Here is a 54,055-nt window from a genome sequence, read left to right on the forward strand (position 1 = left end):
GGTCGGAACCACGTACCGCGCCGGTGACGAAGGACTGGTCCACCTTCAGCACGTCCAGCGGCAGCCGGCGCAGATAGGACAGGGAGGAATAGCCGGTGCCGAAGTCGTCCACCGCCAGGCGCACGCCGAGGGCCTTGAGGGCGTTGAGGCGCTCCAGGGTCTCGGCGCCGGTGCCCATCAGGCTGCCTTCGGTGATTTCGAGCTCCAGGCGGTGCGCCGGCAGGCCGCTCGCCGCGAGCGCGGCAGCGACGCGTTCGACCAGGGCGGCGCCGCGCAGCAGGCGCGGCGACAAATTCACCGCCACGCCGATGGGCGGCAGGCCGGCGCCCGCCCAGCCCGCCGCTTCCCGGCAGGCGGTGCGGAGGACGTGTTCCGTGAGCGGTTCGATGAGTCCGGTGTCTTCTGCGATAGGGATGAACTTCGCCGGCGGGATCGCACCGAGTTCGGCACTGTCCCAGCGCGCCAGGGCTTCCACCGAGACGGGACGGCCGTCGCGATCCACCTTGGGCTGGAAGTGCACCTCGATCTCGCCCCGTTCCAGCGCGCGGCGCAGGGCCGCCTCCAGGTGCAGGCGCTCCACGGCGGCGCTGTTGAGTTGCGGGGTGTAGAAGGCGAAGGCCGAGCGTCCGGCCGACTTGGCGGCGTACATGGCCGCGTCGGCGTTCTGCAGCAGGGTGTCGAGATCCTTGCCGTCGGCCGGCGCCAGCGCCACGCCGATGCTGCAGCTCACCTGCAGTTCGTGGCCGTCCAGGCGCACCGGCTGGGCCACTTCGGCGAGGATGCGCTCCAGCACGCCATCCAGCGCCGCGCGCGGGCCGGGATGGTAGAGCACCAGCGCGAACTCGTCGCCGCCGTGGCGGGCCACGGTGTCCACGCCCCGCAGGCTGGCCCGCAGGCGCGCGGCCACGGTGACCAGCAGGCGGTCGCCGGTGGCATGGCCCAGGCTGTCGTTGATGACCTTGAAGTTGTCGAGATCGACGAAGGCCAGCGCCACGCAGCCGCCGTCGCGTTCGGCGCGCGCCATCGCGCGCTGCAGGCATTCGGCGAGCAGGTGGCGGTTGGGCAGGCCGGTGAGGAGATCGTGGCTGGCCTGGTATTCCAGCCGTTCGCGGTAGCGCTTGCGCTCGCTGATGTCCTCGACCGTGCCCTGGTAGTACAGCAGCGCGCCGTCCGGGCCGTAAACCACCTGGGCGTTCTCGCAGATCCACAGCGTCGAGCCGTCGCGGCGATGGATTTCCGATTCGAATTCGCTGACGTGGCCGCGCTCGCGCATGACGCGCTCGAATTCGCGGCGGCGGGCCGGATCCACGTAGAGGCGGCGGCCGATGTCCTGCAGGTCGGCGATCAGCTCCGCGGCCGAGGGGTAGCCGTACATCCGCGCCAGGGTCCCGTTGGCCGACAGGTAGCGGCCGTCGGCGGTGGTCTGGAACACGCCGACGATGGCGTTCTCGAACAGGCCGCGGTAGCGCGCTTCGGCCTCGGCCAGGCGGCGCAGGGTTTCCACCTGCTCGGTGACGTCCTCGATGAAGCCTTCCAGCACCTGCCGGCCCCATTCGTCCACGACGCCGCGTCCGCGCTCCACGACCCAGCGCGTGTTGCCGTCGCGGCAGTGGATGCGGTATTCGCAGCGGTAGCGCGTGCCTGCGGCCAGGGCGGCCATGATCTCGCTGCGGACGCGGTTGCGGTCGAGCGGGTCGGTCAGCTCCTCCCAGCACACGTGGGCGCTGCCGATCAGTTCTTCGGGGGCGTAGCCCGTCAGCCGCCGGCAGCCCTCGCTGACGAAGAACATCGTCCACCCGGGGTCGATGCCGCAGCGGAAGACCATGCCGTCCAGGTTGTCCACGAGCACCGCGAGCACCCGCGCCGCGTCGATGTGCGGCAGCCGGCCGAAGGGCGACTCGTTCCCGGCCAGCGGCGGCAGGGCGGCGTCGCGCGCGTTCATGCGCCTCTGCCGCACGGCAGCCGCAGCGCCGCGGCGCGGCGAACGGGCAGATTGGGTTCGGAATTCATGCGGACTCGCAGGTGCCTGTACCCGCTCGCAGCAAGCAAGTAACGCACCATCGGCGGCAGGTGCCGTTTCACGGGTTTTCGCGGTCTGCCGCGGGGAGGGAGGCATCCGCATGCACCGTTCGGGGGCCCGCCGTGCCCCGTGAAAATGCACACAAGGGGTACACAGATCAAAACAAACGCGTTTTTCGCGGTGCAATATAATCGCCCGTACGAACGCTGCCGGAGCCGCACCATGTCCGATGACGGGAAGCTTGTTGCAGACGTAATCGCGCGCCATGGCCATGAGCCGTCGCGCTTGCTGCAGGTGCTGGTCGAACTCCAGGAGGCGCTGGGCTGGCTGCCGCCGGGGGTGCTGACGCAGGTGGCCGGCGGGCTCGGCCTCTCCCGCGCCCATGTCGAGGGCGTGGCCGGCTTCTACAGCTTCCTCCATGCCCGTCCGGTGGGGCGCTACCGGGTGCTGTTCTCCGACAACGTCACCGACCGCATGCTGGGCGCGCCCGCGCTGATGGAGGCCCTGTGCGGCAAGCTGTGGGTGGAGCGGGGCAAGGTGTCGGAAGACGGCCTGGTCAGCGTGGATACCACCTCCTGTACCGGCATGTGCGACCAGGGGCCGGCGCTGCTGGTCAATGGCCGCCCGCTCACGCGCCTGAACCATGCGCGGGTCAACCAGATCGCCGAACTGATCCGCCGCCAGGAGCCGCTCGCCGCTTGGCCGGCCGAACTCTTCCACGTGGACGACAACATCCGCCGCCGCGACGCGCTGCTCGGCTCCAGCCAGCGCCCGGGCGAGGCGCTGAAGGCCGCCGTGATGCGCGGGCGCGAGGGCTGGCTGGAAGAGATGCGTGCGGCCAACCTGCGCGGGCGCGGCGGGGCGGGCTTCACCACCGCGGTCAAATGGATGGCCTGCCGCGATGCGCCCGGCGCCGGCAAGGTGGTGGTGTGCAACGCCGACGAGGGCGAGCCGGGCACCTTCAAGGACCGGGTGCTGCTGACGAGCTTCGCCGACCTGGTGTTCGAGGGCATGACGCTGGCGGCCTGGGCGACGGGCGCGCAGCGGGGCTTCCTCTACCTGCGCGGCGAATACCGCTATCTGCTGGAACCCCTGCGCGCAGTGCTGGCGCGCCGCCGCAACGCGGGTCTGCTGGGGCGGGGCATCCTGGGCGAGACGGGCTTCGACTTCGACATCGACATCCACCTGGGGGCCGGCGCCTACGTGTGCGGCGAGGAAACGGCGCTGCTGGAATCCCTCGAAGGCAGGCGCGGCACGCCGCGCATCCGCCCGCCCTTCCCGGTCACCCACGGCTACAAGGGCCGCCCCACGGTGGTGAACAACGTGGAGACGCTGGCCAAGACCACGCTCATCGCCATCAACGGCGGCGCGGCCTTCGCCGCCACCGGCACGGCGCAATCCACCGGCACCAAGCTGCTGTCCATTTCCGGCGACTGCGCCTACCCGGGCATCTACGAATACCCCTTCGGCGTCACCATCGAACGGGTGCTGGAGGACTGCGGCGCCTCCGACGTGCAGGCGGTGCAGGTGGGCGGCGCCTCGGGTGTGACCCTGGCCGGCTACGAGTTCCACCGCCGCATCGCCTTCGAGGACGTGCCCACGGCCGGGGCCTTCATGGTGTTCGATTCCAGCCGCGACATGTTCGCCGTGGCGCGCAACTTCGTGCATTTCTTCGCCCACGAGAGCTGCGGCTTCTGCACCCCGTGCCGGGTCGGCACCTCGCTGCTGCAGGGCTACATGGACAAGCTCGCCAGCGGCCACGGCGCGATGATGGACCTGGCCGACATCGAATGGATAGACCGCCTGCTGAAGAACGCCAGCCACTGCGGGCTGGGTTCCAGCGCACCCAACCCGGTGCTGGACACGCTGCTCAAGTTCCGCCCCGCCTACGAGCGCCGGCTGCAGCACCTGGACTTCGCGCCCGCCTTCGACCTGGACGCCGCGCTGGCCACGGCCCGGCGCATGACCGGGCGCGACGACCCCGGCGCCCATCTGGACACCACCCAGGAGGCCACGCCATGAGCGGCACCTTCCTTTTCGACGGCCAGCCCGTGCCCTTCGAGGACGGCCAGACCATCCTCCAGGCCGCGCGCGCGGCCGGCCACTACGTGCCCCACCTGTGCTGGCACCCGGATTTCCCGGCCCACGGCTCGTGCAAGCTGTGCATCGTCAAGGTGGCGGGGCGGCACGTGTCCTCCTGTGCCATGCCGGCCAAGGACGGCATGGAGGTGGAGAGCAACACGCCGGAGATCAACGGCGAGCGCCGGGCGCTGCTGCAGATGCTGTTCGTGGAGGGCAACCACTTCTGCCCCTCCTGTGAGAAGAGCGGCAACTGCCAGTTGCAGGCCCTGGCCTACGAGCTGGAGATGCTCACCCCGCGCTTCAACCACTTCTTCCCCGACCGCCCGGTGGATGCCTCCCACCCGGACGTGCTGCTGGACTTCAACCGCTGCATCTTCTGCGAGCTGTGCGTGCGCGCCTCCCGCGACGTGGATGGCAAGAACGTGTTCGCCCTCACCGAGCGCGGCATCCACAAGCACCTGGCGGTCAATGCGGAATCGGGGCGCTTGGCCGACACGGATTTCTCCGCCGGCGACCGGGCTGCCAGCATCTGCCCGGTGGGCGTGATCCTGACGAAGCGCGTCGGCTTCGCCTCCCCCATCGGCGCGCGCAAGTACGACGCCCAGCCCATCCGCGTGGTCGCCATGCAGGAGGACGAGTGATGGACACCGCCGCTTCTGAAGTCTCCCGTCCCAAGCTGCGCGTGGCCACCACCTCCCTGGCCGGCTGCTTCGGCTGCCACATGTCCCTGCTGGACATCGACGAGCACCTGTTCGAACTCGCGCAACTGGTGGATTTCGACCGCTCGCCCATCACCGACATCAAGCACTGCGGGCCCTGCGACGTGGGCCTGATCGAGGGCGGGGTGTGCAACGCGGAGAACGTGCACGTGCTGCGCGAATTCCGCCGCAACTGCAAGATTCTCGTCGCGGTGGGCGCCTGCGCGGTCAACGGCGGCCTGCCGGCGCAGCGCAACCACCTGGATCTCGGCGCCTGCCTGCAGCAGGTGTACCAGTTCCGCGACGGGGTGGCGCAGCCGCAGATCCCCAACGACCCGGAACTGCCGCTGCTGCTCGACAAGGTGCATCCCATCCACGAGGTGGTACGGATCGACTACTTCGTCCCCGGCTGCCCGCCCTCGGGCGAGGCGCTGTGGAAATTCCTCACCGACCTGATCGCTGGGCGCACGCCGCGCCTGTCCCACCCGCTGCTGCACTACGATTGAAAAACAGACCATGAGCTTCGAACTGGAAACCGCTGAAAACCGCGAAAACCTGCGCCGCGTGGCCATCGAGCCGGTGTCGCGGGTGGAAGGGCACGGCAAGGTCACGCTGCTGATCGACGAGCACGACCAGGTGCGCGAAGCGCGCCTGCACATCGTCGAATTCCGCGGCTTCGAAGTCTTCATCCAGGGCCGGCCGTACTGGGAAGTGCCGGTCATGGTGCAGCGCCTGTGCGGCATCTGCCCGGTGAGCCACCACCTGGCCGCGGCCAAGGCGCTGGACATCGCGGTGGGCGCCGCGCCCGTCACCGCCAGCGCCGAGAAGCTGCGCCGGCTGATGCACTACGGCCAGATCCTGCAGTCCCACGCGCTGCACTTCTTCCACCTGTCCTCGCCCGACCTGCTGTTCGGCTTCGAATCCGACGTCGCGCGGCGCAACATCGTCGGTGTCGCCGCCGCGCATCCCGAGGTCGCGCGCCAGGGCGTGCTGCTGCGCAAGTTCGGCCAGGAAGTGATCCGCGCCACCGCGGGCAAGAAGGTGCATGGCACCGGCGCGGTGCCCGGCGGCATGAACCGCCACCTGTCCGCCGAGGACCACGCGCTGCTCAGCCGCGACATCCACCAGATCGTGGACTGGAGCCGCGCCGCGGTGGAACTGGTCAAGCGCCTGCACCGGGCCGACCCGGCCCTGTACGACGTGTTCGGCACCTTCGATTCCGGCTTCATGAGTCTGGTGCGCAGCGACGGCGCCATGGACCTCTACCACGGCGACCTGCGCTTCCGCGACGCGCAAGGGCGGATACTGCGCGACCACGTGCCGGACCAGGACTACCACGAGGTGATCAGCGAAGAGGTCAAGCCCTGGAGCTACATGAAGTTCCCCTTCCTGAACGACCTGGGCCCCGAGGCCGGCTGGTACAAGGTGGGGCCGCTCGCCCGCGTGCAGAACTGCGACTTCATCCCCACGCCCCTGGCCGAAGCCGAGCGGCGGGAATTCGTCGATTATGGCCAGGGCCGGCCGATCCACGCGTCGCTGGCCTACCACTGGGCGCGCATGATCGAGATGCTGCACGCGGCCGAGGTCATCCGCGGCCTGCTGGACGATCCCGACCTGATGAGCGGCGCCCTCCTCACCGAGGGCGCCCACCGCCGCGAAGGCGTGGGCATCATCGAAGCGCCGCGCGGCACGCTGATCCACCACTACCGCATCGGCGAGGACGACCTGGTGACCATGTGCAACCTCATCGTCTCCACCACCCACAACAACCAGGCCATGAACAGCGCGGTGCGCGAGGTGGCCAAGCGATATCTCTCCGGGCGCACGCTCACGGAAGGGCTGCTCAACCACATCGAGGTGGCGATCCGCGCCTACGACCCCTGCCTGTCCTGCGCCACCCACGCGCTGGGGCAGATGCCGCTGGTGGTGGAACTGGCCGGGCCGGATGGCACCGTGCACGACCGGGTGGTGCGCGACTGATGGAGGGGCCGGCGCCCCGGGTGCTGGTGCTGGCGGTGGGCAACGAATCCCGCGGCGACGACGCCCTCGGCCCGCTGCTCGCGCGCCGGCTGGAAGAGCTGGACCTGCCCGGGGTGCGCGTGCTCGCCGATTTCCAGTTGCAGGTGGAACACGCGCTGGAGATGGACGGCGCGGCGCGCGTGCTGTTCGTGGACGCGGCGCGGGGTTTGGCGGGGCCGTTCAGCCTTGCGCCCGTCGCGCCCGCGGCCGGGCGCACGGCCTTTTCCCATGCGCTGGCGCCCGCGGCGGTGCTGGCGGTGTTCGAGCAGGTGCTGGGCCGGCCCGCGCCGCCGGCCTGGGTGCTGGGCGTGGCCGGGGAAAGCTTCGAGCTGGGAGAAGGGCTGTCGCCCCAGTCTGCCGCTGCTGCCGAACAGGCCTGGGCGCTGCTGCAGCGCCTGCTGGCCAGGGCGGCAGATTGGGACAGCGAGCTTACTGCACGCTGAGCTTGGGGAAGAACAGCGCCACGTAGGCCGCCAGGTTCAGTTCCGCCTCTTCGCGGATGCGCCCCAGGCTGGCGGGCGACATGGACAACTGCACCCACACCGAACTGTCGATGCGCGCGGCCGCCTCCTCGCTGGATTCGCCGTAGCGGTCGGCGCGCACCACCTGGGCCGCCACATGCACGATGGCCGCGTCGAAGGCGCTGTCGCCGCCCAGGCGCGGATCGAGCTGGGCGCCGAGGACCTCGGAAAAACAGGGCGGCAGTTTCCAGTGATCCACCAGCGCGGCGCCCACCTCGGCGAAATCGCAGCCGATGACGGCGCGTTCGGTGTCGGCCAGCGGTTCGCCGCTGCGGTCGGCCTGCACCTGCGCCTCGTAGGCCAGGTCGGGCACCACCTGGTACATCGCCAGATGGCCCAGGTCGGCCAGCAGGCCGATGACGAACAGGCGCTCGGCGCTGGGCAGTCCCAGCCCACGGGCGATCGCGCGCGCGGCCAGGGCGCACATCACGCTGCCGCGCCAGAATCGGTGCATGTCCATGTGTTCCGGGCGGACGCCGGAGAACACCGAGCTGAGGGACATGGCCAGCACCAGGTCGTGCACCTGCTGCAGGCCGAGAATCTGCACCGCGCGGCCGACCGTATCGATCTGGCCGCCGTAGCCGTACAGCGCGCTGTTGACGACCCGCAGCAGGCGGGCGGTCAGGGCCGGGTCCGCGCCCACCAGGCGCCCGACCTCGATCACCGAGCCGTCCGGCGAATCGAGTTCGTCGCGGATGCGGTGGTAGACCGTGGGCAGGGAGACGAGGGCGTCGAGCTGGGAAACGAGTTCCTGGGCCGAGTGCATGGTGCGGTTTCCGAAGAGCGGGCGGGGTGGATTATCTGCGATCCGCCCGGCAACGGGAATGGTGCAGCGCAAATAACGGCCAGCCGGCGCGTGCAGCCGGCGTGAAGCCGGCGTCCGGCTGAACCATAATCCAAGGGTGGCCACACGGATGCGGAGCGTGAGCGATGAAGACCTCGGTGAAGATCGTGAGCTGGAACATCCAGTGGGGGCGCGGGGCCGACGGGCGGGTGGACCTGGAGCGCACGGTACGCGCCCTCCGCGCCCTGGGCGGCACGGGCGGTGCCGACGTGATCTGCCTGCAGGAAGTCGCGAGCAATCTCGCCGGTCTGCCGGGCGGCGCGCGGGAGGACGAGCCGGCCTGGTTCGCGGAGGCCTTTCCGGGGTACGAACCGGCTTTCGGCGCTGCGCTGGACGTGCGCGACGGCGAAGGCGGACGCTCGCGTTTCGGCAACCTGGTGCTCTCCCGCCTGCCGGTGGACCAGGTCTTCCGCCACCTGCTGCCCAGCCCGCCCGATCCGGCCCAGCCGTCCATGCAGCGCGTGTGCGTGGAGACCGTGGTGGCGGTGCCCTGGGGCTGGCTGCGGGTCATGACCACCCACCTGGAGTACTACTCCCAGCGCCAGCGCCGCGCCCAGGCCGAGGCGCTGCGCGCCCTGCAGCGCGAGGCGGCGGCCAACGCCGTGGCGGTCGGCGGCGGTGTGCGGGACGAAGGCAATCCGGCCTTCGCCGCCCGTCCGCGCCCGGCTTCCGCCGTGCTGTGCGGCGACTTCAACTGCGAGCCGGACAGCCCCGAACTGGCCGCCCTGTGCGAACCGCTCGGCAACGTGGGGCCGGGCTGGCGCGACGCCTGGCAGATCCGCCATCCGCAACTGGCCCACGAGCCCACCGTGGGCCTGCACGGCGCCGAATGGCCGGACCGGCCCTACTGCTGCGACTACTTCTTCGTCACCGCCGACCTGGCCGGGCTGGTGAAGGGGGTGGAGGTGGACACCGACACCCCCGCCTCCGATCATCAGCCGGTGGTGCTCACGCTGGCACTGGGCTGACCTCGCGGCCTAGCCCGCCGCGGCCCGTGCCGGTTCGATGAGATCGCGGTAGGCGTGCCAGGTGGCGTGGCCGAGGATGGGCATCAGCACCACCAGGCCCACGTGGAAGGTCAGGAAGCCGACCACGGTCAGCGCGGCGATGGCGAAGGCCCACACGATCATCGCGCCCGGATTGCGCGCCAGGGCGCCGACGCTGGCGAGCATGGCGGTGATCGCGTCCTGGTCGCGGTCGAGCATGAGCGGGATCGACACCACGCCGAGGGCGAACACGATGGCGGCGAAGATCAGCCCGACGGTGAAATACACCGCCAGGAATTCCAGGTTTTCCAGCGCCAGTATCTGCGTCAGGAAGCCGGACAGGTTGGGCATCTCGTTGGTGTAGAAGAGGGCGAACACCACCAGCGAGGCGCGTGCCCAGACCAGGAAGATCACCCCCAGCACCACCGCGAAGATGCCGATGTTGCCGGCGTTGCGCCGCCACACGGTGAGCGTGGGCGCGAGCGCGCAGCCCTCGCCGCGTTCCCGCCGCCGGCTGATTCCGTACAGCCCCATGGCCAGGAAGGGGCCGAGCAGCAGGAAGCCGGACGTGAGCGCCGCGGTGTATTCGTAGGCGTGCTCGAACACGAAGGTGATCAGCAGGCCCATGCCGGCAAAGCAGAAGCCGTAGAACAGGCTGGGAATGGGGCAGGACTTGAGGTCGTCCGCGCCCCGTGCCAGCCACTTCAACGGCGCGCCCGCGCCCACTGCGCGCACGGCGGGAAACGCCGGCGTTGTGCCGATTCCGGCATCGTTCGTCTGCGACATGTCTCTCTCCTGGGGAAGGAATATTGTTGTCGGCGCAGCGAACGGGGGCGGGGCAAGAGCGGCAACGGCCGCAGGGAGGACTTGCCCCGGAACCTTGTCTTATCTGTCGTTGGTGAGGAACCCCCGTATCGCATCGGTGACCGCGTCCGGCGCTTCGGCCATCAGGGCGTGGCCGGCCCCGGACAGGGAAATCATACGCGCGCCGCCTGCCGCGTTGACAAGCGCGTCGTGCAAGGGTTTTCCCGCACGGGCAGGGGTCATCTGGTCCCGCCCGCCGCGGATCAGCAGGGTGGGCGCGCGTACCGCTGCGGCGGCTTCCAGTCCGTGAGTGTAGGCGTTGCAGGCCAGCAGGTCGGCGGACAGCACGCCTTCGTCCTGCTGCGCCATCAGGCGGGCATTGACGCCCGGCAGCCACAGGCCGGGCGAGGGGCTGGCGCCCAGATGGCTGGCCGGCGTGTAGGACCACTGGTTGATCATGGCGTGGGCCTGCGCCCGGTCGCCGGCCGCGGCGTCGAGCAGGGGCTGGGCGACCGGCATGGGCGCCGCGCTGCCGACCAGCACCAGCGCCGAGACGCGATCCGGGTGGCGGGCGGTCGCCTCCAGCGCAATCAGCGAGCCCATGCTGTGGCCGACCAGGGCGGCGCGCACCACGCCGGCGGCGTCGAGCACGGCGGCGATCCAGTCCCCCAGCGCCGGAATCGAAGCCCGTTGCGGGCCGGCCGAGGCGCCGTGGCCGGGCAGGTCGGGGGCGAGCACGCCGAAGCCGTGATGGGCGAGGTGGCGCGCCTGGTGGTTCCACACGCTGTGGTCGTGGCCGGCGCCGTGGATGAGCACCACGGTGGGCAGCTCCCGGTCGAAGCTGCGGCCGCCGGTGTAGACGCGGGCGGGGGTGTCGAGCACCTTCAGGTCCATGGGCGCTTACTCCTTCACCAGCCTGCCGACCGCGTACAGGCCGCGGTCGAGATCGGCGAGGAGGTCGGCGGCGCTTTCCAGCCCCACCGACAGGCGCACCGTACCCTCGCCGATGCCGGCGGCGGCGAGGTCCGCGGCGGACATGCGGAAGTGCGTGGTGCTGGCCGGGTGGATCACCAGGGACTTGGCGTCGCCCACGTTGGCCAGGTGGGAAAAGAGGCGCAGCGCCTCGATGAAGGCGCGTCCGGCGGGGCGCCCGCCCTTCAGCTCGAAGGACAGGATGGAGCCGCAGCCTTGGGGCAGCAGGCGGGCCGCCAAGGCGTGGTCGGGGTGGTTTTCCAGTCCGGGGTAGGAGACCTTCTTCACCAGCGGATGGGCGGCCAGGTGCCCGGCCACCGCGCGGGCGTTGTCCACGTGGGCGCGCATGCGCAGGGGCAGGGTTTCCAGGCCCTGCAGCAACTGGAAGGCGTTCATGGGCGACAGGCAGGCGCCGAAATCGCGCAGCCCCTCGCGCCGCGCGCGCAGCAGGAAGGCGGTGACCGGCGATTCCTCGGCGAAGTCCATGCCGTGGAAGCCGTCGTAGGGTTCGGTGAGGGTGGGAAAGAGGGCGGAGGCTTCCCAGTCGAAGCGCCCGCCGTCCACCAGCACGCCGCCCACGGCCACGCCGTGGCCGCCGAGGAACTTGGTGGCCGAGTGCATGACCAGGTCGGCGCCCAGTTCCAGCGGGCGCTGCAGGCAGGGGGTGACCAGGGTGGCGTCCACCAGCAGCGGCACGCGGTGCTCGTGGGCGATGGCGGAAACGGTGGGGATGTCCAGCACGTCCAGCCCCGGGTTGCCCAGGGATTCGCCGAAGAAGAGCCGCGTTTCGGGGCGCACCGCGGCGCGCCAGGCGTCCGCGTCGCGCGGGTCCACGAAGGTGGTGTGGATGCCGAAGCGCGGCAGGGTGTAGCCCAGCAGGTTGTGGGAGCCGCCGTAGAGCGAATGCGACGCGACGATGTGCCCGCCCGCGCCCATCAGCGTGGCGATGGCCAGGTGCAGCGTGGCCTGGCCGCTGGCCGTGGCGATGGCGCCCACGCCTTCTTCCAGCGCGGCGATGCGCTCTTCCAGCACCGCGTTGGTGGGGTTGGAGATGCGCGAATAGACGTGGCCGGGGCGTTCCAGGTTGAACAGGTCCGCCGCCCGGTCGGCATCGGGAAAGACGTAGCTGGTGGTGAAGTGGATGGGCGTGGCGCGCGAGCCGTGGGTGGGGTCGGGCGACTGGCCCGCGTGCAGCGCGAGCGTCTCCGGCCCGTAAGGGGTGGATGTCGTCATCGGGGGCGTGATTCCAGGGTGGTCGTGATGGGTGCGTACGGGCGCAGGGCCGGCTCGCCGCGCCGGCCTCAGGCCAGTTCGTCCGGTTCGAGCATGCGCTCGATGAGGGCGATGCGGTCCTTCAGGGCGAGCTTGCGCTTCTTCAGGCGCCGCATCAGCAGTTCGTCCTCGGCCGGCGCGGCGGCCAGGTGGGCGATGGCCTCGTCCAGGTCGCGATGCTCGCCGCGCAGCGCTTCGAGCCGTGTGCGCAGGCTGGTGACGTCATCGAAGGTTTCGTCGTTCATCGGGGTGGGGCCGGGCGGAGGCGCTTACGCCGTTGGTCGAGGGCGAATGCAGGCAATGGTATGCGCCGGATGGGCGGAAGACAACTTCGGCGCGGCTGGCGGGGCCGCTCAACGCGTACCCGCTGGCGCTTTCAGCAGGTCTGGCAGGGTCAGCGTGCCGGTGTCGGAAAAGCGCATGCCGCCCAAGGGACCGCCGAGCCGGCCGCGCAGTTCGTAGGGCAGGGCTTCCCTGGGCTTGTCCTCCATGAGCCCGATGGCCTGGCGCAGCATGGCCACCGCCGAGACCGATACGGGGATCTCGAGCACCGTCTCGCCGTAGCGGGGCACGCTGCCCTTGCGGTCGCTGACGCCGGTGGCGAAGGGGGCGTCGTTCACATTCAGTTCCAGCGCGATGCCGTCGAAATCGATGGGGGCGTCGTTGGGATTCTGGATGCGCAACTGCACCGCGAGGCGGACTTCCATGCCCTGGCCGGGCAGGGGTTCGAGGCCGACCACGTTGATGCGTACCGGCTCGCGCTGCCCGAGGCTGGCGCAGCCCGGGAGCAGCAGGACGGCCGTCGCCCCGGCGAGCATGCGGAGGGCAGACCGGCGCGGGGCGGAAGCGGGAAGGGCGGTGGGGTAGGTGTCCATGGGATGTCGCGCTCCTGGCTGGGCCGCTGGATGAATGGGCGCCTATAGTCTGAATCATGGCTGGTTCCGCCGCCATCGCTTACCATCGCCGTCCTGTTTTGTACGGCATCGTCTGGAGCAGCAAGTGAACAAGGCATTCGTCAAGGAAGGCGACGGGCAGGACGACGACGAGGAACTCGCCCCCGCCCTGCGGCTGCCGCCGGGCAGCAAGAACTACATGACGCGGCGCGGCTACGACGCGCTGCGCGTCGAACTGGATCAGCTCGTGCGCGTGGAGCGCCCGAAGCTGGTGGAAACGGTGGCCTGGGCGGCCGGCAACGGCGACCGTTCGGAAAACGGCGACTACATCTACGGCAAGAAGCGCCTGCGCGAGATCGACCGGCGCATCCGCTTTCTCATCAAGCGCATCGAGAACGCGGAGGTAGTCGATCCGGAGCGGCAGGAGAACGTGGACCAGGTGTTCTTCGGCGCCACCGTGACCCTCTGCGACGTGGACGGCGGCGAGGAGCAGACCTGGCAGATCGTGGGCGTGGATGAGGCCAATGCCTCCGAAGGGCGCATCAGTTGGATTTCGCCCCTGGCGCGCGCGCTGCTCAAGGCGCGCGAGGGCGACGTGGTGCGCTTCATGAGCCCGGCGGGCATGCGCGAGATCGAGGTGGTGGGGATCGCCTACCGCTGAGGCGCCGGGCCGCGCAGGCTAGACGCCGTGCCGTGCCACCAGCGTATCCGCCCACTCGGACGCTTCGTCCGCGTCCCGTGTGCGGCACAGGAAGTCGTAGCCCCGCTGGGCGCATTCGTCCACCAGCCGGGCGTCCGCGGCGGCGGCGCGGTGCAGGTGTTCCAGGCCGCCATGGTCGTCCTCGACGAGCAGCAGGCGGCCGAGCAGCAGTTCCGCCTGGGGGAAGGGGCCGTCCGGGCGGGCGAGCAGGCGGGTAAGCACCGTGCGCGCTTCCTCGCCGCGCCCTTCCCGGGCCAGCGCGCGGCCCAGTTCGTGCAGATCGAAGGCGTTCAGCGCATCGTGCGGCGCGCCCTGCAGGCGCGCGATCATCGCCCGGTTTTCCAGGCACTGGCGGTGGTGCGCCTGCCACTCGGCCTGTTCGGTCTGCCACCACTGGGTGTCGAATTCCCGCGCCAGTTGCTGGGCGAGGGGGCCCAGCAGGGTTTCCGCCGCGCTCTTGCCCACCGGCGGCGGCACGCGCGCGGGCTGGTCGATCGCCGACAGCCGGTCCTGCAGGCTGGGGTGGGTGTCGTGCAGCCCGGAGCGGACCCGGCGCGCCTCCGCCAGGCGTTCTGCGGTGGCCCAGTCCGGGTAGCCCGCGGCGAAGGCGGCCGGCATCGCCGTGTAGGGCATGAAGGCGGGTGCGGTGCGCTCGCCCGCCTGGGCGTAGAGCCGGGACCAGAAGGTCTCCGCGATCCAGTCGCCCAGCAGCGCCCCGCGGCACAGGCCGGTCGCGGCCGCCTCGGCGCCGGCCAGGCGCGCGGAGATCGCGTCGGCGTCGTACTCGTCCTGGCGGGAGAGCACGAAGGTGTAGGCGTTGAAGTAGGGCGCGAAGCGCACCAGCGCGGCGAGCAGCAGGCCGCTCAGCAGATCGCCGTCGCTCTCGCGCTGCAGCTTGTCCATCAGCGTTCCGAAGGTGATGCGCTGGCGGTAGATCCAGGCGCCGGTCTTGCCGTGGGCGCCGGCCAGGTGGCCGTACTCGTGCGCTAGCGTGGCGGCCATCTCCTTGGTGGTCATGGCATGCAGGTAGGGCAGGCCGAGGATGAGGTGGTTGCGGTGGCCGCCGAACAGTCCGAAACGCGGCACCTGGGCGATGGCGGCGTTGAAGCTGGGATCGACCACCACGCGGTGGATGGGCGGGCCGTCGAGCTTGCGGCGGATACGTTCGATGAGTTCGAACAGGCGCGGCGCCTCGGCGGCGCCGATCTCCCTTCCCTCGGGCTCCGGCAGGCGGGCGAGGAAGGCGCGCAGCACGCCGAACAGCAGGCCCGCCACCGCCACCCCGAGCAGGGCGAGCTTGAAGGTGATCCAGGTGCTGTGGCTTTCGCGGGCGAAATGGAAGCCGGCAACGACGAGCGCGGCCAGCACGCCGAGCATGGCGAACAGGATCAGATAGGCGAAGCCGCTGAGCAGCATGACCTTGGCCTGGAAGGCGCGCGGCGCGGACTGGGCTTCGATCTCCAGGCGGCGGACGAGCCGTTCATAGTCCTGGTCTTGCATGGCGGGCGCTCCGGGCGGGCAATAGTGCGCGAGCCTAGCAGAAGATCGTGCCGCTGGCATGTTGCCGGCCCGCGGGCGCGGCCCGGTCTGCGACGCGGGGCTTGAAATCCGGCAAGCCGCTCCCATCTGCGGCGCGTTCACCTGAAAAAACGGAGCTTCATCCATGTCCGAAACCGCGACCGCCCAGACCCTGAACTTCCAGGCCGAGGTGAAGCAACTGCTTCACCTGATGATCCACTCCCTCTACTCGAACCGGGAAATCTTCCTGCGCGAGCTGGTCTCCAACGCGTCCGACGCCTGCGACAAGCTGCGCTTCGAGGCACTGGACCGCGCCGAACTGTTCGAAGGCGACGGCGAGCTGAAGATCCGCATCGACTTCGACAAGGATGCGCGCACGCTCACCCTCACCGACAACGGCATCGGCATGAGCCGGGACGAGGTGGTGGCCAACCTGGGCACCATCGCCAAGTCGGGCACCAAGGAATTCTTCGGCCAGCTCACCGGGGACCAGCAGAAGGACGCCCACCTGATCGGCCAGTTCGGTGTCGGCTTCTACTCCGCCTTCATCGTCGCCGACAAGGTCACCGTGCGCACCCGCCGCGCCGGCCTGCCGGCGGCCGAAGGCGTGCGCTGGGAATGCGCCATGAGCGGCGACACCGCCGGCGAATACCGCATCGAGCCCATCACCCGCGAGCAGCGGGGCACGGAAATCACCCTGCACCTGCGTGAGGGGCAGGACGACCTGCTGTCCTCGTGGAAGCTCAAGAGCCTGGTGCACAAGTATTCCGACCACATCGTCCAGCCCATCCAGATGAAAAAAGAGGAATGGGACGAGGAGAAGAAGGAGCAGGTGGTCCGCGACGAGTACGAGACCATCAACCAGGCCAGCGCCCTGTGGGCCAGGCCCCGCAACGAAATCTCCGACGAGGACTACAAGGCCTTCTACAAGCACGTGGGCCACGACTATGACGAGCCGCTGGCGTGGACCCATGCCCGCGTCGAGGGCCGCCAGGAATACACCCAGTTGCTCTACGTGCCCCAGCACGCCCCCTTCGACCTGTGGGACCGCAACGTCCGCCACGGCGTCAAGCTGTACGTGAAGCGCGTGTTCATCATGGACGACGCCGAAAAGCTGATGCCCGCCTATCTGCGCTTCGTACGCGGCGTGGTGGATTCGGCCGATCTGCCCCTCAACGTGTCGCGGGAAATCCTGCAGGAATCCAGGGACATCGACACCATCCGCCAGGGCTGCACGAAGAAGGTGCTGGCCCTGCTGGAAGGCCTCGCCACCAGCGAGGACGAAGCCGAACGCGCCAAGTACGCCACCTTCTGGAAGGAATTCGGCAAGGTGCTGAAGGAGGGCGTGGGCGAGGACTTCGCCAACAAGGACAAGATCGCCGGCCTGCTGCGCTTCGCCTCCACCCAGGCGGACACGCCGGACGAGGTGGTGTCCCTGGCCGACTACATCGGCCGCATGAAGGATGGCCAGGACAAGATCTATTACGTCACCGCCGAGACCTTCAACGCCGCGAAGAACAGCCCCCACCTGGAAGTCTTCCGCAAGAAGGGCATCGAGGTGCTGCTGCTCTCCGACCGGGTGGACGAGTGGGTCACCGGCAACCTGACCGAGTTCGACGGCAAGCCGCTCGTCTCGGTGGCCAAGGGTGGCCTGGACCTGGGCGCGCTGGAGGACGAGGCGGAGAAGAAGGAAGCCGAGCAGGCCGCCGACGACTACAAGGAACTGCTGGAGAAGATGAAGGCCAGCCTGGGCGAGCGCGTCAAGGACGTGAAGGTGACGCTGCGCCTCACGGATTCGCCCGCCTGCCTGGTGGCCGACGAGCACGACCTGGGCATGAACCTGGCCCGCATCCTCAAGGCCGCCGGGCAGAACGCGCCGGTCTCCAGGCCCATCCTGGAGATCAACCCCAGCCACCCGGCGGTGCTGCGCCTGAAGTACGAAGAGAAGAACTTCGACGACTGGGCCGCGGTGCTGTTCGACCAGGCCCTGCTCGCCGAAGGCGGCACGCTGGACGATCCGGCCTCCTTCGTCAAGCGCATCAACCAGTTGATGCTGGCGATGAGCGGCAACTGAGCACGGCCCGGTCTCGGCCGGCAATCACCGGCGCGGCGCACCGGGGAGGCTCTGGCCCGAACAGGGGTGTTCGGGGCTGCCCCGGCCGTCGCGTGTCATCTGGTCGGGCCGCTTACCAATACGCGACGGGCAGGCCGGCCGACAGCCGAGGCATTCGGCGACGATGGTCAGGCGTCCCGTCTGTTCCGACAGCCCTGCCGCCCGGCGCACACGCTCCGGCAAACCCGTGTCGGCGAACGGGATGCTGTGGCCGCACCGTCCGCATACCAGGCGGTGCGTGGCCGCATCGGCCGCGGATGGCTCCATCCGCGGTGAATACACCGCCCGTGCGCCGGTATGTCCCGGTATCCACCCGCGTTGCAGGAGACCGGCGGAACTCAATTCATTGAGGACCCGATAGACCGTGGCGATGCCGATGGGCGTCCGTTCGGCCTGCAGGCGCCGGAAAATCTGCTCCGCCGCCGCGGGCATCCTGGCTGCCACGGTCGCCGCAAGGATGCGGATGCGCGCGGGCGTCGCCCTCAATCCGGCCGCTGTCAGCCGATCCCCCAGGTCCGCCGGGCCCGGCTCCGCCTCATGGGTTGCCACGGCGCCGCTCATTCGGCGTCACTTCCATGCCAGCCGCCGCCCAGGGCCTTGTAGAGGCCCACGCTGGACTGCAGACGGGCGAGCTTCAGTTGCACCGCCGTATCCTGTGCCGCGTACAGCGTGCGCTGGGTATCGAGCAGCACGATGGGGGTTTCGGCCCCGGCGCGGTAACGGCTTGCGGCCAGGGCGAGCGCCCGTTCGGCCTGGGCCAGTTCCTCCGCCTGCGCGGCGATCTGCTCGTCGAGCCTGGTCGTCGCGTTCAGTGCGCTTTCTGCTTCGCCAAAGGCCGTCACGATACTTTGCCGGTAATCGGCCAGCAGTTCCTCGCGGCGCGCCTGGGCGAGATCGCGTCCCGCTGCCAGCCGGCCGGCGTTGAAGATTGGTGCGGCCAGGGCCGCGGCGAGTGAATACACCGGGTTCTCGAAAATGCGGCGCAGGCTATTGCCGTCCGTGCCCAGATCGGCGCTCAGGTTCAAACTGGGGAACAGTGCGGCGCGAGCGGCCACCAGGCTGGCGTCGGCCGCAAGCAACTGCGCTTCGGCCCGGGCGACGTCCGGGCGGCGGGTCAGCAGTGCGGAAGGCTGGCCGGGTCTGATGACGGGCAGATGCAAGGCCGCAGGGTGATCACTGGCGGCGCTGGGAGCCGTGGCCTGCCCCAGCAGCACCGCCAATGCGGTGCGCGCATCGTCGGCCTGCTGGCGAATGCTGGCCAGCGCCCGCCGCTGTGCCGCCACCAGCCCCAACTGGCGGGCCACTTCCAGCGGCGTTGCCGCACCGGCACGGGCGCGGGCTTCGACCAGGGCAAGCAGCCGTTCGGCGGTATCGAGGTTGCGTTCACCGATGGCAATGCGCTCCTGCGAGGTGATCATCTGCAGCCAACTCCCTGCGACGGCTGCCGTGACGGACAGCCGCAGCGCATCCCGATCGAAACGACTGGCTTGCAGGCTGGCGAGCGCTGCATTCCGGTTGGCACGCAGCCGACCCCACAGATCGACCTCGTAACTCGCCGACAGGCCGGCGCCGAAACTGTTGCCTGCCGTGCCCTTGCCCTCCAACTGTCCGGTGCGGCCCGCATCCAGTCCTGCGGTGACGTTCGGCCACAATTCGGCACCGGTCATCCTGGCCGCCGCTTCCGCCTGACGGATGCGTGCCTCGGCAGCGGCCAGGTCCAGGCTTTGCGTCTGCGCCCGTTCGACCAGGGCGCTCAGTTCGTCGCTACCGAAATCTCGCCACCAATCCCGGTCGACCGCGGCACTCTCCGCAGTCGAGGCATTGCGCCACTGCACCCGCAGTTCCGGCGTGGGCGCTTCCTGAACCGTCGTGGCGCACCCGGCGAGCCCTGCGGTCAACGCGGAAATCAGCACAAGAATCCGCATGCCTATTCCCCCGCCAAGGCCACCACGGGGTCCAGCCGAGCCGCCTGCCGCGCCGGCATGAAGCCGAACACCAACCCGGTCGCCACCGCGCAGCCGAAGGCCAGCAGCATGGCCCGGATCGAGAAGATCACCGGCACGTCCCAGGCGATCAGCACCACGCCGACGATCAAGCCGATCACGACACCGACCACGCCGCCTACCACCGACACCATCACCGCCTCGGTGATGAACTGGCGCTGGATGTCGCGCTGCCGCGCCCCGGTGGCCATGCGAATGCCGATCTCGCGGGTGCGCTCCTTCACCGCCATCAGCATGATGTTCATGATGCCGATGCCGCCCACCACCAGCGAGATGCCCGCGATCAACGCCAGCAGCAGGCTCTGCTGGCGGGCGGCTTCGTTTTGCTGTTTGGCCCGCGCCGGGTTGTTGGCGACGGCGAAGTCCTTGACCCGATGAGACTGAATCAGCACCTCGGTCAAATCGGCCACCGTCTGGCTGATCCGCTCGGGGTCATGCACTTTCACCTGGATCAGCCCCGGGTACGGCGTGCCCAGCACCCGGCGGCTGGCCGTCGCGAACGGGATGGCCACCAGGTTGTCGCCGTCCGGCTCGCCAGTCTCGGCCAGTTCGCCGATCACGCGGAACGGCACGCTGTTGAGCAGCACGTACTGGCCGACCGGGTTCTGCCCCGCAAAGAAGCGCTCGCTGACCGTCTTGCCCAGCACCACCACCGTGGCGATGCGTGCCTCGTCCTCGGCCGAGAAGAACATGCCGCGTGCCAGCTTCCAGTTGAACAACCGCGCGCCCTCGTGGCCCATGGACCACAGGGCCGTGGAAGCATCCGTGGCGTTGGCCCGCAGCATGGCATTGCCGGTCAGGAAAGGCATGGCGATGTCCACGTTGGGCACCTCGCGCACCAGCCGCACATCGGCCTCGGTCAGCACACTGCGCAAGCCCCGCGTGCCGTAAGTGTCCGGGCGGATCGACATGCGGTGCGTGTTGCCGAAGGCGGCCATCTTCTGAAGCATGTCTTCGCTGGCACCTCGGCCGACGGCCATCAAAACGATGACCGACGCCACGCCGATGACGATGCCCAAGAGCGTCAGCAGCGTGCGGAAGCGGCTCACCCATAGGGTCTTCCAGGCGCTGCCCAGTGCCTCGCGCACGTCGGCCAGCCAAGACGCACCATGCGCCACGCCCTGCGCCATGTGGGCCATGAAGTGCCGGGTGTCGAGCGACGGCGCTGCCGCAGCTTCGGGTCGGCTCGCGCCGCGGTCTTCCACGATCCGCCCATCGCTGATGCGCACCACGCGCCGCGCCTGCGCCGCCACTGCCGGGTCGTGCGTGATCAGGATTATGGTGTGGCCCGCATCGGCCAGCTCGCGCAGCAGCGCCATCACCTCGACGCCGCTCTGGCTGTCCAGCGCGCCCGTGGGTTCGTCCGCCAGGATCACGTGGCCGCCATTCATCAGCGCACGGGCGATGGACACGCGCTGCTGCTGCCCGCCCGAAAGCTGCCCTGGCCGGTGTCCGCCGCGCTCGCCCAGGCCCAGCCGCTCCAGCAGCGCCTGTGCGCGTTCCTGCCTTGATTCCACTGGCGTGCCGGCATAGACGGCCGGCACCTGCACATTGTGGCTCGCATCCAGCGTGCGAATCAGGTGATAGCCCTGGAACACGAAGCCGAAGGCCTCGCGGCGTAGCCAGGCGAGTTCGTCGGCAGCGAAAGATGAGATGTCCTGCCCGGAAAAGCGATAGATGCCAGCGCTGGCCCGATCCAGGCAACCCAGGATATGCATCAGCGTCGATTTGCCCGAGCCCGAAGCGCCCACGATGGCAACGAACTCCCCGGCGCGGATCGTCAGGTCGATGCCGTGCAGGATTTCCACGCTGGGCTCGCCCTCTTGGCCGCCGTAGGACTTGCGCAGGCCGGTGAGTTCGATCAGCGGTGGTGCCTGGTGTTGATCCTCCATCACCAGCGCAGCCTCTGCGACGCCTGTTCGCGCTGGGTGCCGATGACGAGAGGTTCGCCTTCCTTCAGCCCCTCCAGCACCTCGCCCAGCAGCCGGTCGCGCACGCCGATGCGCAGCGTGCGCTGCCGCACCTCGCCGTCGATCTGCACTCGGGCAGTGAAGCGGCCCGCCTCGCCCTTCACCGGTTCCAGCGCCGCCAGCGGCGCCACCAGCACGTCCTTGGCCACCGCCGCAACGAAGAAGACCTGCGCGCTCATCTGCGGCATCAGCGCACCGTCGGCGTTATCCACGTCGAACAGCGCGGTGTAGAGCACCACCTTGCCGGCCGGCGCCGCGTTCTGGCCAGTGGCTTGCGCGGCACCCGGCGTCGTGGGCGGCGCGGGCAGCACCTGGCGCAGCGTGCCGTTCCAGCGGCGAGGGCTGCCGTCCTGGTCCTGCAAGCCCAGCGTGGTGAAGTACACCGGCATACCGGGGCGGATGCGGCCCACGTCCGCTTCCGACACCTCCGTCCACACCGTCATGCGTGACAGGTCGGCGATGCGCAGCACGTTCGGCGTCTGGTAGGTGGCGTTGAGCGTTTGCCCCTCGCGCGCATCCAGCGTCACCACCGTGCCGGCGATGGGTGCGTAGATGCGCGTGTAGCCCAGCAAAGCCTCGTTACCCGTCAGCGTGGACTGCGCCCCTTCGATCTGCGCCTTCAGGCTGTCGATGCGAGCCTGGGCAATGCGTAGATTGGCCTGGGCGGTCTGCACGTCCTCCTGCTTGGTCGAGCCCTCGGCCGCCATCTGCTGCTGGCGTTCGGCCTGCTGGCGGGCCAGGTCGCGCTGCGCTTCCTGCTCGGCTAATTGGGCACGCAGGCTGGCCAGCGTGGCGCGGTTGGTCTGCACCGTGGCCTGCTGGATGGCGGGGTCGATCTCCAGCAGCAAATCGCCCTTGGTCACCTTGTCGCCGGGCTTGACCGCAATGTGCTTGATCTGGCCCGACACCTGCGCGCCCACGTCCACGTAGCGCTGCGGCTGCAACACACCCAGCGCGGTGACGGCGTTCTCGATGCAGCCCCGGCGCACTGGCTCCGTCTGGATCGTTTCAACCGTGCGGAAGAAACCCCACCAGAGCAGTGTGGCCAGTACGACGAGGATTGGTACAACGACGCTCCAGCGTTTCAAGGATCGGGAAGTCCGTTTGACCCCCACCATCACGGAGCAACCTCGAAACTCAGCGTGGCCGTGTAGCGCACGTCCTCGTACTTCCTGCCCTCGATGGTCACACTGGCGTTATTCACCCTGGCGCTGACCTCCAGCAAGTAGAGGCCGGGCATGGGGGTATCCAGCGTCACCGTTCCACCCTTGGCCGGTGTCAGCGCCTTGCGCCAGCCGCTGGCGGTTTCCACGTTCACCAAACTGGCCGCCGCTGGCCGGCCCTTGAAGTAGAGTTGGAAGGTGTTGCCGCCGGAGGTGGTCGGCACCAGTTCCAGGTCGTTCACCGCCTTGGTTTCCTGCCGGCCGTAGCGGGCTTGGAAGTAGGTCAGCACGCCATCGCTGCCGATCCGCAGGGCGGTGAAACGGCTGTCCCCCTCGCCAGCGGCAAAGACGTAATGATCCGGCGCCGAATCCAGCTCGGCTTTCTTGCCGCCCGCGAGCAGCGGCTGCGCATCGCGCAAGGTGGGCATGGCGGTCGGCGAGCGCAACTCGCCGGCCAGCACCTTGAAGCGTTCGCCATCCTTTTGCAGCCAGAGGGCGTCAGCCTGGGCGAAGCTGCACAGGCCTGCGGTCAACAGCGCAAAAGCGCCCGATTTCAATCCGGTAATCATCAACCTCATCTCCGAAAACCCCACAAAACCCATTCGTTGCATCCAATGCGAGGCAGGTTTAAACTTCGTATAAACATTGATTGGAGCCAAACCATGACCTCGGCCGTCCTCGATATCAAGCACTGGGGCAACAACCTCGGCGTGCGCTTGCCTGCCGCCATCGCCAATGCCGCCCATCTGCATGCCGACCAGCGCGTCAACATCACCGTGGAAGGCGAGCGTGTCGTCATCACGCCCATCCGCGACGAAGCGCTCAGCCTGGAACAGCGTCTGGCTCGTTTCGATCCGCAGCGGCACGGCGGCGAAGTCATGTCGGCCGACCAAACCCTCGGTGCCGAGCAATGGTGAAAGCCGCCAAGAGTTGGGTGCCGGATCGGCAGGAGGTCATCTGGATCGACTGCAACCCGCAGCGCGGGCAGGAAATGCGTGACGTGCATCCCTTTCTGGTGCTGTCTCCCAAAGCCTTCAACGAACGCACCTCGCTGGTCATCGGCCTGCCCATGACCACCGCCGCCTACAACGCCGACAACCCTTTCGCCGTGGCGGTCGGCGCGGCAAGCGGGCGCAAGGCCGGACAAACCAGTTACGTGCTCTGTCACCAGCCCAAGTCCTTCGACTGGCGCCTGCGCGGCGGCGCGCCGCACCCGGCCAGGCGCATCCCCGACGCCCGCTTCGCCGAAGTGCTCGCCATCCTCAACCAGATCGTGCAACTGGCCTGACGGGGCACGGCAAAAACGCATCTTCATCCCTTCAGGGGGCCCTGGCCGGCTTGGGGGGGGCGCCTCGGCCACATCAACGGCTTTCCTTCACATCCCGCCAGCCGACTTCGGCCAGCACGTTACGGGCATCCCACAGCAGCACATGAAAGGCCTCGGCCGGCGGAGCAAAACTCAGGCGGCCTTGCCGGTCGGCCACGCCGGAAAGCAGGGTCTTGTCCTGCGCGTCCGTCACCTCGTAACGGGCGCTGGGCACCGCCGGGCCGTGCGAAAAACGGGCCTCGCAAAATACCTCGGCAGCCTCGCGCCTGCATTGCAGCAACGGAATCACTGGTTCATGCCCGAGCGCGGGAGTACCGATGAGTAGCCCCAAATACAAGAGCATCTTCTTCATCGTTGCCCCTCCACGAAAGCCGCTGTAGCCGGCGACAGACGGCGCATGTCGATTTCCGCCCGGTAAATCTGCCCGTTCTTGCCTTGCACCGTCAGCCAGAAGGTATCCTGCGCCGTGGCCGAAGGCGGGATGACGAGCATCGCCTCGCGGTTACCATGATTGCCGTCAAACGCCATGCCCGCCGTCCGCAGCGAACGCGGCGGCTGCACGCGCAGCCAGGCGCGGGCCACCGCCAACTCGTCGCCTTCCAGCCGCAAGACGAAATGCTTGACCGCCGCGCCACTGGCCAGCACTTCGGGCGCTTCGCGCTCCTCCTCGGCCAGCCGGTAACGCCAGGGGCCGATTTCACCCCGCACCGCATCGGCGCGCAGCACCGGCCACGGTTCGGCCTGCCACAGTTGCCAGCCAAAGGCCAGCGGCGCAGCAGCTAGCACGAACCAGCCGGCGCCGCGAGTCAAACCCATCCAGGGCGAGGCAACGGCCGGTGGCATGATGATTTCCGCCGTTTTTCGCGGTCGACCGTGGAATTCCCGTTTTTTCCGCCAGGGCCAGTAAGCGATGGTGAACACCAGCACCACCGCTGCCACACTCAACCAGCCCAGCCACAGCACCGTGCCGAAATGGGCCAGCCAGCCCCATGCGCACAAAGCGAGGGCCAGCCCCAGCAGCGGCCAGCCCAGCCAGCGGAACACGCGCCTTTCGGCAGCGCTGGCCGGGCGGCGCAGCAACACCGTGCCTTCGCGCTCGCTGGCCAGCGCCAGCAGGGCGAAGCCGCCCAGGCTCAAGGCCAGCACCGCCAGATGCCAGCCGAAATGCAGATCGGGCATCATGCCGCACCGCCTTTCAGCAGCCACCAGCAGGTCAGCGACGCCAGCGCCGTCCACAGCAGCAACCAAGCCCAGGCCCGCGCCGCGCTGCACGTGTGGAACACCCACAGCACCACCGGCACGTAGAGCAGAAAACCGATATAGGTCGCAATCATCACCGCCTGCCCGCGCGCCATCGGCCACCACCAGGACAGCGGTAGCGCCAGCAATACCATCAGTGCCGACATCAGCGCGTAGCCGCCGATGGCCGCCGCCAGCACGCGCGACGCCACGCCCAGGCGGTAGCGGGTTTCGTTGATTGATTCCACACGTTTCATGTGGCGCGCTCCCGAATGGATGCCGCCGGTTGCCCGGCCTGTTGCCACTTGCGCCACAGCCTGGCGGCCATCGCCGCAAACATTGCCGCCAGCCCCAGCATCGTCAGATCGGACCCGGCCAGGCCCCAGTCGCCCGCCGCCAGCGTCACGCCCAGATGTTTGTCCGTGGTCAGCGCGTTGAGCAGCGGAATCAGCCCGAAGGCCAGCGCGGCCAGGGCCAGCACTTCCACCCACGCCCGTTTTTCCGGGCGCAGCACGGCGTACAGAATCAGCCAGCCCCAGGTGGCGAACAGGCCGTGCAACTCCCATTCGGCACGCCCGTCCATCGTCACCGGCAGCAGGCGGTTCGCCCAGAAATAGGCCGCCACGCCTACCGGCAGCCCGGCCAGCACGCCCACGTTCAACCGGGCCACCAGGCGCAGGCCGAAGCTCGCCGCCGAGCCTTCGCGTGCATGGCGTTCGCGCCGCTTGAGCACCCACAGCACCATGCCGGTGGCGATCATGAAGCAGCCCAACAGGCCCGAAAGGAAGTAGAGCCATCGCAGCGGGTAGCTCGCAAACCAGGCTTCATGCAGGGCAATCAGGGCCAGCAGCATGGTTCGGCCCGGCCCCTCCGCGTAGGTGGCGGGCAAGCGCTCGCCCGTCAGCGCGTCGAAGCGGATGAACGTGTCCGTATTCTTCGTGCGCGGCAACTCCGTGCCCCACGGGCGGGAAATATCGACCACTGACGGCTCGCCCGCGCGGTGCTCCACCCAGATTTGCCCGATCTGGCCCTGGCCCAGAATCGCTTCGGCCTGCGCGATCATCGGCGCCAGTGGCGCCTGGGGCCGCGGCACCGGCAGCGCCGCCGCGTCGAATTGCCGCGCCGGTCGATCACTTACGGCTGACTCCATGATCTCCGCCGGCACGGGAAAGTAGTGGTGATTGAAATACACCAGCCCGGTCCACAGGATCATCACGAAGAAGGGCAGCGCCATCACGCTGGTCACGTTGTGCACGTCGAGCCATGAACGCTGCCCCTTGCGGGGGCGGAAGGTGAAGAAATCCTTGAATATCTTCTTGTGCGCGATCACGCCCGTAACCAGCGAGGCCAAGGCCAAGACGGCCACCACGCCGACGATGTAGATGCCCACCACCTCATCCATGTAGTACAGCTTGTGGTGCAGATTGCGAAACGCCTCGCCGCCCTCGGTGGCGCGCACTTCGAGCGGCGGCAGTTTCTGGCCCGTCAAAGGGTCGAATTCCCAATTCGATCTTTCGGGAAACGCCCTGGCGACCAGCCGAGTACGGCTGGCGCCGCCGTTGTCCGGCTGGTTGCGCGTATGGGGCAGCTTGATTTCCCACTTGTGTGCAGCGGGCGCGTGCCGGGCCAGAAAATCCAGCGCCCATTCGGCCTGCATCGCTTGCGGCGCCTGGCTCAAGGTGAGTTCCAGTGGCCGCTCCGGCTCCATCCAGCGCGTCGTGTCGTACATGAAGCACGACGCCGTACCCGTCACAAACACGAAGAACAGCAGCCAGCCGATGACCACGCTGCCCCACGTGTGCAGCCACGCCATGCTCTGGCGGAAGTAGGGCCTCATCGATCAACCTCGTCGAATGCAAAATTTATCTGATGCATAGTCGCAACCGTCAGCCACCTTCGCAGGAGCCGCGCCATGGCCACCATCACCATCGATCTCCCGGACGACATCGCCGAGCAGGCGCGTCGCGCGGGATTGTTGTCGGCGCGGGTCATTTGCGGACTCCTGGAGGACACCTTGCGCGAACGGAGCGGCGATATCGGCATCAAAGCCCTCCGCGCCGCGTTGATCGAGGGCAAAAACAGCGGCAAGCCGCGGCCTTTCGACTTCGAGCGATTCCTGCAGGAAAAGCGCCGCGCCGCCGAAGCACAGTGAGTGGCTATCGCCTGTCGCCGCTGGCGGCGGCGGATTTGTCCGACGTATGGGACTACTCCGCCCGCCACTGGGGGTTTGACCAGGCGGACCGTTACGTCCGGACGATACGCGACGCCTGCGCCGCACTGGCCGCTGGACGGCTGCACGGCCAGAGCGCGGAACACATCCGCCCCGGCTACCGCAAGCAGATCGTCGGTCGGCATCTGCTCTTTTTCTGAAAAGCGCCCGACAACGGCATAGAAGTCATGCGCATCCTTTATTAGCGCATGGATGTGGAACAGCATCTGTAACGCTTCTGGCCTGTCATTTGAAAGGGCGAACTCTGGAGTGGCAGAGCGCCCCCACCAGCCACTCAGCGGCGGAGGCGCATAAGCGGGTCCAGATCAATAGCTCGCGCGTAGCGTCAGCATGACGTTGCGTGGTTCGCCGTACCAGTTGCCGGAGTCAGTGGTTCCGACCACCTGGTAGTAACGCTTGTCGAACAGGTTGTTCACGTTGAGCGCCAGCGACCACTGCGGGTTGAAACGGTACTCGGCGAAGAGGTTCACCAGTGCTCGGCCCGGTTCGGTGAACTCGTAGTCGACAGTCGGCCCGTCGTACAGGCCGCTGACCGCATTGAAAGTACTGGCCGATCCCGACACATAAGTTTTGCTCTGTGCCGTCAAGCCTCCACCGACTTTCAGCCCGGCCAACTGGCCGCGCAGTTGGTAGCTGGTCCACAGCTTGAACAGGTGTTTCGGCGTGATGGAGCTGAAGACTCCTTTGCTTTGCTTGTCTTCGTTGTCGTTGTAGGTATAGCCGACTGCAAGCTGCCAGCCGGGCAGGATTTCACCGCCCAGTTCGGCTTCGATGCCCTTGCTGACGCGGTGGCCTGTATCGAGAAAGCAGCAACTGCTGCCGAGATCCCCCGGAGTATTGGGATAACTGGAATCACGGACAGCAGTACCCTTGCGATCGATCTTGTACAGAGCCAGCGAGGTATTCAAGCGGCCACCGAAAAGCTCGCCCTTGATCCCGATTTCATGGTTGCGCCCGGTGATCGGATCAAGGGGAGAACCAGGGAGTGGCGCTTTGAGGCTGGTCGATTGCGACTGATAAGTATCTGCAATGCTGGCATAGGTCGTCCAGCTATTATTAATGTCATAGACGACGCCAATGTACGGAGTAAAAACCGAGTCATCCTTGCGGGAGGTCTGGCTGACGCTAGTAAGCAACCCCGAGGGTACGCTATAGGAATACTGCGTCTGTTTGAAATCGTACCAACTCTGTCGCCCACCGAGAATGAGGGTCAAGGGATCGGCGATCTTCAGCGCCAACGATCCGTAAAACCCCTTTTCCGTCCGGTCCTGATCGACAGCAGTGAAGGGATAGTATGGATCGTTCGAACCATACTGCGAAGGATCGAAATCGAAGATATCTGCTGCTATACGACCACTGTTACGGCGTGCGCCGGTCCGTGATAGCTCAAAGTCACTCCAGTTTGCCCCAAGCGTCAAACGGTGCTCACGCCCAAACATTTGAAACTTCCCTTTGAGCGCGGCATCGATGGTGCGTTGAGTCTCGGGGTAATGGTAGGAGGCCCCCCTGCCGGCAAAGCCGGTGCCTGTCAGAGGGTCAATAGCCCCATAAAAAAGGTGATCCAGACGATAACTATCGGTCTTGGTACGAGACATCTCGATGCCCAGAGACCAATCTGAACCAAATTTCTGATCGATCCGAGCAAAAAACGAACGACGTTTCCGGTCGGTGTTGTCATCCGATGAATTCCCGAAGAAGCTGCGTGACAAACGAAGATCGTCGCCATTGCTGTACCGGGGAATACCGAAGCTCCAGAAGGTCGCGTCATGGCGATCATAGTGGGCGCCGATTGTGAGCATGGTGCTGTCGGTCACATCCGCCTCGACGATGCCGTAGAACACCTGTTTGTCGCTGTCGGCATGGTCATAGAAAAACTCGCGGTCCTCCAACGCTGTGACGAAACGGCCGCGAACACGGCCATCCAGAGCCAGCGGGCCGCTGATGTCGGCCTCGGTGCGGAAGTTGTTCCAGCTTCCGGCGGAAAGCATGCCCTTGAGCTGAAAGTCTCGTGTCGGCTTCTTGCGCACCAGATTGATGGCCCCGCCGGGGTTACCGGATACGCCATACAGGGCATCGGAGCCGCGCAGCACCTCGACGCTGTCGTATAGCGCCATGTCGATCTGCTCCGTCACCCAACCATTCGAGAGTGAACTGTTGCCGTCGATCTGGAAATTGCCGATCTCGAAGCCGCGGGAATAGAAGTAGGAACGCGAGGTGTCGTACATCTGATGCACGACGCCGGGCGTCTGCTCCATGACGGATTCAAGCGTGTTCAAGCCCTGATCCTGTATCCGTTGAGCCGTCATCACCGTCACGGATTGCGGCGTCTCGCGCAGGCTCTGGCCCTTGCCATAAGTGGAACTGTGGGTGGTATAGGAGCCGCTGCCTTCGGTGACCCCGATCCGCTCGCTTGCCGCCGTCACCGTCACCGGTGCCAGCGTCGCCTCCCCATGCTTGTCTACCACCGGCGCCGGCCGCAGCCCGTAGTTGCCGCCGGCCTGCCGGTAGGCTTCCAGCCCTGTGCCGACGAGCAGCGCCGCGAAGCCGGCCGATACGCCGTAGCTGCCTTTGAGGCCGGGGCTGGTCCTGCCTTTTGTCGCTTCACCGGAGGCGGTCAGCAGTACCCCGGCTTCTTCGGCGAAGCGGTTCAGTGCGCCGGCCAGCGGTCCGGCGGGGATGTCGTAGGTTTTGGCCTGGGCAAGCGTCTGGGGCGCGTGCTCCTGCCCCTGCGCTTCCGGCATCCAGCCCGCGCCGGCGAACAAACTGCCGGTAATGGCGACGTGCACCGCAAACGCCAGTGGGCGCGGCGCAAAGTTGAACACCGGCCGGATTGCAGGCAGCGGATGCGGAGTGGCGGGAGCGATGTGGCGGCAAGCAACGCCACCGGGGTTGGCGCGACGGCAGGAACGGCTGGACATGGGACGGTTTCCCTCAAGCGATGGGTTGAACAGGGAGAGGGGCGGTCCGGGGCATCGCGCTGGCTGCCTGAGCGCACGGGGCGAACGGGGGCGCGGCAACCGGCTGTCCGGGCCGGTGCGCACGCCGTTGGGTGGCTGGTGATGGGTGATCGGCTTGCCTCTCACCGGGTAAATCGGGCGAAAGGCAAAAAGGGGAACTGCTCCGGCGTTTTTTTCATCATTCGGCGGAATTGATCGAATCGAACGATTCGCCTAATATGGGCGTCAGAAATCCACCGAGACCCATGCCATGTTGACTTTTACTGCCAATGAAGCCAAGACCCGCTTCGGGGAACTGCTCGACCGCGTGCAGCGGGAGCCGGTCCAGGTCGCCCGGCGCAACCGCGTGGTCGGCGTCATGGTGTCGCCGGAAGACTACGCGGCAATGCGTGCTTTCTATGCCGACCGTTTGCGCAGGACGATGGAGCGAACCGCCAGCGCGGCTGCCGCCCAAGGTCTGACCGAGGCGGAACTGGCAGACCTGCTGGCCGATGAAAGCTAAGCGAGCCGTCGTCGACAGCAATGTACTGATCAGTGCTGCACTGTCCGCCGGTTCGGTACCTGGCCAGGTCACATTCTGGTTGCTTGAACACGGTCGGCTGCTGTTTTGCGACGAAACCTTCGCCGAACTGGAAACCCGCCTGTGGCGCCCGAAGTTCGACCGCTACCTGAGTCTGGAAGACCGGCGCCTGCTGCTGCACGATTTGAGTGCCGTGGGCGAGTGGGTAAAGCTGCCCGAAAGGGAGCGGCCCACTTTCAGCCGGGACCCGGATGACGACAAGTTCATGCAACTCGCCCTGGAGGGCAGGGCTGACTGGCTGATCAGCGGTGACCGCGACTTGCTCGATCTGGCGCCGGTTTCGTGGCTGCGCATCGTTTCGCCCGCCGAGGCGCTGGGGCTGATCGAACTGCCATGATGTGAAGGCGATGGCTTCGCCATCCGGTTCAACGCGCCTCGACGGTGACCCACCAAGGCAGCGTCCGGCGTATCCGAACCGGCAGGGTGTTCTCCAGCATGGCCAGGGCACGGTCGGTATCGTCGGCCGGATAGACTCCCATCACGGTAAGTTCGGCCACTTCCGGCGCAACGCCGATGTGGCCGCGCCGGTAGCGGGCCAAATCTTCGATCAGTTGCCTGAGCGGGATGTCGTCCGCCAGGACCACGCCGCGGCGCCAGGCTTCGCGGGCACGTTCGGCGGGGGCGATGGTGGATATCTGCTCGGCGGTGAAATCGGCGCGCTGCCCGGCTTCGACGCGTTGGACCGCGCCGGTTGCGTTGCGGATTTCCACGGCCCCTTCGAACACGTCGAGCCGGGTGCGCCCGTCGCCGTGGTTTACCGAGAAGCGGGTACCCAGTGCCTGCATGCGCCCGAAGCGGGTTTGCACGTAGAAGGGCCGGCCGGTTCGATCGCCGGCGGTCTGGATGAGGATTTCCCCTGCCGCCAGTTTGAGCAGGCGGGCGCCGGCCTGGTAATCCACGCTCAAGGCACTGTCGGTGTTCAGCCAGACCTGCGTGCCGTCGGTCAGGGTGATTTCCCGCCGTTCGCCGGTACCGGTGTGGAAATCGGCGCCCCAGGCCATGACGATCTCGGGCAGGGGTGTCTGGCGCCAGCCCAGCCAGCCGGCCAGCGCCAGGCCAGCCAGACCCGCGATGCCGCCGAGTGCGTGGCGCCGGCCGGCCGTGCCGCGCCGGGCGGCCTTGATGCCGGCAACGGCGGCTTCGTGCCCGCCGTTGCGCAGCGGGTCGAAACGCCGGCTGACTGCCTCGATGTGCGCCCAGGCCTGGGCGTGTTCGGGGGATTGGGCAAGCCAGTTCCGCCAGGCTTGGCGTTCCCGCTCGGTGACGCCGTCGCCGCGCAGGGTGGCGTACCAGGCGGCAGCCTGTTCCAGGCTTGCGAAACCCGCCTTGGCCGCGCCTTGTTCCGGCTGCCCGGCGGGCGGCATGGGGATGTCGCCTGCCGCCATGTTCAGACGTCGAGCCCGGCTTCGATCAGGGCGCACTGCAGCATGGCCTGGGCGATGTATTTCTTGACCATGCGTTCGGAGACACCGAGCTGGCCGGAGATTTCGCGATAGGGCATGCCATCCACCTGGGCCATTACGAACGCGGCCGCCGCCTTTTGCGACAGGCGGCCGAGCATGTTGCCGATTTCCAGCAGGGCTTCGACGACGAGGGCGCGGTGTTCCGGAGAGGGTTCGAACGCTTCCGGCCGTGTTGCCAGGGTTTGTAGCCAGGCTTGCTCGACCTCCCGGTGGCGCCAGAGGTCGATGCACATGCCGTTGGCCATCGCGCGGAGGTAGCCGCGCGCCTCGGGCGCGCTGGCGAAGCGGCGCGGTGCGGCCAGCAGGCGCAGGAAGGCGTCGTGGGCAAGGTCGGCGGCATCCGCTGCGTTCCCCAGGCGGCGGCGCAGCCACCCGTGCAGCCAGCCATGGTGGTCGCAGTAGAGGAGCTCGATGGAAGGTGGAGACGGGTAGTCCGAGGTGCTCACGAGGGGTGGCCGTGCGTACAACGATAGTTAAATGGGAATCGCTCTCAATTATCTGCGAGGGCGGCCCTTCTGACAACCGCGCCGCGGCAGGCCGGGGAGTTCATTGCGTCGGCTGTTCCGGGCATACACCTGCGGATATGCTCCCGATCAGTGCGCCTCCCGGTCCAGTTCGGCGGCCAGCGCCTGCAGTGCCGGGGAGATGCGCACCGGCCACAATTCGGTGGAGTCCGTGCGGTCAAGGGTACGCAGCGCCGCGGGCAGACGGGCCAGTTCTTCGGCGGCGTGGGCGCGCAGCGCCGCGAGCGGTTCGGCTGGCGCCAGGCGGCGGCCGGCGCGCATGACCGGCTGCAGCAGTGGGACGGCGTCCGTGGGCGGCGCCTCGTCGTGCAGGGCGACCAGGTCGCCGGCACTGCCGCCCAGGCGCCACACCTGCTTGGCGCCCGGCCAGGTGGCCTTGCCTTCGGAACGCTTGCGCCGCGGCCGTCCGTCGTAGGCCTGGAGCTTGTAGACGGCGTCGATGCAGGGCACGTCGGCCGAGGTGGTGAGGCTGGTGCCGACGCCGAAGCCGTCGATGGGTGCATCGGCGGCGAGCAGGGCGGCGATGCGGCCTTCGTCCAGGTTGCCGCTGGCGAACAGATGCACGTCGGGGAGGCCACCGTCGTCCAGGATGCGGCGCACGCGGCGGGCGTGGTCGAGCAGGTCGCCGCTGTCCAGGCGCAGGGCGCGGATGCGGGTGCCGTGCCGGGCAAGTTCCGGCGCCAGTTCGACGACGCGGCGTGCGCCCTCCTCGGTGTCGTAGGTATCGATGAGCAGGGTCAGGTTGTCCGGTTGGGAAGCGGCGAAGCGGGCGAAGGCATCGGCCTCGCGGGCGTGCGCTTCGATGTAGGAGTGGGCCATGGTGCCGTACACCGGAATGCCGTAGCGCTGGCCGGCCAGCACCGTGGCGCTGCCGTCGAAGCCGGCCAGCCAGGCGGCGCGCGCGGCGAGCAGTCCGGCCTCCGCGCCGTGGGCACGGCGCAGGCCGAAGTCCACCAGCAGCCGGCCGGGCGCGGCCAGGCGGCAGCGCGCGGCCTTGCTGGCGACCAGGGTGGCGTAGTGCACCAGGTTGATCAGCCGGCTCTCCACGAGCTGCGCCTCGGCGATGGGCGCCTCCACGCGCAGCACCGGCTCGTTGGCGAAGAACACGCTGCCTTCGCGCATGGCGTGCACGTCGCCGGTGAAGCGGAAACCGGCCAGGCGGTCCACGAAGTCGGGAGGGAAGCGCCCGCTGTCGTGCAGCCAGGCCAGTTCGTCGGCCCCGAAGCGCAGATTCTCCAGGTAGTCCAGCGCCTGCTCGATGCCGGCCAGCAGCAGGAAACCGCGTTCCGGCGGCAGGCTGCGCACGAAGAGTTCGAACACCGCGCGGCCGTGCAGGCCTTCGTCGAAGTAGGCCTGCAGCATGGTGAGCTGGTAGAAGTCGGTGAGCAGGGCCTCGTCGCCGGTTCTCATGCCTGCACCTCCTGCAGCGTCAGCAGGCGGGCGCCCCGTTCGCGCATCGCGGCGATGGCGCGCTCGCCGTCGCCGGGCGTCACGTCCACCGCGCGCACCGCGTCGCCGAGCAGGCAGGTGTCGAAGCCCTCCGCGAGCGCGTCGAGCACGCTGGCCCGCACGCAGTAGTCGGTGGCCAGCCCGCCCACGAAGAGCCGCCGGATGTCGTGCCGGCGCAGCCAGTCGGCCAGCCCTGTGCCCTGGAAAGCGGAATAGGCATCCGCGTCCGCGCCTGTGGCCTTGGAGACGACGTGCGCGTCGGCCGGCACGTCCAGCCCGACAGCGAATTCTGCGCCCGGCGTGCCGGCCACGCAGTGGGGCGGCCACGGCCCACCGCGCGCGGCGAAGGACACGTGGTCCGCCGGATGCCAGTCGCGGGAGAACACGCAGGGCAGGCCGCGCGCGGCGAACAGTTGCAGCCAGGCGTTGAGCACGGGCACCACCGCATCGCCCCCAGCCACGCCCAGCGCCCCGCCGGGCAGGAAGTCGCACTGCACGTCCACCACCAGCAGGGCATCACCGGTGCCGAGGTGCAGCGGTACGGGCATGGAATCGGCATGGGCGGACATGGCGGCTCTCCCTGTATGTTCTGGTCCCCTGCACGGTTTGACCGTCGCGGGGCGCGGCCGGTTTGAAGCGTCCGGCCGCGCGGGGGTAAGCTTAACGGGCTCGCCATCGGCAGGGAAGGAAGGGGAGGAAGAATGGACCAAGCCGCACCCCGGCGCAGCCGCCTCTACGACGCGGCGCAACTGGCGGCAGTGCTCGATGCCATGGCGCTGCAGGCCGCGGGCCTGCTGGCCGGTGCGGAAGCCGTAGCCCTGGTGGGTGTGCTGCGCCGGGGCGCGCCGCTGGCCGACATGCTGGCCGAACGTCTCGGGGCGCACGGGGTGGCGCCGCCGCGCCGCGTGGATCTGGCGATCAGCCGCTATGCGGACGACCTGACCCTGCTGTACCCCCAGACCCGCCTGCTGGAAGACGCGGCCCACGCCGCGCCGGACCTGGAGGGCCACACCGTGCTGCTGGTGGACGACGTGCTGTACACGGGCCACTCCCTGCTGCGCGCGGTCGATTGGCTGGTGCGCCGGCACGCCGAGTGCGTGCGGGTGGCGGTGCTGGCCGAGCGCTGCATCGCGCGCCTGCCGCTGCATGCGGACGTGGTGGGCGTGCGCCTGCAGGTGGCGCCCGGCGACATCGTGGAATGCCACGTGCCGCCCTACGAGCCGGCCTTCGCCATCGAGCTGGTGCATCGCCCTGCGGCGGCGCCCGGCAACGACACTTCGCGAGGTGGGCGATGATCTTCAACGACAGGATCGACGCGGCACGCCAGCTTGCCGACGCCCTTGCCGCGCAGCGCGGCAGCCATCCGCTGGTGCTGGCCATTCCCCGCGGCGCGGTGCCCATGGGCGCGGCGATCGCCGAGGCGCTGGAGGGCGAATTGGACGTGGTGCTGGTGCACAAGCTGGGCTCCCAGTGGAACCCGGAGTACGCCGTGGGCGCCATCGACGAGCAGGGGCGCAGCATCGTCACCGACCCGGTGCATGGCGGCGAGGACTGGCTGGCACGGGAGAAGGCGCGCCAGTTCGAAACCCTGAAGCGCCGCCGCGCGCTGTATTCCCCCGGCCTGCCCCCGGCCGTGGCGCGCGACCGCGTGGTCATCGTGGTGGACGACGGCCTGGCGACCGGGGCGACGATGATGGCCGCCCTGCGCTCCCTGCGCGAGGACAGGCCGGCGCGGCTGATCTGCGCCGTGCCGGTGGCCGCGCGTTCCAGCCTGAAGGCGGTGGAAGCGCTGGCCGACGAGGTGGTGTGCCTGTACGCGCCGGCCGATTTCCGCGCGGTCGGGCAGTTCTACGGGCACTTCGGCCAGGTGGAGGACGAGGAGGTGGTCGCCGCCCTGGCGCGGGACCGCGCGCGCCGGGCTGCCGGAAAACCCTAGTTGAGCGGGCCGGCCGGGGGGTGTGCGCAGGCCGCCAGGTGCAGCGCGCGCAATTCGTCGGCGGCGGGCGGGCGCTTGTAGCGCACCGCGAAGTCGCGCACGCTGGCGAGCAGGCGTTCGGCCAGTTCCGGGTCCAGTTCGGCGCCCAGTTCCAGGTAGGCCCGCGTTACCGCGCTGGTGCCCGAATGCTTGCCCAGCACGACGGCGTGGTGGCGGCCGAGCAGGGCGGGGTCCAGGGACTGGTAGGTGGCCGGGTTCTTGTAGAGACCGTCCACGTGAATGCCGGCCTCGTGGGTGAACACCGCGCTGCCAACGATGCTCTTGTTGGCAGCCACCGGCCGGCCGGAGGCCTGCGCCACCAGGTCCGAGATGGCCTGCAGGCGGTTGGGGGCGACGCCGCTGTCGATGCCGTACAGGCTGGCGAGCCCCACCACGGCCTCTTCCAGCGCCGCGTTGCCGGCGCGCTCGCCCAGCCCGTTCACCGTGGTGTTGATGTGGCTCGCCCCGGCGCGCACCGCAGCCAGGGTATTGGCGGTGGCGAGCCCCAGGTCGTCGTGGGCGTGCATCTCGATCTCCAGGTCGCTGCGCGCGCGCAGCGCGGCGATGCGCTCGTAGGTGGCGAAGGGGTCGAGCATGCCGGTGGTGTCGGCGAAGCGGAAGCGCCGCACGCCGGCGGCCTGGGCCACCTCCAGCACGCGGAAGAGGAATTCGGGATCGGCACGGGAGGAATCCTCCCCCCCCAGGCAGACCTCGGCGCCGCGCTCGCGGGCGAGCGGCACCAGGCGGGCGATGGTGGCCAGCACCCAGTCCCGGTCGCGGCGCAGCTTGTGGCCGATCTGGATGTCGGACACGGGGATGGACAGGTTGAGCAGGTCGGCGCCGGTGGCCGCGCAACAGGCCAGGTCCGCTTCGCACAGCCGGCCCCACACCATGGTGCGCGCGTGCAGGCGCTGGGCGACGATGGCGCGGATGACCTCCTGCTCCGTAGGCCCCATGGAGGGGATGCCGATTTCCAGCTCAGGCACGCCGGCTTCCGACAGGGCGTGCGCGATGCGCAGCTTTTCGTCGGCGGTGAAGGCCACGCCGGCGGTCTGTTCGCCGTCGCGCAGGGTGGTGTCGTTGATCGTCACTGCCGCCATGTCGTCCTCCGCCGCGGGGGTATCCGCCGGAACTCTTGCAAGAGCAGTGCCAGGTCTCCGCGGGCGTCTCACGGCGCGCGGTGGCGGGGCGAGGCGCGGCAAGGGGGTCGGTTATGCGACAAAGGGGGCGCCCATTGTCGCAATCGCCGCAGGGCTGCTGTTGCGGTGAATGGCGGAGGCGCGCACAATGTTGAGACAGATTCTCATTCGTGACCTCCCTTCCTCCGCTCCCGGAATCCTCCGCATGCCCGCCGTCCTCCGCCGCTCCGGTTTCTCCTGTACGCCATTCGATCATGGGAGATTCCAAGATGAAGAAAATCGCCGCTAGCCTCCTGCTGTCCGTCCTTGCCGCACCGGTCTGGGCAGCCACCTGCGAGGCCACCGTCGAGAGCAACGATGCGATGCAGTTCAACACGAAGGAAATCGTGGTGGACAAGAGTTGCAAGCAGTTCACCGTGACCCTGAAGCATGTGGGCAAGCTGCCCAAGACCGCGATGGGGCACAACTGGGTGCTGACCAAGACCGCGGATTTCACCCCGGTCGCCCAGGCCGGCGTCAGTGCCGGTCCGGGCAAGAACTACCTGCCCGAGGGCGACGCCCGCATCATCGCCCACACCCGGCTGATCGGCGGCGGCGAATCCGATTCGGTCACCATCGACGTGTCGAAGCTGACGGCGGGTGAGGGCTACACCTTCTTCTGCTCCTTCCCCGGCCACTGGACGGTGATGAAAGGCGTGCTGAAGTTCTGACGCGCCGGGCCGCCGGCGGCGCCTGCCCCGGCGGCTGGACTATGGCCCCCCGCCGCCTAGAATGAAGCGAGGCGGCGAGGGTGCGCCGCAGGGAGTCCAAGGGACCGTGCGCGGTCCGCAACGCGGGCAACACAAGGACAACGCAGGCCCCGCAGTCCAGAGCGAGGAGAAGCATCATGGCCATCGCGTCCCCAGTCCAGGAATTCATGGCCGAACACGGCCTGCGCTACGACGTGCTCAGCCACCCGCATTCCCACAGCAGTTCCGAAACCGCGCAAATGGCCCACGTGCCGGGAAGTTGCCTGGCCAAGTGCGTGGTGCTGGAAGACGACCGGGGCTATCTGATGGCGGTGCTGCCGGCCACCCGCCACGTGCAGATCGGCATGCTGAGCAAGGCCCTCAGCGCGCAGGTGCGCCTGGCCGGCGAAGAGGAACTCGGCCGCCTGTTCGCCGACTGCGAACCCGGCGCGATCCCGCCCATGGGAGCGATCTACGGCATGCGCATGGTCATGGACGACAGCCTGATCGAGCAGCCGGAAATCTACTTCGAGGCCGGCGACCACGAGCGCGTCATCCAGATGAGCCGGGACGACTTCCTGGCGATGATGGACATGGAGAACGCCCGCCACGTGCATTTCGGCGAGCGGACCTGGTACCGCCACTGAACCGACGTCGCCGGACAGGCGTAACTCAGTAGAACAGCGCGTCGATGTCCACCGAGGAGCGCCGCCCCAGGTTGTGGTGGCAGGCGGCGAGCCAGGCCGCGGCGCGCTGGCGGCCCCGGTCGCGCAGCATCTCCAGGAAGGGCAGGCTGGTGGTCAGCCGGCTTTCGCCGGCGAGCTGGCTCATCAGTTCCTCGGCCTCGATTAGGTGGAAGCGCACGCTGCGCAGGCGGCGTTCCAGCCGGCCCAGGGGCAGCCAGTCCTGCCGGGCGAAGGCGCGGGCGTGGGCGTACATGCGCATCTCGCGCAGGAAGGTGGCGGTGAAGGCGAGGTCGAGCGCACGGCCGCGGATTTCCGTCGCAGTGCGCGGTGTGCGGTCGCGCAGCAGCGGGCTGAGCAGCACGAGCAGGATGTCGCGCGTGCGGCATTCGTAGAACAGCGGGAACACCGCGGGGTTGGCCGAATAGCCCCCGTCCCAGTACGGCTCGCCGTCGATCTCCACGGTGTGGTGCAGGTTGGGCAGGCAGGCCGAGGCGAGCAGGGCGTCCGCGGTCAGTTCGTGGGTGTGGAAGACGCGCAGCTTGCCGGTGTTGGCGTGCGTGGTGGCGATGAACAGGCGCAGCGGGCTGGCGGCGCGCAGGCGTTCGAAATCGATCTGGGAACCGACGATGTCCCGCAGCGGATTGATGTCGAAGGGGTTCAACTCGTACGGCGAGAAGTGCTGCGCCCACTGCAGCATCATCTTGAGCGCCGGCGCCAGGCCGCCGTTCTCCACACCGTTGGGTGCCGAACTCATGCCGAACGGCGTCGCCGCCGCCACCGCGTGCCAGAAGCGCGCCAGCGCTTCCCGCGCGCCCTCGCGCCCGCCGGCGAGCAGGCCGTGGGCGAGCACCACGGCGTTCATCGCCCCCGCGCTGGTGCCGCTCACCGCCTCGAAATCCACCCGGCCGTCCTCCAGCAGGGCGTCGAGCACGCCCCAGGTGAAGGCGCCGTGCGCGCCGCCGCCCTGCAGGGCGAGTCCGACGGGGCGGGGGTTGCGCAGACCGGGAAACATGCGGGGGTTCTCCACGTTGTTCGGTGCTCCCGATCATGACTCAATCCGTCGGGGCTGAAAGCCCCGGACCAGGAGAAAAACGATGACGAAGATTCTGGTGCTCTACTACAGCATGTACGGCCACATCGAGTCCCTGGCCGACGCGGTGGCCGAAGGCGCCCGCGGCGTGGCCGGCACCGAGGTGACGGTGAAACGCGTCCCCGACCTGATGTCCGAGGAGGTCGCGCGCAGGGCCGGGGCCAAGCTCGACCAGTCCGCCCCTGTCGCCAGCGTGGACGAACTGGGCGGTTACGACGCCATCATCTTCGGCACGCCGACCCGCTTCGGCAACATGTGCGCGCAGATGCGCAACTTCCTCGACCAGACCGGGCGGCTGTGGGCGGCCGGGGCGCTGATCGGCAAGGTGGGCAGCGTGTTCACCTCCACCGGCACGCAGCACGGCGGGCAGGAGACTACCATCCTTTCCACGCACATCACCCTGCTGCACCACGGCATGGTCATCGTCGGCGTGCCGTACTCGTGCCAGGAGCTGAGCAACATGAACGAGATCACCGGCGGTGCGCCCTACGGGGCCGGCACGCTGGCCGGCGCGGACGGCAAGCGCACGCCGAGCGGCAACGAACTCGCCATCGCGCGCTTCCAGGGGGCGCACGTGGCGGGCGTGGCGGCGAAGCTGGCGGCCCGGTAGGGGGCCGCGGCGGATCAGTTCTTCCCTTCCGGACCGGCGGAAGGCGCGGCATGCGGCCGCGCCTCGGCCGGAGGGGAAGACTCGGCCGCCGGTATTTCCGGTTCGGCTGCCGGCGCGTGGCGGCCGCGCACTTCGGCCTCCACCTTGCGTAGCGTGGGGAAGGCCAGCGCGTGGTAGAGCGGCGTCTGCGCCACGGTCTTGGCGAAGGCATGGGCGACCACGGCGGTGGCCATCAGCGGCAGCAGCATCTGGTGGTTGGCGGTCATTTCCATGACGATCACGAAGGAGGTGATGGGCGCCTGCATCATGCCGGCGAGAAAGCCCACCATGCCCAGCACCAGGATGGCCGAACCGTACTCCGGCGGCATCAGCAGGCCGATGTTGCTGCCCAGGCCGGCGCCCACCGCCAGCGCGGGGGCGAACACACCGCCGGGGATGCGCGACAGGAAGGCGAACCAGATCACCGCCATCTTGGCGAGGAGGAAGTAGATCGGCAACTGCGCGGCGCCTTCGAGCGCGGCCTTGGATTCGGCGTAGCCCGTGCCGTAGGTCAGTCCGCCGGTCGCCAGCCCGATCAGCGCCGTGCCCAGGCCGCACAGGGCGGCGAAGGCCACCGGCCGGTTGGCCGATAGCTCGCCCAGGCGGCCGGGCAGGCCCCGGCTCGACGCGACCAGCAGGCGGGAGAAGCCGCCCCCGAGCAGGCCGCCGATGGCGCCGCACAGCAGGATGGGCCAGACGCTGTCGGGCCAGCCGATGGCGGCCGGCGTGCGGCCGAAGTAGGTGTAGTTGCCCAGCACCGCGAGCGACATCAGACCGGCGAAGATCACCGCGAGCAGCGTGGTGCTGTTGGCACGAAAGGGGTGGAAGCGGCACAGCTCCTCGATGGCGAACATGATGCCGCCCAGCGGCGTGTTGAAGGCCGCCGCCACGCCGGCGCCGCCGCCGGCGATCATCAGGTCGCGGCTGTTGGCGATGCGGCGCGTCTTCTTGCCGGCGATCAGGCTCATCACCGAAGCGCCGATCTGCACCGACGGCCCTTCGCGGCCGATGGAGGCGCCGGAGAGCAGGCCGCCCAGGGTCAGGAACACCTTGGCGACCGCCAGGCGCATGGACAGCAGCTTCCTGCGCACTCCGCCGTCCTCGCTGGCGATGGCCGCGATGGTCTGCGGAATGCCGCTGCCCTGCGCGCCGGGGAACCAGGTGCGGGATACCCAGGCCATGGCCGCGAAGCCCGCCGGGGCGACCAGCAGGGACAGCCAGGGATGTTCGGCCATGACGCCCGCGTGGGTGCCGATGGCCAGTTCCGCGCCGATGGCGAACAGGATGGCGATCAGCCCGGCCAGCAGGGCGGCACCGACGAACTTCAGGCGGATGGTCCAGCGCCGGATCGACAGCCAGGGCAGGGCGTAGCGGCGGCCGCCGCGCGCGAGGCGGCGGATGGTCCGGTCGGACGCCCGCTGCAGCGGGGTGTCACGATCCGGCAGGGGTGGGGGAGGCTCCATGGGGAAGCGGATTGTCGTTATGTCTCGGGGGCTGGACAAGGGCCCAGGCGTTGCGTGGCGCAGACAGTGCGAGCCGCCCGTTGCCACGCGGCCATACAATACGCCATTGCCTCGGCAATGTTAATTTTGACAATCACAATTCGAGCAAATATAGTCCGGAGCGGTTTTCCCAATGCCCACACAGTCTTCGTCGAAAAAGAGTCCTTCCAAGTCCGGCGTGACGCCCTTGTCGGTGCTGCAGCGTTTCCGGGTGCTGATCCGCACGGCGCAGCGGCACTCCCAGTGGATCGAGCGCCAGAGCGGGGTGACCGGCGCCCAGTTGTGGGCCATGCAGGAACTGGCCGAAGCGCCCGGCCTGCGGGTCGGCGAACTCGCCAACCGCATGGCGCTGCACCAGTCGACGGCGTCGAACATGGTGGACCGGCTGGAAACCGCCGACTACATCCGCAAGGAGCGCACCAGCACGGATCAGCGGGTGGTGCGGCTGTTCCTCACCGACGGCGGCAGCGCGATGCTCGCACGGGCGCCGTCGCCGGCCCGCGGCATATTGCCGGAGGCGCTGCGCAAGCTGGATGGGGAGTCGCTGCAGCGCCTGCAGAGCGAACTCGACGGACTGCTGCTGGAGATCAAGAACATGGATGAAGGCTTCGGCATGCAGCCCTTGCCCTTCACCGAATAGGCAATACCCCGCCGGCGGGCAGCCGGCAGACGTTTCGCACTTGTGCGGACAGCAGTTTGAAAGCGGCCTGCGGGCCGCTTCTTTTTTTGATCGGATATTTGATCGAGATCAAGTCCGTGCGGAGTCGTCGACACGGCCTGCGGATGGCTCCGGTAGAGTTACGCGGCTTCCCGCCTTCCGGCGGATTCCCTTATTCCACGGGCAGAACAGAGAGATGGCAGTCGAACTCTACAACGACGGCAAGCATGCCTGTCTGGCGTTCTACGACCTGGTGCACGAAGAGGCCGACTTCGCGGTGCAGTCCAACCAGTTCCTGGTGGTCGACGGCGAGCACGGCGCCCTGATCGACCCGGGCGGCAACATGACCTACAACGGCCTGCTGATGGGGATGCAGCGCTACTTCCCGATCCGCAACCTGGACTACATCCTGGCCTCCCACGCGGACCCGGACATCATCGCCTCGCTGAACAAGTGGATGGTCACCACCAACGCGCGGGTGCTGATCTCCAAGCTGTGGACACGCTTCCTGCCGCACTTCACCACCGGGCGCGACTACTCGGCGCGCACCATCGGCATCCCCGACGAGGGCATGCTGATTCCGCTGGGCGGCTGCAAGATCAAGGCGGTGCCCGGCCACTTCCTGCATTCGGAAGGCAATTTCCAGTTCTACGATCCGGTCTCGCGCATCCTGTTCTCCGGCGACCTGGGCGCTTCGCTGGTAGACCACGGCCATGCCTCGGAGCCGGTGCAGGATTTCGAGCGCCACGTTCCGCTGATGGAAGGCTTCCACCGCCGCTACATGGTGTCCAACAAGGCCTGCCGCCTGTGGGCGCACATGGTGCGCAACATGGACATCGAGATGATCGTGCCGCAGCACGGCGCGCGCTTCGTCGGCAAGGAGATGGTGAACCGCTTCATCGACTGGGTCGAGAGGCTGCAGTGCGGCGTCGACCTGATGTCGGAGAAGAACTACCGCGTGCCCTGAGCGGCGGCTTCAGTGCCGGCGGCTGAGCTGGGCGATGGCGCGTTCCAGTCCGGCCAGGGTGAGCGGGTACATGCGTTCCCCGGTGAGCTGGCGGATGATGTCGATGGACTTGCGGTAGGGCCACAGCCGCTCGGGTTCGGGGTTGAGCCAGGCGGCGGCCGGATAGGCGTCGAGCAGGCGCCGCAGCCAGGCCGCGCCGGGTTCGGCGTTCATGTGCTCGATGGAACCGTGCTGGTGCAGTATCTCGTACGGGCTCATGGTGGCGTCGCCGACGAAGACCAGCTTGTAGTCAGGCCCGTAGCGGTGGATCACGTCGGTGAGCGCGGTGCGCTCGGCGTGCCGCCGCGTGCTGTCGCGCCACACGCTCTCGTACACGCAGTTGTGGAAGTAGTAGTACTCCAGGTGCTTGAATTCGCTGCGGCAGGCGGAGAAGAGTTCCTCGCACACCTTCACGTGGTCGTCCATGGAGCCGCCCACGTCCAGGAACAGCAGCACCTTGACCGCATTGTGGCGCTCGGGGCGCATCAGCAGGTCCAGCCAGCCGGCATTCTTCGCGGTGGCGGCGATGGTGCCGTCCAGGTCCAGTTCCTCCGCCGCGCCTTCGCGGGCGAAGCGCCGCAGCCGGCGCAGGGCCACCTTGATGTTGCGCGTGCCCAGTTCCACGCCGTCGTCCAGGTTGCGGAACTCGCGCCGGTCCCACACCTTGACCGCGCTGCGGTTGCCGGCCGATTCCCCGCCCACGCGGATGCCTTCCGGATGCGTGCCGTTGTTGCCGAAGGGCGAACTGCCGCCGGTGCCTATCCACTTGCTGCCGCCGGCATGCCGCCCTTTCTGCTCTTCGAGGCGCTTGCGAAATTCCTCCATCAGCCTGTCCCAGCCGAGCTTTTCCAGGCGCGCCTGCTCTTCCGGCGTGAGATGCTTCTTCACCATCGCGAGCAGCCATTCCTCGGGCAGGTCCACGTCCAGGCCGGGGATTTCGGTGACGCCCCTGAAGTACTCGCCGAAGGCCTGATCGAAGCGGTCGTAGAGGGTTTCGTCCTTGACCAGGCAGGCGCGCGCGAAGTGGTAGAAGGCTTCCATGTCGTGCCCGCATACCCGCGCGCGCAGGCCTTCCAGCAGGGTCAGGTATTCCCGCGTGGACACCGGCAGCTTGCGGTCCTTGAGATGCAGGAAGAAGTCGATCAGCACGGCTGCGGCCTCAGTTCTGCACCGCCCAGGCCCAGGCCAGCGCCTCGAAATGCAGCGACGTGGCGCGTTCGGGGCTCAGTGCGCAACGTCCGGCGGCCTGCCGGATGCGCAGGGCATCGTCGGACTCGCAGGCGAGGGCCAGTTCCAGCGCTGCGGCGTAGGGGCCTTCGCCGCGCAGGACGGCCGCTTGAATCGCCGGATCGACGGCCAGGGAGGTCATGGCGCGTTCCAGCGATACCTGCAGGATGATGTCGATCAGGGACAGCAGGCCGGTGAGGAACAGCGCTTCCCGCACCGCGGGGTTCTTCCGTTCGGCCAGTTGCTCCATCATGCGCGCCCGCGCGAGTGCGGTTTCCAGCACTGCCGGTACGCGCCCGCGGCCACTGCCGGAACTGCACAGGAGCATGGTCAGCCAGCGCTGCAGCGCGCCGCGGCCGAGCAGCATGAAGGCGTGCTCGATCGATGAGACCGGGTTTGGCAGGCCGTTGGCGGCCGAGTTGATGTAGCGCAGCAGGCGCACCGTGAGTGCGGCGTCCTGCTTGATCAGGGCGGTGATCTCACTGGTGTCGCCATCGTTGCGCAGGCGAGCGATCAGGTCCGCCAGACGGGCGGCGTTGGGCGGCAGTTCCCGGTCGCTCCAGTTCTCGCGCCGGGTGATGAAGGAGCCCTGGAAATAGCTCGCCCCCAGGGCATGGAGGAAGCGGAAATCCTCTGGACCGGCCAGGTTGCGCACCAGCAGCGCGGCTTGCGGGGCTTCGGCGCGGATGCGGTCGGCCAGCCGCAAACCGCTTTCGGCGTCGAGTTCGCCGGCGTCGAGCACGATGACGTCGGCCAGATCCTGCAGCGCCGCGAAGGCCGGTTCGCTTTCCGGTGCCGGCAGTGCGATGCGAATGCCGGCCTGGCGCAGCCGGGTGAGATGTTCCGGCACGGCGGCCGCAAAGGCGGGTTCGGTATCGCCGGCGTGTTCCAGCGTCAGTACCGTCCTGTCCCGGGGCAGCAGTTCCAGGCTGGGGTGGCCGAGGAAACTGTCGGGAACTGCGACAAAAACCAGCCGTTGGCCGGGCAGTTGGCCGGCGGCGATCTGGGCGACGTTGCGGACCAGCAGTTCGGTATAGGCGTGGCGTATGTGGAGGCCGCTCGAACGGATGCGGTTGCGTGTGCCTTCGCGCAGCATGAACTGGTAGGCGGCGATGTGCTGGTCGCGGGAGAGGATGGTTTCGCGGCACAGATGGGTTTCCGGTGTCGCCTCGGTGACCGGGCGCAGGGCGGCATCCATGAGCGGCAGGTGGGTGGACGTGTCGCGCGGCGCAGTGCGCGGTGCGCGGCGGTCGGGCATAGCGAAGCCGGTAGCGGCGGCACCGATTTTCTTGCCGGGGTGGGCGGACGGCCTGTGGCGGCCGAGCAGGGTGGTGAACATGGTTGCCGTATCCTCAGCGGTTATGCCGCGCCATGTACACCAGGCGCTCGAAGAGGTGCAGGTCCTGCTCGTTCTTCAGCAGGGCGCCGGCCAGGGGTGGCACGATCTCCTTGTCGTCCTGGCTCCTCAGGGCCTCGGGCGGGATGTCCTCGGCCATCAGGAGCTTGAGCCAGTCGAGCAGTTCCGAGGTGGAGGGCTTCTTCTTCAGCCCGGGGATGTCCCGCAGGCCGAAGAACACCTCCAGCGCCTCGCCCAGCAGCTTCTTCTTCAGGCCGGGGAAATGCACGTCCACGATGGCGCGCATGGTGTCCCGGTCGGGGAACTTGATGTAGTGGAAGAAGCAGCGGCGCAGGAAGGCGTCGGGCAGTTCCTTCTCGTTGTTGGAGGTGATGAACACCAGCGGACGGTGGCGGGCGCGCACGGTCTGGCGCGTCTCGTACACGTGGAACTCCATGCGGTCGAGTTCGCGCAGCAGGTCGTTGGGGAATTCGATGTCGGCCTTGTCGATCTCGTCGATCAGCACCACGGTGGGCGTGTCGGATTCGAAGGCCTGCCACAGCACGCCCTTGACGATGTAGTTGGCGATGTCCCGCACCCGGTCGTCGCCCAGTTGCGAGTCGCGCAGGCGCGAGACGGCGTCGTATTCGTAGAGGCCCTGCTGGGCCTTGGTGGTGGACTTGATGTGCCACTGCAGCAGCGGGAGACCCAGCGCCTGGGCCACCTGTTCGGCCAGCATGGTCTTGCCGGTGCCCGGCTCGCCCTTGATCAGCAGCGGGCGCTGCAGTGTGATGGCGGCATTGACCGCCAGCATCAGGTCGGGGGTGGCGACGTATTCCTCGGTTCCTTCGAAACGCATCGTTGTCGTCCTCCGTGGGGGTCCGTGGATTATAGGCGCATGATGAACACATTACCGCTTCATGGCGAGTGCCGGTTCGGATTGCCTGCGGCGGCGCGCTTCGAGTAGAATCCGCCCCCGTCATCGGGGAGTAGCCGCCCGGCACTGCGACCGGGGCCTGCATCAACAGACTTGTCCGTCAGGGCATGGTGCAGGCAGTGGCAGGCGCGGGTCGCGCCTGCGGGCCTGGCGAGACCTTTGACCGTGCCGCTCCGAGCAGGGCCGGGGTGCGGCGCGGTCATGGGTTTTCTTGCGCCGGCCCGGAGCACCCCCTTCATGGAAGCCTTTCTCGTCTCCACCGGCATCGTCGCGCTCGCCGAAATCGGCGACAAGACCCAGTTGCTGTCCTTCGTGCTGGCCGCACGCTATCAGAAACCGTGGCCCATCGTGTGGGGCATCCTCGCCGCCACCCTGGCCAATCACGCCTTCGCCGCTGCGGTCGGCACCTGGATCACCGGTGTGCTGGGGCCGGACGTGCTGCGCTGGATTCTCGGCCTGTCCTTCATCGCCATGGCGGCGTGGATCATGGTGCCGGACAAGCTGGACGAGGGGGAGCCCTGTACGCTGCGCTTCGGCGTGTTCGGCACCACGCTGGCGGCCTTCTTCCTCGCCGAGATGGGGGACAAGACGCAGATCGCCACGGTGGCGCTGGCGGCCCAGTACGGCGCCTTCGCCGCGGTCGTGCTCGGTACCACGCTGGGCATGATGATCGCCAACGTGCCCGCGGTGCTGGTGGGCGGGCGGCTGGCCGAGCGCATGCCGGTGCGCCTGGTGCATGGCGTGGCGGCGGTCGTCTTCCTGGCGCTGGGCATCGCCGCGCTGGTCGGCTGGGGGCTTGAGGGGAGTTCGTAAGGGTTTGTCCCGACAGGGAAATCGTTTTCCTCATGCGCCAGCGGGCATAGAATCGGCCGAAAAAAGTGCGCGGACGAACGAGCCGCGTGCCCCCGACAGGCGCCATCCCTCAGCGCCTGCCTTCCGACCCCGACGGAGGAGACGCCATGCAGGGACGGAGCCACATCCTCGCGAGCCTGCTGGTCCTCGCCAGTGCCGCAGTCCAGGCCGACGCCCCGGTGCGCGGTGACGCCGAAGCGGCGCGCGGCAAGATATCCATGTGCATCGGCTGCCACGGCATTCCCGGCTACCGCACGAGCTTTCCGGACGTCTATCCGGTGCCCAAGCTCGGCGGGCAGCACCCCGAGTACATCGTGTGCGTGTGCTGCAGGCCTACCGGAACGGTGAGCGCAGCCATCCCACCATGCGCGGCATCGCCGAGAGCCTGAGCGAGCAGGACATGGCGGACCTCGCCGCCTACTACGGCACCGCGCAACTGCCGGCGCAGGCCGCCGGCGACCCGGCAGGTGCCGGGGAGACGTCCGCGGTGTGCGCGGTCTGCCACGGCGTAGACGGCAACAGCCCGACGCCCGAATTCCCGCGCATCGCCGGTCAGCACGAGGACTACCTGTACCAGGCCGTGCGCGCCTACCAGACGGGTGCGCGCAAGAACCCCATCATGGCCGCACAGGTGGAGAAGCTGTCGCGCCGGGAACTGCGCGAACTCGCCGCCTGGTTCGCGAGCCGGCAGGGCCTCCACGTGAAGCGCTGAGCGTTCAGAGCGGGCCAGCCACGGCCGCCGGGGGCAGCGGCGGCAGCGGACAGTCGAGGGCCTCGCCCACGGTGCGCAGCAGTTCGAATTCCGCCGGGGTCACCCGTCCGTCCCAGATCACCGCGGCGGCGCAGGCCTCCACCAGGCGCCGGCGGAAAGGCGGCGTGCTGGCGGCGAGGCGGTCGAGCGCCGCGTCGATGGACTCCGGGCGGATGGCGGCGCGGTCCAGCAGCGGATAGGGGCCGTCCAGCGGGGCAAAGCGGCCGGCGTGGGTGAAGGCGGCCTCGACCTCGGTCTCCAGCACGTGTCCGGCGCGCGCCAGCATGCTGAACAGCAGCCCGCAATCCTGGCGCAGGCGGTGGGGCGTCAGCAGCACGGCGGACAGGCGCGGGCGCGGCTGCAGCGCGCGCTGCAGCAGGCGCTGCACGGCGTATTCGAACAGGGACACGCGGCCATCGGCGCGCACCAGCGCGTCCACGGTGGCGAGCACCGCCTGCCGTGCCTCGTCCGACAGCTCCCGCAACGCGGGCAGCGCCAGGTCCAGCAGCGGCAGGCGCAAGGCCCTGCCGGCCGTGCGCACGGTGCCGCGCAGTTCGGCGGCCTGCGTGGCGATGGCGTCGCCGTGGGCGGCGCGCACCGTGTCGAGCTGGCGATCCGCGGTTTCCCCGTCGGGGGACAGCAGCAGCGCGAACGCCACCGCCTGGGCGCCGCCGGGGCGGTGCGCCGCGTCGTGCAACCCGGGCGGCAGGGTGGCGAGCAGGTGTTGGGCGTAGTCCACGTGCTCGGGGCGCACGGTGCCGACGGCGGCGGCCAGTTCGTTCGGGTCGAGGGCCACCCTGCCGGCGAGACCGACGCTGAGTTCGTCGCCGAGTCCGCCCAGGGCATCCGCGGCCTCTTCCTCCGGCGCGGGCGGGGGTGGCATCGCGCGCGCTTCGTCCGGTCTGAAGGAAGGGTCGATGCGGCGGATGCGCTCCTCGATGGGCGGATGGGTGGCGAACACGCGCGAGAGTGCCAGCCCGCTGCCGAAGAACATGTGGCTGGCTTCCTCGGCGCGGGGGTGGCCGAGCTCCGAACCGTAGCCGGCGATGCGCTTCAGGGCGCCCGCCAGCCCCACCGGGTTGCGCGTGAATTGCACCGCCGCGGCATCGGCGAGGAATTCCCGCTGGCGCGACACCGCGGCCTTGATGATCTTGCCGAACAGCACGCCGATGTAGCCCACCACCACCAGCACCAGGCCCATCAGCAGCACCGGCGCCGCGTTCTTGTCCGAGCCGCGCGCGCCGCGCAGCAGGATGCGGCCGATGAGGGTGAGCAGCAGGATGCCGTGCAGCACGCCCATCAGGCGCAGGTTCAGGCGCATGTCGCCGTTGAGGACGTGGCTGAATTCGTGGGCGATCACGCCCTGCAGTTCGTCGCGGGAGAGCCTTTCCAGCGTGCCGCGGGTCACCGCCACCACGCCTTCGGTGGTACGCGCACCGGCTGCGAAGGCGTTGATGCCCTGTTCCGCGTCGAGGATGTAGACCGGCGGCGCGGGCAGGCCGGCGGCGATGGCCATCTCGTCCACCACGTTGATCAGCCGGCGCTCCAGCGGGTCCCGGCTGTCGCGCGGCACCAGGCGGCCGCCCAGGGCCTCGGCCACCGCCGCGCCGCCGCCGCCCGCCAGGGCGACGATCTTGTACAGGGAACCGAGGAGGATGAAGCCGCCGACCACCACCGCGGTGGCGAGCAGCAGGTCGGGCTGCCACAGGGAGGGAGGCGGGGCGCCGGGCGCGTCGCCCCCGCCCAGGCCGAGCACGAGGGCGAGCGCGACATACACCACCAGCACGATGGCCACCACCGCGGCGGCGAACCAGCCCACCAGCAGCCGCGTGGTGCGCCGGGCGTGATCCTGGGCGGCGAAGAAATCCATCGTGCGTTTAGAAGCTCACCTTGACCGGCTGGCGGGCGGCGGTGTCGTCCAGTGCCCACTGTTCGGCGGCCTTGAAGCCGAAATTGTTGGCCACCAGCACGTCGGGGAACTGCTCGCGCTTGATGTTGTAGGCGGTCGCGGCGTCGTTGTAGGCCTGGCGGGAGAAGGCGATGCGGTTCTCGGTGGAGGCCAGTTCTTCCTGCAACTGCATCATGTTCTGGTTGGCCTTCAGGTCCGGGTAGGCCTCGGCCAGGGCAAAGAAGCGCCCCAGGGTGCCGCCGAGCACGTTCTCGGCGCCCACCAGGGCCTGGATCGCGGCCGGGTCGGCGGGATCGCCCTCGGCGCGGCGGGCGGCGGCCTGAGCCTGGTTGCGCGCCTGGATGACGGCTTCCAGCGTCTCGCGCTCGTGCTGCATGTAGCCCTTGGCGGTCTCCACCAGGTTGGGGATCAGGTCGTAGCGGCGCTGCAACTGCACGTCGATCTGGGCGAAGGCGTTCTTGACCCGGTTGCGCAGCGTGACCAGGCCGTTGTAGATGACGACGAGGTAGCCGATCAGTACGGCGAGGATGCCGAGAACGATCCAGGTGGTCATGGCGCGGGTCTCCGATGAAGTGGACGAGACCCGCATGCTACCTTGGAATCGTTGCAGCGGGCAGCGCAGCGGCATGCCCGCCGAGGCCCCGCGCCGGATTTCCGCCGGCGCGGGGCGTGTCAGCCTAGCGCGTCCACACCTGCCCGCGCCGGTCCTCCACGCGCTTGGCCTTGTGGGTGGCGCGGGGCAGGGTGTCGGGGTCGAGGATGACCACGTGGGCGCCCACGCCGGTGAGCGCCTTGACCTTGTCCTTCAGGCGTTCCGCCAGCTCGGTGGAATTGCCGCGGAAGGTGGCGTCGTGCTCGGCCTCGATGGTGAGGCGGTCGAGGTGGTCGACGCGGTCCACCACCAGGCGGTATTCGCCGCTGAAGTCGTGGTCCTTGCGCACGATGGCTTCCACGTCGCTGGGGAAGATGTTCACCCCGCGGATGATCAGCATGTCGTCGCGGCGCCCGTGCACGCCCAGCAGGCGCTGGCTGGTGCGCCCGCAGGCGCAGGGCTCGTCGGTGAAGCTGACGATGTCGCCGGTGCGGAAGCGGATCAGCGGGCGGGCGCGTTTTTTGAGCGTGGTCAGCACCATCTCGCCGCGCCCGCCGTAGGGCACGTGTTCGCCGGTCTCCGGGTCGATGACTTCCACCAGGATGTGGTCCTCGGCCCAGTGCAGGCCGTTCTTCTGCTCGCACATGCCGGCGCAGGAGCCGAAGATGTCCGACAGGCCGTAGTAGTCGTACACCTCCGCGCCCCACAGCGCCTCGATGCGCGCGCGGGTTTCGGGAATCGACCCGCCGGGTTCGCCGGCCACGAAGATGCGCCTCACCGCCAGTTCGGTCTTCGGGTCGATGCCTTCCTTCTGCGCGGTTTCGCCCAGGTACCAGGCATAGGACGGCGTGGTCCAGATGGCGGTGGCCTGGAACTGCTTGAGGATGGCGAGGAGCCGTTCGGAGGGCACGGTGCCGGCGTGGATGGTCAGCGCGCCCAGTTTCTGCGCGCCGAGCACGCAGGGGCCGCCGATGAAGAGCGAGAAGTTCAGCGAATGGGCGTAGCGGTCGTGCGGGCGCAGGCCGGAGGACCAGAACTGGCGCGCCTCGTAGTCGATCCAGTCGTCGAAGTCCTGCTGCGTGAAGGGGGACACGGTGGGTACGCCGGTGGAGCCGGACGAGGCGGAGACGTACACCACCTCGCGTTCGGGCACCGCGGCCAGGTCGCCGAGGAGCGGCGCGGCCTCCTGGCGTTCGCGCAGGATCTTCTTGTCGATGGTGGGGAAGCGGCGCAGGTCGTCCAGGGTCTTCAACTGGTCGGGATGCACCCCGGCGGCGTCGAAGCTGGTGCGGTAGTACGGCGAATTGGCGTAGGCGTGGTGCAGGTGGGTTTGCAGCAGGCCGAGCTTGAGGGCATCCCACTCGGCGCGGGACTGGGTTTCGAGTTTCTCGTCCCAGTACTGGCGGTCTTGGCTCATCGGGGCAATCCGTGGCGTGGCGGTCGGAAAGCAGGACTATGTATCACGCGCGTTTCGCCCGGGGTTGGAAGAAAACATGCGAAGGTTTGCAGGGAAAGTGCGAAGGCGCCGGCATGTTGCACGGTGGGCCGCAGACCGGGATGCCGCTCAGGCCGGATTCCTGCACGCGCCGCCCCGGCCCAGTTCGTACCAGGTGCGGGAGCGGTTGACCACGCGCACCACCAGCAGCATGACCGGCACCTCGATCAGCACGCCGACCACGGTGGCGAGCGCCGCGCCGGATTCGAAGCCGAACAGGCTGATGGCGGCCGCCACGGCCAGCTCGAAGAAATTGCTCGCGCCGATCAGCGCCGACGGGCAGGCGATGTCGTGCCGCTCGCCGACGCGGCGGTTGAGCCAGTAGGCCAGGCCGGAATTGAAGAACACCTGGACCAGGATGGGCACCGCCAGCACGGCGATCACCAGCGGCTGCCGCAGGATGGCCTGGCCCTGGAAGGCGAACAGCAGCACCAGCGTCAAGAGCAGCGCCGCGATGGACAGCAGGCCGATGCGCGCCAGTGCGCGGTCGAACGCGGCCTGTCCGCGGCGCAGCAGGGAGCGGCGCCACCCCTGCGCGATGACGACCGGGATGACGATGTAGAGCGCCACCGAAGTCAGCAGCGTGTCCCACGGCACCGTGATGGCCGACAGGCCGAGCAGCAGGCCCACGATGGGCGCGAAGGCGAACACCATGATGGTGTCGTTCAGCGCCACCTGCGACAGCGTGAACACGGGGTCGCCGCCGGTCAGCCGGCTCCACACGAACACCATGGCCGTGCACGGCGCGGCGGCGAGCAGGATCAGCCCGGCCACGTAGCTGTCGAGCTGGCCGGCCGGCAGCCAGGGGGCGAAGACGTGGCGGATGAACAGCCAGGCGAGCAGGGCCATGGAGAACGGCTTCACCGCCCAGTTGACGAACAGGGTCACGGCGATGCCCTTCCAGTGTCGCCGCACCTGGCCCAGGGCGCCGAAGTCCACCTTGAGCAGCATCGGGATGATCATCACCCAGATCAGCAGCCCCACCGGCAGGTTGACCCGCGCCACCTCCATGCGGCCGACGGCCTGGAACACCTCCGGTGCAAACTGGCCCAGGGCGATGCCGGCGACGATGCACAGCAGCACCCAGACGGTCAGATAGCGCTCGAAAACGCTCATGGACGGGCTTGCCGGGGGTACGGTATCGATCGCTTCAGTCCGCGCAGTCACCGGCCGGCC

At 68.5% G+C, this 54,055-nt stretch carries 55 protein-coding genes, 1 pseudogene and 1 riboswitch (1 of these 57 running past the window's edge); of the genes and pseudogenes, 24 read left to right on the forward strand and 32 right to left on the reverse strand.

The annotated features are described in order from the left end of the window. Positions 1–2,293, reverse strand: a pseudogene (locus tag E6O51_RS06420) (putative bifunctional diguanylate cyclase/phosphodiesterase) (its annotated part extends 86 nt beyond the left edge of the window); the annotation flags it as partial. Between E6O51_RS06420 and E6O51_RS06425 the strand changes: the two are divergent. From E6O51_RS06425 to E6O51_RS06445, 5 genes are read left to right on the forward strand one after another with little or no spacing between them, the layout of a single operon-like run. After that, complete coding sequence (locus E6O51_RS06425; RefSeq protein WP_136384146.1) at positions 2,243–4,042, forward strand: NAD(P)H-dependent oxidoreductase subunit E; 1,800 nt, start codon at positions 2,243–2,245, stop codon at positions 4,040–4,042. The pseudogene E6O51_RS06420 and the gene E6O51_RS06425 overlap by 51 nt on opposite strands. After that, complete coding sequence (locus E6O51_RS06430) at positions 4,039–4,743, forward strand: 2Fe-2S iron-sulfur cluster-binding protein (protein ID WP_136384147.1); 705 nt, start codon at positions 4,039–4,041, stop codon at positions 4,741–4,743. The genes E6O51_RS06425 and E6O51_RS06430 overlap by 4 nt, the downstream gene beginning before the upstream one ends. Continuing rightward, positions 4,743–5,306 (forward strand): NADH-quinone oxidoreductase subunit B family protein, encoded by a 564-nt coding sequence (locus tag E6O51_RS06435; protein WP_136384148.1) that lies wholly within the window; start codon positions 4,743–4,745, stop codon positions 5,304–5,306. The genes E6O51_RS06430 and E6O51_RS06435 overlap by 1 nt, the downstream gene beginning before the upstream one ends. A gap of 10 nt (positions 5,307–5,316) precedes the next feature. After that, entirely contained in the window at positions 5,317–6,780 is a 1,464-nt protein-coding gene (locus E6O51_RS06440) for a Ni/Fe hydrogenase subunit alpha (RefSeq protein WP_136384149.1), read from the forward strand. Next, on the forward strand, positions 6,780–7,262 hold the full coding sequence (locus E6O51_RS06445; RefSeq protein ID WP_136384150.1) for a hydrogenase maturation protease: 483 nt from the start codon (positions 6,780–6,782) through the stop codon (positions 7,260–7,262). Before E6O51_RS06440 ends, E6O51_RS06445 begins: the two co-directional genes overlap by 1 nt. Here E6O51_RS06445 and E6O51_RS06450 read toward each other — a convergent pair. Next, on the reverse strand, positions 7,249–8,106 hold the full coding sequence (locus E6O51_RS06450) for an HDOD domain-containing protein (RefSeq protein ID WP_136384151.1): 858 nt from the start codon (positions 8,104–8,106) through the stop codon (positions 7,249–7,251). The two genes, E6O51_RS06445 and E6O51_RS06450, sit on opposite strands and share 14 nt — an antisense overlap. 164 nt (positions 8,107–8,270) lie before the next feature. Here E6O51_RS06450 and E6O51_RS06455 point away from each other — a divergent pair, with 164 nt between their 5' ends. Then, complete coding sequence (locus E6O51_RS06455) at positions 8,271–9,152, forward strand: endonuclease/exonuclease/phosphatase family protein (RefSeq protein ID WP_230976713.1); 882 nt, start codon at positions 8,271–8,273, stop codon at positions 9,150–9,152. 9 nt (positions 9,153–9,161) lie between these two features. Here E6O51_RS06455 and E6O51_RS06460 read toward each other — a convergent pair whose 3' ends face one another. The 5 genes from E6O51_RS06460 to E6O51_RS06480 all read right to left on the reverse strand — a co-directional run bounded on the left by E6O51_RS06460 (position 9,162) and on the right by E6O51_RS06480 (position 13,036). After that, entirely contained in the window at positions 9,162–9,956 is a 795-nt protein-coding gene (locus tag E6O51_RS06460; protein ID WP_136384152.1) for a DUF2189 domain-containing protein, read from the reverse strand. Between the two features lie 99 nt (positions 9,957–10,055). Next, entirely contained in the window at positions 10,056–10,868 is an 813-nt protein-coding gene (locus E6O51_RS06465; protein ID WP_136384153.1) for an alpha/beta fold hydrolase, read from the reverse strand. 6 nt (positions 10,869–10,874) lie between these two features. Then, positions 10,875–12,179, reverse strand: coding sequence for an O-acetylhomoserine aminocarboxypropyltransferase (locus tag E6O51_RS06470; RefSeq protein ID WP_136384154.1), 1,305 nt, complete (start codon positions 12,177–12,179; stop codon positions 10,875–10,877). 68 nt (positions 12,180–12,247) lie between these two features. Beyond that, entirely contained in the window at positions 12,248–12,463 is a 216-nt protein-coding gene (locus E6O51_RS06475) for a YdcH family protein (protein ID WP_136384155.1), read from the reverse strand. A 108-nt stretch (positions 12,464–12,571) separates the two neighbouring features. Next, complete coding sequence (locus E6O51_RS06480) at positions 12,572–13,036, reverse strand: LEA type 2 family protein (protein WP_136384324.1); 465 nt, start codon at positions 13,034–13,036, stop codon at positions 12,572–12,574. A gap of 181 nt (positions 13,037–13,217) precedes the next feature. On the opposite strand from E6O51_RS06480, the gene greB reads away from it, so the two are divergent. Next, positions 13,218–13,772 carry a transcription elongation factor GreB gene (greB, locus tag E6O51_RS06485; RefSeq protein ID WP_136384156.1) on the forward strand — a complete coding sequence of 185 codons (555 nt, stop codon included), beginning with the start codon at positions 13,218–13,220 and terminating at the stop codon, positions 13,770–13,772. An 18-nt stretch (positions 13,773–13,790) separates the two neighbouring features. On the opposite strand, the gene E6O51_RS06490 is transcribed toward greB, so the two are convergent. Then, complete coding sequence (locus tag E6O51_RS06490) at positions 13,791–15,311, reverse strand: M48 family metallopeptidase (protein WP_168735203.1); 1,521 nt, start codon at positions 15,309–15,311, stop codon at positions 13,791–13,793. A gap of 163 nt (positions 15,312–15,474) precedes the next feature. Here E6O51_RS06490 and htpG point away from each other — a divergent pair, with 163 nt between their 5' ends. Next, complete coding sequence (gene htpG / locus E6O51_RS06495; RefSeq protein WP_136384158.1) at positions 15,475–17,403, forward strand: molecular chaperone HtpG; 1,929 nt, start codon at positions 15,475–15,477, stop codon at positions 17,401–17,403. Positions 17,404–17,427: 24 nt separating this feature from the next. On the opposite strand, the gene E6O51_RS06500 is transcribed toward htpG, so the two are convergent. From E6O51_RS06500 to E6O51_RS06520, 5 genes are read right to left on the reverse strand one after another with little or no spacing between them, the layout of a single operon-like run. Beyond that, positions 17,428–18,003 carry a Fur family transcriptional regulator gene (locus E6O51_RS06500; protein ID WP_136384159.1) on the reverse strand — a complete coding sequence of 192 codons (576 nt, stop codon included), beginning with the start codon at positions 18,001–18,003 and terminating at the stop codon, positions 17,428–17,430. Continuing rightward, positions 18,000–19,367 (reverse strand): efflux transporter outer membrane subunit, encoded by a 1,368-nt coding sequence (locus E6O51_RS06505; protein WP_136384160.1) that lies wholly within the window; start codon positions 19,365–19,367, stop codon positions 18,000–18,002. Before E6O51_RS06505 ends, E6O51_RS06500 begins: the two co-directional genes overlap by 4 nt. 2 nt (positions 19,368–19,369) lie before the next feature. Beyond that, complete coding sequence (locus E6O51_RS06510; protein ID WP_136384161.1) at positions 19,370–21,337, reverse strand: MacB family efflux pump subunit; 1,968 nt, start codon at positions 21,335–21,337, stop codon at positions 19,370–19,372. Further along, positions 21,337–22,503, reverse strand: coding sequence for an efflux RND transporter periplasmic adaptor subunit (locus tag E6O51_RS06515; protein WP_230976714.1), 1,167 nt, complete (start codon positions 22,501–22,503; stop codon positions 21,337–21,339). The genes E6O51_RS06510 and E6O51_RS06515 overlap by 1 nt, the downstream gene beginning before the upstream one ends. A 29-nt stretch (positions 22,504–22,532) precedes the next feature. After that, positions 22,533–23,147 (reverse strand): DUF4198 domain-containing protein, encoded by a 615-nt coding sequence (locus E6O51_RS06520; RefSeq protein ID WP_136384325.1) that lies wholly within the window; start codon positions 23,145–23,147, stop codon positions 22,533–22,535. Between the two features lie 93 nt (positions 23,148–23,240). Between E6O51_RS06520 and E6O51_RS06525 the strand changes: the two genes are divergently transcribed. Together E6O51_RS06525 and E6O51_RS06530 are read left to right on the forward strand one after the other, a co-directional pair. After that, complete coding sequence (locus E6O51_RS06525) at positions 23,241–23,495, forward strand: AbrB/MazE/SpoVT family DNA-binding domain-containing protein (RefSeq protein WP_136384163.1); 255 nt, start codon at positions 23,241–23,243, stop codon at positions 23,493–23,495. After that, on the forward strand, positions 23,489–23,866 hold the full coding sequence (locus tag E6O51_RS06530; protein WP_136384164.1) for a type II toxin-antitoxin system PemK/MazF family toxin: 378 nt from the start codon (positions 23,489–23,491) through the stop codon (positions 23,864–23,866). Before E6O51_RS06525 ends, E6O51_RS06530 begins: the two co-directional genes overlap by 7 nt. A gap of 73 nt (positions 23,867–23,939) precedes the next feature. On the opposite strand, the gene E6O51_RS06535 is transcribed toward E6O51_RS06530, so the two are convergent. Genes E6O51_RS06535 through E6O51_RS06550 form a run of 4 tightly spaced genes read right to left on the reverse strand, consistent with a single transcriptional unit; the run spans position 23,940 to position 26,981 of the window. Further along, complete coding sequence (locus E6O51_RS06535; RefSeq protein WP_136384165.1) at positions 23,940–24,257, reverse strand: hypothetical protein; 318 nt, start codon at positions 24,255–24,257, stop codon at positions 23,940–23,942. Continuing rightward, positions 24,254–25,087 carry a DUF3325 domain-containing protein gene (locus tag E6O51_RS06540; RefSeq protein ID WP_136384166.1) on the reverse strand — a complete coding sequence of 278 codons (834 nt, stop codon included), beginning with the start codon at positions 25,085–25,087 and terminating at the stop codon, positions 24,254–24,256. The genes E6O51_RS06535 and E6O51_RS06540 overlap by 4 nt, the downstream gene beginning before the upstream one ends. Continuing rightward, positions 25,084–25,401 (reverse strand): iron transporter, encoded by a 318-nt coding sequence (locus E6O51_RS06545; RefSeq protein ID WP_136384167.1) that lies wholly within the window; start codon positions 25,399–25,401, stop codon positions 25,084–25,086. Before E6O51_RS06545 ends, E6O51_RS06540 begins: the two co-directional genes overlap by 4 nt. Further along, positions 25,398–26,981 (reverse strand): PepSY-associated TM helix domain-containing protein, encoded by a 1,584-nt coding sequence (locus tag E6O51_RS06550; RefSeq protein WP_136384168.1) that lies wholly within the window; start codon positions 26,979–26,981, stop codon positions 25,398–25,400. The genes E6O51_RS06545 and E6O51_RS06550 overlap by 4 nt, the downstream gene beginning before the upstream one ends. A 75-nt stretch (positions 26,982–27,056) precedes the next feature. Between E6O51_RS06550 and E6O51_RS06555 the strand changes: the two genes are divergently transcribed. Then, positions 27,057–27,296 carry a type II toxin-antitoxin system ParD family antitoxin gene (locus tag E6O51_RS06555; RefSeq protein ID WP_136384169.1) on the forward strand — a complete coding sequence of 80 codons (240 nt, stop codon included), beginning with the start codon at positions 27,057–27,059 and terminating at the stop codon, positions 27,294–27,296. Beyond that, positions 27,293–27,514 (forward strand): type II toxin-antitoxin system RelE/ParE family toxin, encoded by a 222-nt coding sequence (locus E6O51_RS06560; protein WP_136384170.1) that lies wholly within the window; start codon positions 27,293–27,295, stop codon positions 27,512–27,514. The genes E6O51_RS06555 and E6O51_RS06560 overlap by 4 nt, the downstream gene beginning before the upstream one ends. Before the next feature lie 165 nt (positions 27,515–27,679). Here the strand turns inward: E6O51_RS06560 and E6O51_RS06565 are convergent, their stop codons facing one another. Continuing rightward, positions 27,680–30,292, reverse strand: a complete 2,613-nt coding sequence (locus E6O51_RS06565) for a TonB-dependent siderophore receptor (RefSeq protein ID WP_136384171.1) — start codon at positions 30,290–30,292, stop codon at positions 27,680–27,682. A gap of 289 nt (positions 30,293–30,581) precedes the next feature. Here E6O51_RS06565 and E6O51_RS06570 point away from each other — a divergent pair, with 289 nt between their 5' ends. Both E6O51_RS06570 and E6O51_RS06575 read left to right on the forward strand, forming a co-directional pair. Further along, on the forward strand, positions 30,582–30,833 hold the full coding sequence (locus E6O51_RS06570) for a type II toxin-antitoxin system Phd/YefM family antitoxin (RefSeq protein ID WP_136384172.1): 252 nt from the start codon (positions 30,582–30,584) through the stop codon (positions 30,831–30,833). Then, a complete protein-coding gene (locus tag E6O51_RS06575; RefSeq protein WP_136384173.1) occupies positions 30,823–31,248 on the forward strand; it encodes a putative toxin-antitoxin system toxin component, PIN family in 426 nt (141 codons plus the stop codon). The genes E6O51_RS06570 and E6O51_RS06575 overlap by 11 nt, the downstream gene beginning before the upstream one ends. A gap of 28 nt (positions 31,249–31,276) precedes the next feature. Here E6O51_RS06575 and E6O51_RS06580 read toward each other — a convergent pair whose 3' ends face one another. The 4 genes from E6O51_RS06580 to E6O51_RS06595 all read right to left on the reverse strand — a co-directional run bounded on the left by E6O51_RS06580 (position 31,277) and on the right by E6O51_RS06595 (position 34,916). Beyond that, entirely contained in the window at positions 31,277–32,275 is a 999-nt protein-coding gene (locus E6O51_RS06580; protein ID WP_230976715.1) for a FecR domain-containing protein, read from the reverse strand. A 23-nt stretch (positions 32,276–32,298) separates the two neighbouring features. After that, complete coding sequence (locus E6O51_RS06585; protein ID WP_136384175.1) at positions 32,299–32,820, reverse strand: sigma-70 family RNA polymerase sigma factor; 522 nt, start codon at positions 32,818–32,820, stop codon at positions 32,299–32,301. A gap of 147 nt (positions 32,821–32,967) precedes the next feature. Further along, positions 32,968–34,308, reverse strand: a complete 1,341-nt coding sequence (locus tag E6O51_RS06590) for a nicotinate phosphoribosyltransferase (RefSeq protein ID WP_136384176.1) — start codon at positions 34,306–34,308, stop codon at positions 32,968–32,970. Further along, the gene (locus tag E6O51_RS06595) at positions 34,305–34,916 is read right to left on the reverse strand and encodes a nicotinamidase (RefSeq protein ID WP_136384177.1); all 612 of its coding nucleotides are present in this window, start codon (positions 34,914–34,916) and stop codon (positions 34,305–34,307) included. The genes E6O51_RS06590 and E6O51_RS06595 overlap by 4 nt, the downstream gene beginning before the upstream one ends. Before the next feature lie 132 nt (positions 34,917–35,048). Between E6O51_RS06595 and E6O51_RS06600 the strand changes: the two genes are divergently transcribed. Then, positions 35,049–35,642, forward strand: a complete 594-nt coding sequence (locus E6O51_RS06600) for a phosphoribosyltransferase family protein (RefSeq protein WP_136384178.1) — start codon at positions 35,049–35,051, stop codon at positions 35,640–35,642. Next, the gene (locus tag E6O51_RS06605; RefSeq protein ID WP_136384179.1) at positions 35,639–36,283 is read left to right on the forward strand and encodes a phosphoribosyltransferase; all 645 of its coding nucleotides are present in this window, start codon (positions 35,639–35,641) and stop codon (positions 36,281–36,283) included. The genes E6O51_RS06600 and E6O51_RS06605 overlap by 4 nt, the downstream gene beginning before the upstream one ends. Here the strand turns inward: E6O51_RS06605 and nifV are convergent. Beyond that, positions 36,280–37,422 (reverse strand): homocitrate synthase, encoded by a 1,143-nt coding sequence (nifV, locus tag E6O51_RS06610; RefSeq protein ID WP_136384180.1) that lies wholly within the window; start codon positions 37,420–37,422, stop codon positions 36,280–36,282. The two genes, E6O51_RS06605 and nifV, sit on opposite strands and share 4 nt — an antisense overlap. Before the next feature lie 308 nt (positions 37,423–37,730). Between nifV and azu the strand changes: the two genes are divergently transcribed. Together azu and E6O51_RS06620 are read left to right on the forward strand one after the other, a co-directional pair. Next, positions 37,731–38,171 carry an azurin gene (azu, locus tag E6O51_RS06615; RefSeq protein WP_136384181.1) on the forward strand — a complete coding sequence of 147 codons (441 nt, stop codon included), beginning with the start codon at positions 37,731–37,733 and terminating at the stop codon, positions 38,169–38,171. 176 nt (positions 38,172–38,347) lie between these two features. Beyond that, positions 38,348–38,836 (forward strand): aminoacyl-tRNA deacylase, encoded by a 489-nt coding sequence (locus E6O51_RS06620; RefSeq protein ID WP_136384182.1) that lies wholly within the window; start codon positions 38,348–38,350, stop codon positions 38,834–38,836. 25 nt (positions 38,837–38,861) lie between these two features. Here E6O51_RS06620 and E6O51_RS06625 read toward each other — a convergent pair whose 3' ends face one another. Further along, the gene (locus E6O51_RS06625; protein WP_136384183.1) at positions 38,862–39,887 is read right to left on the reverse strand and encodes a patatin-like phospholipase family protein; all 1,026 of its coding nucleotides are present in this window, start codon (positions 39,885–39,887) and stop codon (positions 38,862–38,864) included. Positions 39,888–39,969: 82 nt separating this feature from the next. Between E6O51_RS06625 and wrbA the strand changes: the two genes are divergently transcribed. Then, entirely contained in the window at positions 39,970–40,575 is a 606-nt protein-coding gene (wrbA, locus tag E6O51_RS06630) for an NAD(P)H:quinone oxidoreductase (RefSeq protein WP_136384184.1), read from the forward strand. A gap of 14 nt (positions 40,576–40,589) precedes the next feature. Here the strand turns inward: wrbA and E6O51_RS06635 are convergent, their stop codons facing one another. Further along, positions 40,590–42,077, reverse strand: coding sequence for a chloride channel protein (locus E6O51_RS06635; protein ID WP_136384185.1), 1,488 nt, complete (start codon positions 42,075–42,077; stop codon positions 40,590–40,592). Between the two features lie 172 nt (positions 42,078–42,249). Between E6O51_RS06635 and E6O51_RS06640 the strand changes: the two genes are divergently transcribed. Together E6O51_RS06640 and E6O51_RS06645 are read left to right on the forward strand one after the other, a co-directional pair. Beyond that, a complete protein-coding gene (locus E6O51_RS06640) occupies positions 42,250–42,756 on the forward strand; it encodes a MarR family winged helix-turn-helix transcriptional regulator (protein WP_136384186.1) in 507 nt (168 codons plus the stop codon). Positions 42,757–42,970: 214 nt separating this feature from the next. Beyond that, a complete protein-coding gene (locus E6O51_RS06645) occupies positions 42,971–43,741 on the forward strand; it encodes an oxygen-binding di-iron domain-containing protein (RefSeq protein WP_136384187.1) in 771 nt (256 codons plus the stop codon). A gap of 9 nt (positions 43,742–43,750) precedes the next feature. Here the strand turns inward: E6O51_RS06645 and E6O51_RS06650 are convergent, their stop codons facing one another. From E6O51_RS06650 to E6O51_RS06660, 3 genes are read right to left on the reverse strand one after another with little or no spacing between them, the layout of a single operon-like run. After that, complete coding sequence (locus tag E6O51_RS06650; protein WP_136384188.1) at positions 43,751–44,929, reverse strand: vWA domain-containing protein; 1,179 nt, start codon at positions 44,927–44,929, stop codon at positions 43,751–43,753. 10 nt (positions 44,930–44,939) lie between these two features. Next, positions 44,940–46,346 carry an EAL and HDOD domain-containing protein gene (locus E6O51_RS06655; protein ID WP_136384189.1) on the reverse strand — a complete coding sequence of 469 codons (1,407 nt, stop codon included), beginning with the start codon at positions 46,344–46,346 and terminating at the stop codon, positions 44,940–44,942. A 13-nt stretch (positions 46,347–46,359) separates the two neighbouring features. Next, the gene (locus E6O51_RS06660) at positions 46,360–47,202 is read right to left on the reverse strand and encodes an AAA family ATPase (RefSeq protein WP_136384190.1); all 843 of its coding nucleotides are present in this window, start codon (positions 47,200–47,202) and stop codon (positions 46,360–46,362) included. 113 nt (positions 47,203–47,315) lie between these two features. Next, positions 47,316–47,454, forward strand: a riboswitch (yybP-ykoY riboswitch). Between the two features lie 63 nt (positions 47,455–47,517). Between E6O51_RS06660 and E6O51_RS06665 the strand changes: the two genes are divergently transcribed. From E6O51_RS06665 to E6O51_RS21810, 3 genes are all read left to right on the forward strand, one after another. Then, positions 47,518–48,093, forward strand: a complete 576-nt coding sequence (locus E6O51_RS06665; protein WP_136384191.1) for a TMEM165/GDT1 family protein — start codon at positions 47,518–47,520, stop codon at positions 48,091–48,093. 146 nt (positions 48,094–48,239) lie between these two features. After that, a complete protein-coding gene (locus E6O51_RS06670) occupies positions 48,240–48,521 on the forward strand; it encodes a c-type cytochrome (RefSeq protein WP_168735196.1) in 282 nt (93 codons plus the stop codon). Continuing rightward, entirely contained in the window at positions 48,497–48,844 is a 348-nt protein-coding gene (locus tag E6O51_RS21810) for a c-type cytochrome (RefSeq protein WP_230976716.1), read from the forward strand. The genes E6O51_RS06670 and E6O51_RS21810 overlap by 25 nt, the downstream gene beginning before the upstream one ends. Before the next feature lie 4 nt (positions 48,845–48,848). Here E6O51_RS21810 and E6O51_RS06675 read toward each other — a convergent pair whose 3' ends face one another. From E6O51_RS06675 to arsB, 4 genes are all read right to left on the reverse strand, one after another. After that, entirely contained in the window at positions 48,849–50,753 is a 1,905-nt protein-coding gene (locus tag E6O51_RS06675; RefSeq protein WP_136384192.1) for a M48 family metallopeptidase, read from the reverse strand. 7 nt (positions 50,754–50,760) lie between these two features. After that, a complete protein-coding gene (locus tag E6O51_RS06680) occupies positions 50,761–51,345 on the reverse strand; it encodes a LemA family protein (protein ID WP_136384193.1) in 585 nt (194 codons plus the stop codon). Positions 51,346–51,469: 124 nt separating this feature from the next. Continuing rightward, the gene (locus E6O51_RS06685) at positions 51,470–52,801 is read right to left on the reverse strand and encodes a phenylacetate--CoA ligase family protein (RefSeq protein ID WP_136384194.1); all 1,332 of its coding nucleotides are present in this window, start codon (positions 52,799–52,801) and stop codon (positions 51,470–51,472) included. A 147-nt stretch (positions 52,802–52,948) separates the two neighbouring features. Beyond that, positions 52,949–53,995, reverse strand: coding sequence for an ACR3 family arsenite efflux transporter (gene arsB, locus E6O51_RS06690; RefSeq protein WP_136384326.1), 1,047 nt, complete (start codon positions 53,993–53,995; stop codon positions 52,949–52,951). Positions 53,996–54,055: the final 60 nt, after the last annotated feature.

The sequence above is a fragment of the Pseudothauera rhizosphaerae genome (assembly GCF_004801305.1).
GTDB lineage: Bacteria > Pseudomonadota > Gammaproteobacteria > Burkholderiales > Rhodocyclaceae > Pseudothauera > Pseudothauera rhizosphaerae.

Excerpts from the sequence above, each read along its gene's own strand:
- azu (WP_136384181.1), top strand. The coding sequence starts at position 37,731 with ATGAAGAAAATCGCCGCTAGCCTCCTGCTGTCCGTCCTTGCCGCACCG.
- E6O51_RS06565 (WP_136384171.1), bottom strand. The coding sequence starts at position 30,292 with ATGTCCAGCCGTTCCTGCCGTCGCGCCAACCCCGGTGGCGTTGCTTGC.
- E6O51_RS06545 (WP_136384167.1), bottom strand. The coding sequence starts at position 25,401 with ATGAAACGTGTGGAATCAATCAACGAAACCCGCTACCGCCTGGGCGTG.
- E6O51_RS06445 (WP_136384150.1), top strand. The coding sequence starts at position 6,780 with ATGGAGGGGCCGGCGCCCCGGGTGCTGGTGCTGGCGGTGGGCAACGAA.
- E6O51_RS06450 (WP_136384151.1), bottom strand. The coding sequence starts at position 8,106 with ATGCACTCGGCCCAGGAACTCGTTTCCCAGCTCGACGCCCTCGTCTCC.
- E6O51_RS06580 (WP_230976715.1), bottom strand. The coding sequence starts at position 32,275 with ATGCCGCCCGCCGGGCAGCCGGAACAAGGCGCGGCCAAGGCGGGTTTC.
- E6O51_RS06625 (WP_136384183.1), bottom strand. The coding sequence starts at position 39,887 with ATGTTTCCCGGTCTGCGCAACCCCCGCCCCGTCGGACTCGCCCTGCAG.
- E6O51_RS06490 (WP_168735203.1), bottom strand. The coding sequence starts at position 15,311 with ATGCAAGACCAGGACTATGAACGGCTCGTCCGCCGCCTGGAGATCGAA.
- E6O51_RS06675 (WP_136384192.1), bottom strand. The coding sequence starts at position 50,753 with ATGGATTTCTTCGCCGCCCAGGATCACGCCCGGCGCACCACGCGGCTG.
- E6O51_RS06655 (WP_136384189.1), bottom strand. The coding sequence starts at position 46,346 with ATGTTCACCACCCTGCTCGGCCGCCACAGGCCGTCCGCCCACCCCGGC.
- htpG (WP_136384158.1), top strand. The coding sequence starts at position 15,475 with ATGTCCGAAACCGCGACCGCCCAGACCCTGAACTTCCAGGCCGAGGTG.
- E6O51_RS06520 (WP_136384325.1), bottom strand. The coding sequence starts at position 23,147 with ATGATTACCGGATTGAAATCGGGCGCTTTTGCGCTGTTGACCGCAGGC.
- E6O51_RS06540 (WP_136384166.1), bottom strand. The coding sequence starts at position 25,087 with ATGATGCCCGATCTGCATTTCGGCTGGCATCTGGCGGTGCTGGCCTTG.
- E6O51_RS06600 (WP_136384178.1), top strand. The coding sequence starts at position 35,049 with ATGGACCAAGCCGCACCCCGGCGCAGCCGCCTCTACGACGCGGCGCAA.
- E6O51_RS06590 (WP_136384176.1), bottom strand. The coding sequence starts at position 34,308 with ATGAGAACCGGCGACGAGGCCCTGCTCACCGACTTCTACCAGCTCACC.
- E6O51_RS06425 (WP_136384146.1), top strand. The coding sequence starts at position 2,243 with ATGTCCGATGACGGGAAGCTTGTTGCAGACGTAATCGCGCGCCATGGC.
- E6O51_RS06505 (WP_136384160.1), bottom strand. The coding sequence starts at position 19,367 with ATGCGGATTCTTGTGCTGATTTCCGCGTTGACCGCAGGGCTCGCCGGG.
- E6O51_RS06525 (WP_136384163.1), top strand. The coding sequence starts at position 23,241 with ATGACCTCGGCCGTCCTCGATATCAAGCACTGGGGCAACAACCTCGGC.
- E6O51_RS06670 (WP_168735196.1), top strand. The coding sequence starts at position 48,240 with ATGCAGGGACGGAGCCACATCCTCGCGAGCCTGCTGGTCCTCGCCAGT.
- E6O51_RS21810 (WP_230976716.1), top strand. The coding sequence starts at position 48,497 with ATGCGCGGCATCGCCGAGAGCCTGAGCGAGCAGGACATGGCGGACCTC.
- E6O51_RS06570 (WP_136384172.1), top strand. The coding sequence starts at position 30,582 with ATGTTGACTTTTACTGCCAATGAAGCCAAGACCCGCTTCGGGGAACTG.
- E6O51_RS06460 (WP_136384152.1), bottom strand. The coding sequence starts at position 9,956 with ATGTCGCAGACGAACGATGCCGGAATCGGCACAACGCCGGCGTTTCCC.
- E6O51_RS06595 (WP_136384177.1), bottom strand. The coding sequence starts at position 34,916 with ATGTCCGCCCATGCCGATTCCATGCCCGTACCGCTGCACCTCGGCACC.
- E6O51_RS06500 (WP_136384159.1), bottom strand. The coding sequence starts at position 18,003 with ATGAGCGGCGCCGTGGCAACCCATGAGGCGGAGCCGGGCCCGGCGGAC.
- E6O51_RS06510 (WP_136384161.1), bottom strand. The coding sequence starts at position 21,337 with ATGGAGGATCAACACCAGGCACCACCGCTGATCGAACTCACCGGCCTG.
- E6O51_RS06645 (WP_136384187.1), top strand. The coding sequence starts at position 42,971 with ATGGCAGTCGAACTCTACAACGACGGCAAGCATGCCTGTCTGGCGTTC.
- E6O51_RS06640 (WP_136384186.1), top strand. The coding sequence starts at position 42,250 with ATGCCCACACAGTCTTCGTCGAAAAAGAGTCCTTCCAAGTCCGGCGTG.
- E6O51_RS06605 (WP_136384179.1), top strand. The coding sequence starts at position 35,639 with ATGATCTTCAACGACAGGATCGACGCGGCACGCCAGCTTGCCGACGCC.
- E6O51_RS06680 (WP_136384193.1), bottom strand. The coding sequence starts at position 51,345 with ATGACCACCTGGATCGTTCTCGGCATCCTCGCCGTACTGATCGGCTAC.
- wrbA (WP_136384184.1), top strand. The coding sequence starts at position 39,970 with ATGACGAAGATTCTGGTGCTCTACTACAGCATGTACGGCCACATCGAG.
- E6O51_RS06430 (WP_136384147.1), top strand. The coding sequence starts at position 4,039 with ATGAGCGGCACCTTCCTTTTCGACGGCCAGCCCGTGCCCTTCGAGGAC.
- E6O51_RS06575 (WP_136384173.1), top strand. The coding sequence starts at position 30,823 with ATGAAAGCTAAGCGAGCCGTCGTCGACAGCAATGTACTGATCAGTGCT.
- E6O51_RS06455 (WP_230976713.1), top strand. The coding sequence starts at position 8,271 with ATGAAGACCTCGGTGAAGATCGTGAGCTGGAACATCCAGTGGGGGCGC.
- E6O51_RS06435 (WP_136384148.1), top strand. The coding sequence starts at position 4,743 with ATGGACACCGCCGCTTCTGAAGTCTCCCGTCCCAAGCTGCGCGTGGCC.
- E6O51_RS06550 (WP_136384168.1), bottom strand. The coding sequence starts at position 26,981 with ATGAGGCCCTACTTCCGCCAGAGCATGGCGTGGCTGCACACGTGGGGC.
- E6O51_RS06440 (WP_136384149.1), top strand. The coding sequence starts at position 5,317 with ATGAGCTTCGAACTGGAAACCGCTGAAAACCGCGAAAACCTGCGCCGC.
- E6O51_RS06685 (WP_136384194.1), bottom strand. The coding sequence starts at position 52,801 with ATGAGCCAAGACCGCCAGTACTGGGACGAGAAACTCGAAACCCAGTCC.
- E6O51_RS06620 (WP_136384182.1), top strand. The coding sequence starts at position 38,348 with ATGGCCATCGCGTCCCCAGTCCAGGAATTCATGGCCGAACACGGCCTG.
- E6O51_RS06475 (WP_136384155.1), bottom strand. The coding sequence starts at position 12,463 with ATGAACGACGAAACCTTCGATGACGTCACCAGCCTGCGCACACGGCTC.
- E6O51_RS06635 (WP_136384185.1), bottom strand. The coding sequence starts at position 42,077 with ATGGAGCCTCCCCCACCCCTGCCGGATCGTGACACCCCGCTGCAGCGG.
- E6O51_RS06555 (WP_136384169.1), top strand. The coding sequence starts at position 27,057 with ATGGCCACCATCACCATCGATCTCCCGGACGACATCGCCGAGCAGGCG.
- E6O51_RS06470 (WP_136384154.1), bottom strand. The coding sequence starts at position 12,179 with ATGACGACATCCACCCCTTACGGGCCGGAGACGCTCGCGCTGCACGCG.
- E6O51_RS06665 (WP_136384191.1), top strand. The coding sequence starts at position 47,518 with ATGGAAGCCTTTCTCGTCTCCACCGGCATCGTCGCGCTCGCCGAAATC.
- E6O51_RS06530 (WP_136384164.1), top strand. The coding sequence starts at position 23,489 with ATGGTGAAAGCCGCCAAGAGTTGGGTGCCGGATCGGCAGGAGGTCATC.
- E6O51_RS06480 (WP_136384324.1), bottom strand. The coding sequence starts at position 13,036 with ATGCTCGCCGGGGCGACGGCCGTCCTGCTGCTCCCGGGCTGCGCCAGC.
- nifV (WP_136384180.1), bottom strand. The coding sequence starts at position 37,422 with ATGGCGGCAGTGACGATCAACGACACCACCCTGCGCGACGGCGAACAG.
- E6O51_RS06465 (WP_136384153.1), bottom strand. The coding sequence starts at position 10,868 with ATGGACCTGAAGGTGCTCGACACCCCCGCCCGCGTCTACACCGGCGGC.
- E6O51_RS06660 (WP_136384190.1), bottom strand. The coding sequence starts at position 47,202 with ATGCGTTTCGAAGGAACCGAGGAATACGTCGCCACCCCCGACCTGATG.
- E6O51_RS06535 (WP_136384165.1), bottom strand. The coding sequence starts at position 24,257 with ATGAAGAAGATGCTCTTGTATTTGGGGCTACTCATCGGTACTCCCGCG.
- arsB (WP_136384326.1), bottom strand. The coding sequence starts at position 53,995 with ATGAGCGTTTTCGAGCGCTATCTGACCGTCTGGGTGCTGCTGTGCATC.